Origin of the sequence: Cobetia crustatorum, from assembly GCF_000591415.1 — a bacterium.
Lineage (GTDB): Bacteria > Pseudomonadota > Gammaproteobacteria > Pseudomonadales > Halomonadaceae > Cobetia > Cobetia crustatorum.
The window spans coordinates 1-57004 of sequence record NZ_JEMF01000021.1; the positions used below are offsets into that span (position 1 = coordinate 1).

Annotated in this window: 52 protein-coding genes, 1 other RNA gene and 5 pseudogenes (1 of these 58 cut by a window edge); 31 read left to right on the plus strand and 27 right to left on the minus strand. The window is 58.6% G+C overall.

Features of this window, described 5'->3' with window-relative positions; all coding sequences use genetic code 11:
* Positions 1-34: 34 nt before the first annotated feature.
* Together BF12_RS0105800 and BF12_RS0105805 are read right to left on the minus strand one after the other, a co-directional pair.
* The gene (locus BF12_RS0105800) at positions 35-349 is read right to left on the minus strand and encodes an RnfH family protein (protein WP_024951455.1); all 315 of its coding nucleotides are present in this window, start codon (positions 347-349) and stop codon (positions 35-37) included.
* Positions 350-408: 59 nt separating this feature from the next.
* Positions 409-840 carry a type II toxin-antitoxin system RatA family toxin gene (locus BF12_RS0105805; RefSeq protein WP_024951456.1) on the minus strand — a complete coding sequence of 144 codons (432 nt, stop codon included), beginning with the start codon at positions 838-840 and terminating at the stop codon, positions 409-411.
* Positions 841-1002: 162 nt separating this feature from the next.
* Between BF12_RS0105805 and smpB the strand changes: the two genes are divergently transcribed.
* Entirely contained in the window at positions 1003-1479 is a 477-nt protein-coding gene (smpB, locus tag BF12_RS0105810) for an SsrA-binding protein SmpB (protein ID WP_024951457.1), read from the plus strand.
* A 123-nt stretch (positions 1480-1602) separates the two neighbouring features.
* Positions 1603-1958: a transfer-messenger RNA gene (gene ssrA / locus BF12_RS21570) on the plus strand.
* 90 nt (positions 1959-2048) lie between these two features.
* Here the strand turns inward: ssrA and BF12_RS18875 are convergent.
* The 4 genes from BF12_RS18875 to BF12_RS0105830 form a co-directional block, all read right to left on the minus strand.
* Positions 2049-2933, minus strand: coding sequence for an ABC transporter ATP-binding protein (locus BF12_RS18875; protein WP_084487985.1), 885 nt, complete (start codon positions 2931-2933; stop codon positions 2049-2051).
* A gap of 105 nt (positions 2934-3038) precedes the next feature.
* Positions 3039-4142: a FecCD family ABC transporter permease gene (locus BF12_RS18880; protein ID WP_084487986.1), complete on the minus strand. Its 1104-nt coding sequence runs from the start codon at positions 4140-4142 to the stop codon at positions 3039-3041.
* Positions 4143-4244: 102 nt separating this feature from the next.
* Entirely contained in the window at positions 4245-5213 is a 969-nt protein-coding gene (locus BF12_RS0105825) for a FecCD family ABC transporter permease (RefSeq protein ID WP_024951458.1), read from the minus strand.
* Between the two features lie 207 nt (positions 5214-5420).
* Positions 5421-6428, minus strand: a complete 1008-nt coding sequence (locus BF12_RS0105830) for an ABC transporter substrate-binding protein (protein WP_024951459.1) — start codon at positions 6426-6428, stop codon at positions 5421-5423.
* 586 nt (positions 6429-7014) lie between these two features.
* Here BF12_RS0105830 and ybiO point away from each other — a divergent pair.
* A complete protein-coding gene (gene ybiO, locus BF12_RS0105840; protein ID WP_169734506.1) occupies positions 7015-9480 on the plus strand; it encodes a mechanosensitive channel protein in 2466 nt (821 codons plus the stop codon).
* A gap of 155 nt (positions 9481-9635) precedes the next feature.
* On the opposite strand, the gene BF12_RS18885 is transcribed toward ybiO, so the two are convergent.
* The 5 genes and pseudogenes from BF12_RS18885 to hemC form a co-directional block, all read right to left on the minus strand.
* Positions 9636-10217 carry a DUF2780 domain-containing protein gene (locus tag BF12_RS18885; RefSeq protein WP_024951461.1) on the minus strand — a complete coding sequence of 194 codons (582 nt, stop codon included), beginning with the start codon at positions 10215-10217 and terminating at the stop codon, positions 9636-9638.
* Between the two features lie 485 nt (positions 10218-10702).
* A pseudogene (locus tag BF12_RS18890) lies at positions 10703-11925 on the minus strand (heme biosynthesis HemY N-terminal domain-containing protein).
* Positions 11922-13520 (minus strand): uroporphyrinogen-III C-methyltransferase, encoded by a 1599-nt coding sequence (locus BF12_RS21575; protein ID WP_246116477.1) that lies wholly within the window; start codon positions 13518-13520, stop codon positions 11922-11924. The pseudogene BF12_RS18890 and the gene BF12_RS21575 overlap by 4 nt, the downstream one beginning before the upstream one ends.
* An 86-nt stretch (positions 13521-13606) precedes the next feature.
* Positions 13607-14488: a uroporphyrinogen-III synthase gene (locus BF12_RS0105860; protein ID WP_246116476.1), complete on the minus strand. Its 882-nt coding sequence runs from the start codon at positions 14486-14488 to the stop codon at positions 13607-13609.
* Positions 14469-15416 (minus strand): hydroxymethylbilane synthase, encoded by a 948-nt coding sequence (gene hemC, locus BF12_RS0105865; protein ID WP_024951464.1) that lies wholly within the window; start codon positions 15414-15416, stop codon positions 14469-14471. Before hemC ends, BF12_RS0105860 begins: the two co-directional genes overlap by 20 nt.
* Before the next feature lie 287 nt (positions 15417-15703).
* On the opposite strand from hemC, the pseudogene argH reads away from it, so the two are divergent.
* From argH to BF12_RS0105915, 10 genes and pseudogenes are all read left to right on the plus strand, one after another.
* Positions 15704-17097: pseudogene (gene argH / locus BF12_RS18900) on the plus strand (argininosuccinate lyase).
* A 98-nt stretch (positions 17098-17195) separates the two neighbouring features.
* Positions 17196-17330, plus strand: a pseudogene (gene lptM / locus BF12_RS23690) (LPS translocon maturation chaperone LptM); the annotation flags it as partial.
* A gap of 180 nt (positions 17331-17510) precedes the next feature.
* Complete coding sequence (locus BF12_RS0105880; protein ID WP_024951466.1) at positions 17511-17987, plus strand: GNAT family N-acetyltransferase; 477 nt, start codon at positions 17511-17513, stop codon at positions 17985-17987.
* A gap of 56 nt (positions 17988-18043) precedes the next feature.
* Positions 18044-18289 carry a VOC family protein gene (locus BF12_RS21950; protein WP_211242398.1) on the plus strand — a complete coding sequence of 82 codons (246 nt, stop codon included), beginning with the start codon at positions 18044-18046 and terminating at the stop codon, positions 18287-18289.
* Between the two features lie 51 nt (positions 18290-18340).
* Positions 18341-19612 (plus strand): diaminopimelate decarboxylase, encoded by a 1272-nt coding sequence (gene lysA / locus BF12_RS18910; RefSeq protein ID WP_035159261.1) that lies wholly within the window; start codon positions 18341-18343, stop codon positions 19610-19612.
* Entirely contained in the window at positions 19612-20442 is an 831-nt protein-coding gene (gene dapF, locus BF12_RS0105895; RefSeq protein WP_024951467.1) for a diaminopimelate epimerase, read from the plus strand. The genes lysA and dapF overlap by 1 nt, the downstream gene beginning before the upstream one ends.
* 77 nt (positions 20443-20519) lie before the next feature.
* A complete protein-coding gene (locus tag BF12_RS0105900; protein WP_024951468.1) occupies positions 20520-21311 on the plus strand; it encodes a DUF484 family protein in 792 nt (263 codons plus the stop codon).
* On the plus strand, positions 21308-22336 hold the full coding sequence (locus BF12_RS0105905; RefSeq protein WP_084487989.1) for a tyrosine recombinase XerC: 1029 nt from the start codon (positions 21308-21310) through the stop codon (positions 22334-22336). Before BF12_RS0105900 ends, BF12_RS0105905 begins: the two co-directional genes overlap by 4 nt.
* The gene (locus BF12_RS0105910; protein ID WP_248623627.1) at positions 22333-23067 is read left to right on the plus strand and encodes an HAD family hydrolase; all 735 of its coding nucleotides are present in this window, start codon (positions 22333-22335) and stop codon (positions 23065-23067) included. Before BF12_RS0105905 ends, BF12_RS0105910 begins: the two co-directional genes overlap by 4 nt.
* 288 nt (positions 23068-23355) lie before the next feature.
* Positions 23356-23706, plus strand: coding sequence for a hypothetical protein (locus tag BF12_RS0105915; RefSeq protein ID WP_024951471.1), 351 nt, complete (start codon positions 23356-23358; stop codon positions 23704-23706).
* Positions 23707-23816: 110 nt separating this feature from the next.
* Here the strand turns inward: BF12_RS0105915 and yihA are convergent, their stop codons facing one another.
* Complete coding sequence (yihA, locus tag BF12_RS0105920; protein ID WP_024951472.1) at positions 23817-24506, minus strand: ribosome biogenesis GTP-binding protein YihA/YsxC; 690 nt, start codon at positions 24504-24506, stop codon at positions 23817-23819.
* A 370-nt stretch (positions 24507-24876) separates the two neighbouring features.
* Here yihA and BF12_RS0105925 point away from each other — a divergent pair, with 370 nt between their 5' ends.
* The 7 genes from BF12_RS0105925 to BF12_RS0105955 all read left to right on the plus strand — a co-directional run bounded on the left by BF12_RS0105925 (position 24877) and on the right by BF12_RS0105955 (position 30992).
* Positions 24877-25527, plus strand: a complete 651-nt coding sequence (locus BF12_RS0105925) for a c-type cytochrome (protein ID WP_024951473.1) — start codon at positions 24877-24879, stop codon at positions 25525-25527.
* Positions 25528-25778: 251 nt separating this feature from the next.
* Positions 25779-26420: a thiol:disulfide interchange protein DsbA/DsbL gene (locus BF12_RS0105935; RefSeq protein ID WP_024951474.1), complete on the plus strand. Its 642-nt coding sequence runs from the start codon at positions 25779-25781 to the stop codon at positions 26418-26420.
* Complete coding sequence (locus BF12_RS23365) at positions 26420-26905, plus strand: endonuclease/exonuclease/phosphatase family protein (RefSeq protein ID WP_345917368.1); 486 nt, start codon at positions 26420-26422, stop codon at positions 26903-26905. The genes BF12_RS0105935 and BF12_RS23365 overlap by 1 nt, the downstream gene beginning before the upstream one ends.
* Positions 26902-27249, plus strand: coding sequence for an endonuclease/exonuclease/phosphatase family protein (locus BF12_RS23370; RefSeq protein WP_345917369.1), 348 nt, complete (start codon positions 26902-26904; stop codon positions 27247-27249). Before BF12_RS23365 ends, BF12_RS23370 begins: the two co-directional genes overlap by 4 nt.
* A 489-nt stretch (positions 27250-27738) precedes the next feature.
* A complete protein-coding gene (locus BF12_RS0105945) occupies positions 27739-28308 on the plus strand; it encodes a TRAP transporter small permease subunit (RefSeq protein ID WP_024951475.1) in 570 nt (189 codons plus the stop codon).
* On the plus strand, positions 28308-29714 hold the full coding sequence (locus tag BF12_RS0105950) for a TRAP transporter large permease (protein ID WP_024951476.1): 1407 nt from the start codon (positions 28308-28310) through the stop codon (positions 29712-29714). Before BF12_RS0105945 ends, BF12_RS0105950 begins: the two co-directional genes overlap by 1 nt.
* A 189-nt stretch (positions 29715-29903) precedes the next feature.
* Positions 29904-30992, plus strand: coding sequence for a TRAP transporter substrate-binding protein (locus BF12_RS0105955; protein ID WP_024951477.1), 1089 nt, complete (start codon positions 29904-29906; stop codon positions 30990-30992).
* 132 nt (positions 30993-31124) lie between these two features.
* On the opposite strand, the gene dtd is transcribed toward BF12_RS0105955, so the two are convergent.
* The 3 genes from dtd to BF12_RS18920 form a co-directional block, all read right to left on the minus strand.
* On the minus strand, positions 31125-31574 hold the full coding sequence (dtd, locus tag BF12_RS0105960) for a D-aminoacyl-tRNA deacylase (protein WP_024951478.1): 450 nt from the start codon (positions 31572-31574) through the stop codon (positions 31125-31127).
* Between the two features lie 178 nt (positions 31575-31752).
* Entirely contained in the window at positions 31753-33027 is a 1275-nt protein-coding gene (locus BF12_RS0105970; protein WP_084487990.1) for a TRAP transporter large permease, read from the minus strand.
* Between the two features lie 100 nt (positions 33028-33127).
* Positions 33128-33775: a TRAP transporter small permease gene (locus BF12_RS18920; RefSeq protein WP_024951480.1), complete on the minus strand. Its 648-nt coding sequence runs from the start codon at positions 33773-33775 to the stop codon at positions 33128-33130.
* A gap of 456 nt (positions 33776-34231) precedes the next feature.
* Here BF12_RS18920 and BF12_RS0105980 point away from each other — a divergent pair, with 456 nt between their 5' ends.
* Positions 34232-35320 carry a TRAP transporter substrate-binding protein gene (locus BF12_RS0105980; protein WP_024951481.1) on the plus strand — a complete coding sequence of 363 codons (1089 nt, stop codon included), beginning with the start codon at positions 34232-34234 and terminating at the stop codon, positions 35318-35320.
* Positions 35321-35474: 154 nt separating this feature from the next.
* On the opposite strand, the gene BF12_RS0105985 is transcribed toward BF12_RS0105980, so the two are convergent.
* Entirely contained in the window at positions 35475-36092 is a 618-nt protein-coding gene (locus tag BF12_RS0105985) for a chalcone isomerase family protein (protein WP_051510775.1), read from the minus strand.
* A gap of 88 nt (positions 36093-36180) precedes the next feature.
* Positions 36181-36981 (minus strand): bifunctional hydroxymethylpyrimidine kinase/phosphomethylpyrimidine kinase, encoded by an 801-nt coding sequence (thiD, locus tag BF12_RS0105990; protein WP_024951483.1) that lies wholly within the window; start codon positions 36979-36981, stop codon positions 36181-36183.
* Between the two features lie 110 nt (positions 36982-37091).
* Between thiD and BF12_RS0105995 the strand changes: the two genes are divergently transcribed.
* Positions 37092-37541, plus strand: coding sequence for a YqaA family protein (locus BF12_RS0105995; RefSeq protein ID WP_024951484.1), 450 nt, complete (start codon positions 37092-37094; stop codon positions 37539-37541).
* 244 nt (positions 37542-37785) lie between these two features.
* Positions 37786-39006: a patatin-like phospholipase family protein gene (locus tag BF12_RS18925; RefSeq protein ID WP_024951485.1), complete on the plus strand. Its 1221-nt coding sequence runs from the start codon at positions 37786-37788 to the stop codon at positions 39004-39006.
* Positions 39007-39065: 59 nt separating this feature from the next.
* Here BF12_RS18925 and BF12_RS0106005 read toward each other — a convergent pair whose 3' ends face one another.
* A complete protein-coding gene (locus tag BF12_RS0106005) occupies positions 39066-39836 on the minus strand; it encodes a pseudouridine synthase (RefSeq protein ID WP_024951486.1) in 771 nt (256 codons plus the stop codon).
* Positions 39837-39839: 3 nt separating this feature from the next.
* Entirely contained in the window at positions 39840-41774 is a 1935-nt protein-coding gene (abc-f, locus tag BF12_RS0106010; protein WP_024951487.1) for a ribosomal protection-like ABC-F family protein, read from the minus strand.
* Between the two features lie 66 nt (positions 41775-41840).
* Between abc-f and BF12_RS0106015 the strand changes: the two genes are divergently transcribed.
* A complete protein-coding gene (locus BF12_RS0106015) occupies positions 41841-42515 on the plus strand; it encodes a TIGR02444 family protein (RefSeq protein WP_024951488.1) in 675 nt (224 codons plus the stop codon).
* Between the two features lie 100 nt (positions 42516-42615).
* Positions 42616-43323, plus strand: coding sequence for a BamJ family beta-barrel-assembly machinery protein (bamJ, locus tag BF12_RS0106020; RefSeq protein ID WP_024951489.1), 708 nt, complete (start codon positions 42616-42618; stop codon positions 43321-43323).
* A gap of 478 nt (positions 43324-43801) precedes the next feature.
* Here the strand turns inward: bamJ and BF12_RS0106025 are convergent, their stop codons facing one another.
* Complete coding sequence (locus tag BF12_RS0106025; RefSeq protein WP_024951490.1) at positions 43802-44461, minus strand: SCO family protein; 660 nt, start codon at positions 44459-44461, stop codon at positions 43802-43804.
* Positions 44462-44498: 37 nt separating this feature from the next.
* Positions 44499-45113 (minus strand): hypothetical protein, encoded by a 615-nt coding sequence (locus BF12_RS0106030; protein WP_024951491.1) that lies wholly within the window; start codon positions 45111-45113, stop codon positions 44499-44501.
* Between the two features lie 197 nt (positions 45114-45310).
* On the opposite strand from BF12_RS0106030, the gene BF12_RS0106035 reads away from it, so the two are divergent.
* The gene (locus tag BF12_RS0106035; protein ID WP_024951492.1) at positions 45311-46240 is read left to right on the plus strand and encodes an AEC family transporter; all 930 of its coding nucleotides are present in this window, start codon (positions 45311-45313) and stop codon (positions 46238-46240) included.
* A 218-nt stretch (positions 46241-46458) separates the two neighbouring features.
* Here the strand turns inward: BF12_RS0106035 and BF12_RS0106040 are convergent, their stop codons facing one another.
* From BF12_RS0106040 to thiS, 4 genes and pseudogenes are all read right to left on the minus strand, one after another.
* Entirely contained in the window at positions 46459-47385 is a 927-nt protein-coding gene (locus BF12_RS0106040; protein WP_084487992.1) for a putative RNA methyltransferase, read from the minus strand.
* A gap of 111 nt (positions 47386-47496) precedes the next feature.
* A pseudogene (gene trmB / locus BF12_RS18930) lies at positions 47497-48296 on the minus strand (tRNA (guanosine(46)-N7)-methyltransferase TrmB).
* Positions 48297-48365: 69 nt separating this feature from the next.
* Positions 48366-49162, minus strand: a pseudogene (locus BF12_RS18935) (thiazole synthase).
* A gap of 105 nt (positions 49163-49267) precedes the next feature.
* Positions 49268-49468 carry a sulfur carrier protein ThiS gene (thiS, locus tag BF12_RS0106055; protein ID WP_024951494.1) on the minus strand — a complete coding sequence of 67 codons (201 nt, stop codon included), beginning with the start codon at positions 49466-49468 and terminating at the stop codon, positions 49268-49270.
* Between the two features lie 115 nt (positions 49469-49583).
* Between thiS and BF12_RS0106060 the strand changes: the two genes are divergently transcribed.
* Positions 49584-50003, plus strand: a complete 420-nt coding sequence (locus BF12_RS0106060) for a DUF423 domain-containing protein (protein WP_024951495.1) — start codon at positions 49584-49586, stop codon at positions 50001-50003.
* A 40-nt stretch (positions 50004-50043) separates the two neighbouring features.
* Here BF12_RS0106060 and BF12_RS0106065 read toward each other — a convergent pair whose 3' ends face one another.
* Positions 50044-50460, minus strand: a complete 417-nt coding sequence (locus BF12_RS0106065) for a PaaI family thioesterase (RefSeq protein ID WP_024951496.1) — start codon at positions 50458-50460, stop codon at positions 50044-50046.
* Between the two features lie 228 nt (positions 50461-50688).
* Complete coding sequence (locus tag BF12_RS0106070; RefSeq protein ID WP_024951497.1) at positions 50689-52857, minus strand: malate synthase G; 2169 nt, start codon at positions 52855-52857, stop codon at positions 50689-50691.
* A gap of 315 nt (positions 52858-53172) precedes the next feature.
* On the opposite strand from BF12_RS0106070, the gene BF12_RS18940 reads away from it, so the two are divergent.
* From BF12_RS18940 to BF12_RS0106090, 4 genes are all read left to right on the plus strand, one after another.
* Positions 53173-54186 carry an alpha/beta hydrolase gene (locus tag BF12_RS18940; protein WP_024951498.1) on the plus strand — a complete coding sequence of 338 codons (1014 nt, stop codon included), beginning with the start codon at positions 53173-53175 and terminating at the stop codon, positions 54184-54186.
* Complete coding sequence (locus BF12_RS0106080; RefSeq protein WP_024951499.1) at positions 54174-54704, plus strand: hypothetical protein; 531 nt, start codon at positions 54174-54176, stop codon at positions 54702-54704. Before BF12_RS18940 ends, BF12_RS0106080 begins: the two co-directional genes overlap by 13 nt.
* Positions 54705-54846: 142 nt before the next feature.
* Complete coding sequence (locus tag BF12_RS0106085; RefSeq protein ID WP_024951500.1) at positions 54847-55992, plus strand: pyridoxal phosphate-dependent aminotransferase; 1146 nt, start codon at positions 54847-54849, stop codon at positions 55990-55992.
* Between the two features lie 10 nt (positions 55993-56002).
* Positions 56003-57004 carry the 5' portion of an Lnb N-terminal periplasmic domain-containing protein gene (locus tag BF12_RS0106090; RefSeq protein WP_024951501.1) on the plus strand. The gene runs 72 nt beyond the window's last position, so only the first 1002 of its 1074 coding nucleotides appear in the window; the start codon lies at positions 56003-56005; the stop codon falls past the right edge of the window.

Genomic DNA, 57004 nt, shown 5'->3' on the forward strand with positions numbered 1-57004 from the left:
ATGGGTGCCCTGTTACGCGTTATATCATCCTCGCCTACGACGAAGTGGCGCTCGCGGCCTTATCAGCTCGACGCTTACGCGCCAGCTTCGGATCAGTGATCAGCGGACGATACACCTCGACTCGATCGCCTACCGCCAGCACATGCTCCTCCGGCTTGCGCAATGACTTGCCGAAGATGCCCAGGTCTGCCTCGAGAAAGACTTCGGCACTGAGCGTCGGGAAATGTTGCTCCAGATGCGCCATGCGCACAGCGTCACGCGCCGTAGTACCGGGCGCTACTGCCAACGATACAATCTTCTGCTTCTCGGGTAGCGCATAGGCCACCTCGACCGTGATTCTGTCGCTCATGTCTGTTCCTTGTCTCGCGCTTACCGCACCCATATCTATAAAGCGGTTTCAGGACGCGCTTATCGGTATATCTGATCAGCCCGGCGCGTAAATGCATCAACCATCTGCCCTGCAACCTGACTGAACAATTTGCCGAAGGCCATGCCCAGCAGACGATTACTGAACTCGAAATCGAGCGCCAGTGAGACCTTGCAGGCACCCTCACCCAGCGGCGTGAATAGCCAGCGCCCCTCAAGGCGCTTGAAGGGGCCGTCCACCAGGCTCAGCTCTATCCGCTCCGGAGCGAAAAGATCATTGCGGGTCACGAAGCTTTGTTCCATGCCCGCCTTGGACAGGGTCAGCTTGCCCTTGAGGTGATTCTCATCGCGTTCCAGCAATACTGCATTGCTGCAGCCGGACAGGAATTCGGGGTAACGCTCGAAATCATTGACCAGATCGAACATCGCCTGGGCCGAATGCCTTACCAGGGCAGACCGGTTGACCGTAGGCATCTAGCTCTCCGCTGACTTGGATACGCAGCATGCGTATCATGAACAATGGGCCGGCGCATGATGTGCCGTCTGGCCTTGAATGGTAACACGCCTCCCCCCATCCAAAAGGATGCACCGCAACCCCGTCGGGCAGCGGCAGGAGCAAACGACTAACGAGGCAACATGGGCAAGAAAAAGAAACCCGAACAGGGCGGCAACATGATCGCCCAGAACAAGAAGGCACGCCACGAGTACCATATCGAGGAAGTCTTCGAGGCGGGTCTGGTACTGGCGGGCTGGGAAGTAAAGGCGCTACGGGCCGGCAAGGGTCAGCTGACAGACACCTACATCGTGATCAAGAATGCTGAAGCCTGGCTATTGGGTTGCCATATCCATCCGCTGGAGACCGTCAACACTCACGCAGTGGCCGATCCACAACGTACCCGCAAGCTGCTGCTGCACAAGAAACAGATTGCGCGCATCTTCTCGCGTACTCAGGACAAGGGGCACACCTGCGTACCGGTCAAGCTGTACTGGAAGAATGCGATAGTGAAGTGTGAAATCGCCTTGGTGGAAGGCAAGAAAATGCACGACAAGCGTGCCACCGAGAAAGACCGCGACTGGAACCGTCAGAAAGCCCGTATCTTGCGTGATCGATAATGGCGGCATGAGACTGTCGTCGCCGGCAAGCTCCTGTCAGGTCAGAAAATTTTCCTGAAAGCTTGAACTGGCGTAGCACAGTCTCCACCTGTTATAGTGAACGTGTTGTTGCAAGACAGTTATGGGGGCGTTCTGGCATTCGACGCTGGTGGCAAACCCTGAGGTGCATGCCGAGATCGTAACGTATCTCGTAAATAAAACGTTGCAAATTATATAGTCGCAAACGACGAAAACTACGCTCTAGCTGCATAAGCTGCTCATGATACCGTTGCGCCTGTTCAAGGTGGATTGAGAACGAGCCCGTATAAACAGGATCGTCCTGATCGACGTCTCTAAAATCAGGGTTAAAACTCAGAGAATCGCATTGCTGTAGCCTGTCCATTGGCGATAGTCGTGTTAAACCAAATAATGAGACTACGCATGTAGAGCCGAAGGCGGAGTGCCGGCGGACACGGGTTCGACTCCCGTCGCCTCCACCATATCCGTTACAGAAAGGCCTCCCTTCGGGGAGGCCTTTCTGTTTTCAGATGAAAATTTCCTGTCAGCTCAATGATGGATGACGTTACGCATCACGTCGCGCTGCCACTCAGACGCTCGTGGGTACGGCGTACGCCGATCAGCAGCGGCGTACCGGTATCGGGGTCTGGTATCAGGCGACACTCGACGCCATACAGCTGACGCACCAATGCTGGCGTCACCACCTCGGCCGGTGGTCCTTCGGCAATCACGCGGCCCGCGTGCATGGCAACTAGGTGGTCGGCATAACGACAGGCACTGGCCAGGTCATGCACGACCATGACAATCGTCTTGTCCTCAACGTGAGCCAGCCGCTGAATCAGTTCAAACACCTCGATCTGATGCCCAAGATCCAGCGCAGACGTCGGCTCATCCAGCAATAGCAGCGGCGTCTGCTGCGCCAGTGCCATGGCAATCCAGGCACGTTGGCGTTGCCCGCCTGACATTGAAGACAACTCGCGCTCCGAGAGGCTCTCGATATCTGCGGCCACCATGGCGGCGGTCACGACGCTCTGATCCTGTTGCGACCACTGACTCAGTGCCCCTTGATGAGGCTGACGCCCGAAGCGCACCAGCTCATGCACGGTAACGCCTTCCGGAGAATGCGTCTCCTGGGGCAACAGAGCGATACGCTGTGCCACATCACGCCGCTTGAGGTGCTGGATATCCTTGCCTTCCAGCAGCACGGAGCCAGATTCCGGCAGCTGCAAACGAGCCAGTCCCGCCAGCAGGGTCGACTTGCCACAGCCGTTCGGCCCGACGATGGCCGTGACCTTGCCGTCCGGCAGTCCCAGCGTCAGCCCATCAATCACCTTGACCCGCTGCTTGCGTACGCCATATCCCAACGTTAGCGCATCGGTCTTCAGAGTCGGTGCTAGTGACAGGTGAGATGCGCAGTCCTGCTGCGCGGGGGAGTACTGCTTGGCATCGACGCTCATGGCGCGCTCTCCTGAAACGTCATTGATCACTGTACCGTTCTTAGCCACAGCGGCCTGTCGACAGGTCACTCCTGTCGACAAAAATTGGGGGGGCTTTGGTATGGATCAGCGAGGGCTACGCAGCAATATCCATAGCAAGTAGGGGCTACCGACCACTGCCATCACGATACCTACCGGTACTTCCAGTGGGGATAGAAGCGTGCGCCCAGCCAAATCCGCCAGCACCATGACGAGCGCCCCCGCCAATGCCGATGCCAGCAGTGGCACTCCTTTGTGGCGAGACAGATAGCGCGCAATTTCAGGGCCCACCAGCGCCACCATACCTACCGGCCCCGCGACAGCTACTGCCGCAGCCGTCAGCACGACGGATAGCCACAGAATCATCAGACGCATGCGAGCGACAGGTAGCCCCAATCCCGTTGCTACTCGGTCCGTGAAGCGGAGTGTATTCAGCCCCCGCCCCAACCATAGTGCCAGTGGAAGCCCAATCAGCATGGCAATCCCTAGCCAAATGACTGAATTCGCATCGCGGGCGTTGAGGCTACCCACCGTCCACGGATAGGCATTGTTGGCTACATCGATAGAGACACGCGCCAGCATCAGCTGGGTGCCTGCGCCGAACAGTGCACCGACGCCAATGCCTGCGACAAGAAAACGATAGCCTCGCGTACCGATGCCGCCCGACAACCCGAAAGCGAGCGCCATGGCGACGACGGCGCCGCTGAGTGCCATCGCGGGGGGAGCAATCGATGCGCCTAACCCCACCACCGATGCGACCGCAAATGCCGTGGCACCATTGTCGATCCCGATGATGCCTGGCGTCGCCAACCGATTGCCGGCCAATGTCTGCATCAGACATCCCGCAAGCGCGAAGGCAGCCCCTGTCCCCATGCCGGCCAGCAATCGGGGCAGCCGCAGCTCCTGAACGACAAAGACGTGCATGAATTCCCCGATGCCAAAGATGGCTTTGAGCGCATCCAGCAGATCAAGTCCCGCACTGCCAAGTGTGAGTGACGCAAGGCTGGACATCAGCAGCGCAGCCAATAGTCCACAGGCCGCAAGAAGCGGCGCGCGATACACCAGCAGCGACACAGCGCCCCAACGCCACCATAAGGTACCAGCGGGAGCACTCGCGATAGACAAGGGAGAGGTAGGCGTAGATACCGCCGAACAGAACGTCGGGGATCTATACAGTTTTGTTTCAGGCATCAACGGTTCCAGATATCAGCGGTTCCAAACATCAACAACGCACAGGATCAGTCACACAAGGACTCAGCGGCTCAGGTGACATCGCCATCGCGGGCCGTCACTTCACAGCGTGGGCAGGCGCCGCGCACGCACCACGGCAATCAGCACCGGGGCGCCGAGCAGCGTGGTCAGGACGCCCAGCGGCAGTTCCGACGGCGGCACTACCAACCGTGAGATCACATCGGCCGTCAGCAGCATGGTCACGCCCAGCGGCAGGCACAGCCATAAAGTGCGGCGGATGTCTGCTCCACACAGTGCGCGCGCCACATAGGGCACGGCCAGGCCGACAAAAGCCACCGGGCCCGCCAGTGCCGTCGCGGCCCCGACGAGCAGTGCGACCACCAATATCGTGATCTGCCGCACTCGCTCTGGCCGATGACCAAGACCGCTCGCCACCTGCTCGCCCAACACCAGGGCGGCCAACGGACGCGCCAGCCACAGCGTCAGCACAACTGCCAGCAGCAGGCTGGGCAGGCAGTGGTAGAGCGCACTCAGTGAACGGCCCGCCAGGCTGCCCACCACCCAGAAACGAATCTCGTCGGCGGCACGCTGGTCAATCAGCAACACCAATGACGTCAATGCGACCAGCAAGCTGGAGAGCGCTGCTCCCGCCAGCACCAGGCGAACCGGATCCTGTCGGGCCCCACGCACACGTACCGTACTCATGACGAACAGACAGCCCAACAACGCGCCACTCTGGGCCACGATCACGTGCATGCCTGCGGCCTCAATGCCCAGCAACAACGCCACGGCGACCGCAAAGGAAGCGCCGGCACTGACACCCAGCAATCCCGGCTCAGCCAGCGGATTGCGCGCCACGACCTGCATCAGCGCGCCACCACAGGCCAGCATCATGCCCACGACAATGCCGATCAGCGTCCGCGGCGCGCGTAGTTCATAGACGACAAAGCGTGCTTCTTCACTGCCCTGCCCCATCAAGGCCTTCAGTGCCTGCATAGGCCCCACCTGTCCCGCTCCCCACAACAGGCTTGCCAGACAGGTCAACAATGCGATCGCACAGGCCAGCGGCATCACCTTCCACAACGCAAGGCGTCCAGTGACCTTGCGAGTCGCCGGAGCCGAGTCGGCCATCGGTACTGCTGAGCTAGAGGGCATTGCTGAGCTAGAAGACATCGCTGAGACGTGCGATCGAGGGATCATCTCGTCAGCCTGCATGCATCCTCCTGCACGCGTCATGCGCCAGAACGTAGTGCATGGCGGCGATATGATGACGACTCATCATTCGCGATCTTGATCATGCAAGTCATCACGCACGCTATCGAGATCCTTCAACAGCGCTTCGGCGGCCAGCGGACCGCTAGCGCTCGTCCACAGCTGACCATCCACGCCCACCAGCCCTTGGCGGCTGGCAAGCTTCAAGCGCTGGAAGACCGGCTGCGACGCCAGTGCCTCGACAGCCTCATTGGAGGTATGGTCCAACGTCGCAAGGAAGATAGTCTGAGCATCGATGCGCGAGAGATTCTCGTCACTCAACGGATCAGAGTGCGGCCGGCCGGCCTTGACCAGGTCACTGCCTGCCAGCTGATAACCACTGGCAGTGAGCAAGCCGGTGGCAAACAACTGATCAGACATCACCAGCAATCCTCCTGGCATGCGACGCACCAGACTGGCCGTCTGTGGCGCCGACATCCGTGATTTGAGATGTGCTGCATGAGACTCGATCGCCGCAAGGCGCTTCTCGAGCACAGCCGCCGCGTCATCACCCAACGCCTCAGCATAGGTGCGACTCTGTGCCTTCCAGGCATCTGACGTCAGCTCGGCAGCGGCGGGCACGATGGTCGGTGCCAATCGTGAGAACAGCTGATACTGGGTCAGATCCAATCCGGGAGGCGCCAGAATCATGTCCGGCTTGAGCGCCACGACCGCTTCAATGTTGAACTCGCGCGGCGTACCAATAATGGCAATCTTCGGTACCTGCGGTGCTATATAGGCAGCGACACCGTCACCTCCGCGCGTCGTGACGGCGCCCAATGGGGTGATCTGACTCGCTACCGCCACATCCAGCGCACCTTCATAGAGAGTGACGACGCGCTTGGGCGTGCCCTCGATCTCCAGCTCGCCGAAGGCAGTCTCGACACTGCGTGCCTCAGCCGATAACGAAGCGTCCAACAGTAGCACGGCCACTGACGCCAGCAGGCTGCTGCGCAAGCCGTTTCTCAAGCCCACCTTACGTGACAGCTCTTGAGAGGAAAGCGCCAACGCGGCAAGGTCTCTACGGTTCTCCATGCAGTTCTCCATGAACCAGGCACTAAATGAGGGGTCGGCCGTCATACGTGAACAGCCGCGGGGAAATGGGCGGGAGCAGGTGGTCATGAGCGGCCACGTGAGTACCCCGCACAGCATCAAGCGGTCGAGCATGATTCTCCAACGAATGTTCTCGATGCCAGAAGCACCATGATAAACCAGTTTCGTGAATAATAATCAGTCGCAACACTACTTACTCTCTTCTCCTGCCACCACACCGGGTCGTGCAACGCCACATTGCATGCTGCCGGTCAGAAGAAATCGCCGAACGCGGCCACAAACACAGCAAAAAGCTTGAAGGATGACCATGCCTACCGCAGGCTGTGGCACACAAATGTCTCTCTAAAGCAGAGATCAGGGTTGGGTTAACGCAAACTGCCCCGATAACTGTTGCATGGTGCGTGCGCAGGATGCTCGCGACATCACCTCACATCTGCCTGACAGATCCTCGCGTTACTGCTTAGAGCCTGCATGTTCAGATGCCTGCGTGCATATGAAGTACCTGCAGAGTCTGCTCGACACACCACTACATGCCCATCACACACTCATCAAACAGGAGAAGCCATCTGTGGCGATTCCGACTCCCCCGCACTCCCCTCCCGCTCACGTTTCGTCTACCTCCCGTGCGGCCAATCCCTCTTCTTGGCTGATGCATGGGTTGATGATGGTGATCATGGCGCTGAGCCTCGCGTTCAGTGGCCTATCTCATGCCGCACCGGCCAATAATGATACCGAGGCAGCTGCTCCCTCCTATGAGAGCCTGGCGAATCTGCTGGAAGATCCGGGCCAGCGCGAGGCGCTGATTGAAGGGCTGCGTCAGATGGGTGACAAGACAAGCGACAAGGCTGTTGACGTGGCTGGCTCGGAAGTCACTCTCGACGAGGAATCTCCCTCGATATCACGTCAACTGGCCGAAATCAGTCAAGATTTGGTCGCTGATCTCTCCGCCACTCTGGATAGAGTGCTCGGGACCCTGGAGGGTCTGAACAGCGAAGATGCCGAAAAAGTCGACTGGAGTCATTTCGGTGAAGAGGCCATCAGTCTCGGTTTGGTAGTCATCTCTACCATCGCGCTGTTCCTGGTGATGCGCCGACTGGCACACCCGCTCTTCGGTCGCGTGAGTCAGTGGTCACTGGATGGTCAGCATCGCAGCCCACTGTTGCGCACCCTGATCGCCGTGATCGTTGCCGCGCTGGTAGACCTCGCCGTGATTGGCCTAGCCTTCCTTGGTGGCTACCTGCTGGCGATCTTTGCCTATGGTGAGCAAGGAGTGATTGGTCAGCGTGAGTCGATGTTCTTGAACGCCTATCTGGTAATCGAGCTATTCAAGGCATTGATGCGCATGCTGTTCTCTTCTGGCTATCAGGGCCTGCGCCTGCTGCCGATGCGTGCTGAAGTGGCACGCTACTGGAATCGTTCACTGGCACTGCTGTCTGGCTTTATTGGCTATGGCATCCTCGTCGTTGTCCCGATGATCAATAACAATCTGGCACCGGCACTGGGTAGCTTCGTGGGCCTGCTGATCATGGCTGCAGCGCTGATCTGGGCCGTCGTCGTGATTATGCGCAACCGTATCCTGCTGCGTGACCGCCTGCTCAATCAGGCTGTCGAGACACACAACAGCATCATCGCTGTGTGCCTACGCATCCTCGCGAGCACCTGGCACTTGATTGCACTGGCCTACTTCATCACGCTATTCGTGATCTCGCAGACCACGCCAGAAACGGCACTGCCGTTCATGATGGCCGCGACCCTCAAGACATTGCTGGCCATCGGTGGTGGCGCCTTGCTCTCGCGCGTCCTCACGCAGTTGATCGGCAAGCGCATCATGGTCTCTGACAACCTGCGTGGTCAGTTGCCGATGCTGGAGAAGCGCCTCAATTCCTACATCCCGACCGCACTGCGTATCATGCGTGCCATCATTCTGATCGTCGTGATCGGCATGGTGCTGAATGCATGGGGCGTCGTGGCACTCGGCACCTGGCTGGCGACAGATACTGGTGCTCAGCTGCTGTCACGCGTCTTCCATGTGCTGTTCATCGTCGGCTTCTCCGTACTGCTGTGGATCGGTATTGCCAGTCTGATCGAGCACAAGCTCAATCCGGATACTGGCAAAGGCAAGCCGTCGGCGCGTGTCGAGACACTGCTAGCGCTGTTCCGCAATGCCATCGCCATCGCCATGATCATCTTCACCGTAATGATTGTGCTGTCCGAGATCGGCATCGATATCGGCCCACTATTGGCCGGTGCCGGGGTGCTGGGTCTGGCGATCGGCTTTGGCGCTCAGAAGATGGTGCAGGACATCATTACCGGGGTATTCATCCAGCTAGAGAACGCTATCAACACTGGTGATGTCGTCTCTGCTGGCGGAGTGACAGGTACCGCAGAACGCCTGACTATCCGTTCGGTTGGCATCCGTGATCTGTCCGGCACCTTCCATATCGTGCCGTTCTCTTCCGTGGATACCGTGTCCAACTACATGCGTGACTTTGCTTACCATGTCGGCGAGTACGGCATCTCTTATCGTGAGAATGTCGATCACGCCATCGTGCATCTGCGTGCTGCCTTCGATGAGCTGCAGGCCGGTAGCTATGGACCTGAAATTCTCGAACCCGTCACGGTAGCCGGGGTGTCGGCACTTGCGGATAGCGCGGTCAACATTCGTGTGATGATAAAGACCAGTCCAGGTAATCAGTGGGCCATCGGACGCGAGTACAACAAGCTCGTGAAACAGCATTTCGACGCCGCTGGTATCGAGATTCCGTTCCCGCACATGACGATGTACTTCGGTCAGGACAAGGAGGGTGGCGCGCCGCCAGCCAACGTACGTACCATGAACTCTCCGTTCGTGATCGATGGCTCGGCTGCAGGGCAGCCTAAAACCCCCGAGCAGCGTGAGGCTCTACAGGCACTCAAGAAAAGTGCCAAAGAGGAAGAGCCGCTCACTCGCCATGCAGCGAAAGATGGCGAAGTCATCGATGATGACGAAAAGCGTATTCGGCAGACTACCCAGCCGGATGCTGATGGTGACTGATCTCTTGGCTGACGGCAGATGATTCATTTGCAGTGCATGCCTGAAGCGAAAGAGATGATGCTGTAACGAAAACGCCCCCCGAGCCAATGGCTCGGGGGCGTTTTTTTTTGCGGCCATGAAAAAGAAAAATTATCCTCTCATGCGCAAGATATCACTCAGGAGCCGGTGCCCCATACGCTGGACAGCGAGCTCAGCAGAGAAGAGCTAACACCTTCACCACCCATGTAGCTGAGCAGTACTGGTGCGAACTGGGACACCATGCTGCTATCCATTCCCAGCATCGAGAAGGTGCTGTTCATGGAGGAAGTGTCATCCACACCGCTGACGGCACTGGCCAGAGACTTGGCGTTATCATTACCGCTCAAGCTCGCCAGGTTGGAAAGCGTGGACAGCGAGCTATCGCTGGTCAGGCTAGACAACTGTGGGACATCGCTGGAAAGCTCGGAAGTGGCGCTACCGCCTAGCTGAGACTGGGCCAATGCCAGCATGGCAGCAGAGCCACCGAGCGCCTGAGTGGGAGAAACACCCAGCTGGGAGGTCAAGCTGGACATCAGGTCAGCGGCCGGAAGCGTCTGGCCTGTCTCACTGCTCAGCATACTGCTGGCAAGGCTCATCATGGAGCTGCTGGAGGAAGAGCTGGCAGCGTTGCTGGAAGTGCTGTTACCAGAAGTGGCACAACCGGCGAGAGATACTGCCAGTACAGAGGCGCCCATCAGGGCCAGGGACTTTTGCAACATGCAGACTCCATTATGTCTTGAGAAAATAAGCCGAAGAAGCTTACGAATGACCAGCCATACTGCTGCATCATCCATCGCGCCGAATCATCGCACGGACGAAACGCCGTCAGCCAGCGTCGCAGTACAGATAGACTATGCCAGGCATTGATATACGCGGTTGCCCTGTAGCAACCGCGTATATCGTCTTTCATACCGCACAACCACGATCATTGGCAGCGCCCTTTTTGGACACACTCACGGGCAGGGAAGTTCGCGCCATGCACTTATCTTCCTTATTTATCCTTTTCCTCATGCCCACCTTCCCCTTATTACCTTGCAGAATTACCTTGCTGACGTTGAAACACACGGTCGTGACCATAACGCAGACAAAAAAAGGGTATCCCGTCACAACATCGTGTGAACTCGGATACCCGGAGAGTAACTACTGTCGCCTCGTAGCCTGACTACGAGGCGATTATCTCTTTTAGCGTTACTGCCAGCCTTTGCTAGACGTTGTCCTTGCTCGGCTGCGGCAGTGCAGGCAACGAGCGATCCAGCAGCTCGACACTCTGACGATAATAAAGCTGGCTCTTGTTGTGCTCACCAAGATTGGCGAACAAACGTGCCAGCTCAGCACAGACGGTGCCGCTCGGACGCTGGCGTTGGCTAGCCTCGAAATACTCCTGTGCCTTACCCCAATTAGCATTACGCAGTGCCAAGCGGCCCAGCGACAACAGCAGATCAGGATCATTCGGACGCTCTTGCAGCCACTTCTCGGCATACACCAGCTGACGCGGTGCATCCACGTCCAGCAGGCCATAGCGCAGCACCAGACGCGAATCCCAGCATTCCTTCAGCGAGTGGCGCAGCAGACGCTCTGCCAGGCCTTCCTGCCTCCGGCAATCAATGCCTCGGCATACAGCGCCACCAGGCTCACATCATTACGCAGGTGGTCCGGCATGTCGGCCCACAGATTGCGCACACGCTCGATGTCTTCCGGATTGCGTGCTGCCTGCTGAATCAGCGCGACATAGGCACGTTGCTCCAGCTCCTTCTTCTCTTCAGGAGAGATCAAGTCTTGCTTATCCAAGCGCGGCAGCAGACGGCGCAGGCCATCCCAATCACTGACGGCCAGATAAGCCTGCTTGAGCAGCTTCAAGACCTGGGGGTGCTCACCCAACTGCTTGTCGAGGCGCGTCAAGGTTGCCAGCGCTTGCTCGTGCTGCTGACGGTCCAGCATCAGTTGCGCCTGTACCAGCCCTACCGCGCTCTCAGACCCCTGGGTAGAGGCATGAGCACGCTTGAGCAACGTATCCGCCTGATCGAAGCGCCCCTGATAGTGAGCCGCCAAAGCCGCGGAAAGATAATTGACCAGCGGTGTACTGGAATCTTCCGCAGAATGTGTCAGAGAGCGTTCGGCACGCTTCCAGCGACCTTCCGCCAGCGCCACCAGCCCACGCTCCGTCTTGCGCGTGGCATTACGGTGACGTGTGCGGCTATTCCACACCTTGATGCGTGAAAACGGGTGCGCAAAGCGTCCTAACAGGCGCAGACCAAAATGCAGCACTACAAAGGCGGCAAACAACAGGATCAAACCGAACCAGAAGGATGTCTGTACCGAGGTATCGCCAACCCGAATCAACCAGTAACCCGGGAAGGCCTGCATCAGCTGACCGAACAAGGCACCGATGGCTAGCCCAATGATGATCAGTAGTATCAGGACTCTCATGCCTTGCCACCCCCTGCCTGTGCGCGACGCTCAATCAGCTCACGCAGCGTGCCAAGAGAGGCGGAGATATCGGGTAGCTCCGGACGGATGGTCTTGCCCTTGAGTTCTTCGAGCTTGGCAACAGCATTCTTCACGCCATCAACCTTGGTGTCGTAGTAGCCATTGACCAGTGTGACCGCCTTCTCGATAGCGGCCTGATAGAGCTCCGGCTCTTCCTTGAGCAGTGCCAGCTGGGCCTGCTCGAGCACCAGACGCACGTTCTGACGCAGGTAGGATTCCTGCTCCGGCGTGATCAGAGCTTCCAGGGCTTCGTCATGACGACGTACCGTTACCAGCCCCTTCAGCTCATTACCGAAACGGGCCAACTGCTTCTGCCAGCCACCGGTGGGAACGGATTCGTTCTCGACCTTGGCTGCAATCTCAGCGACATCCTGCTTGAGCGGCAAGCGCGCTAGCTGCTCCTGCTCTGCAAGCAGCGCCAGATAGATACCGCTGCGATCGACGCGCGGCACGCTATCAAGGCTAGCAAGCTCTGACTGAATGGCCTTGCGCACCGGCAGCAGTGCCGGGTTGTTAGCAGCGGCAATACGCGCATCAGCGTTTTCGAGCAGCGCATCGGCGCCGTTCACGTCACGCTCCAGCTGCAGACGCTGATTCGCCAGACGCAGAAGATACTCGGCTTCGGCGTAATGCCAGTCGCGCGCGTCAGTCTGCTGGGACTTGCTGAGCTCTTCCAGCACCTTGTTGAGGGCTGTCTCGGTATCCTTGCTCTCGCTCGACAGACGCTTGTCGAGGTCGCTGACGCGGGACGCACTCTTGTCGATATCGCTGGAAAGACTGGCGACCTTGCTTTCGACCTGACCCACCTGCTGAGTCACGGATTCACTGACCTGCTTGTCGATTCCCTGCGCATTCGGCAAGGCATTCAGACGCTGCCAACCGAACCATGACAGCACGGCCACCACGATCGCGAGCAAGATGACGAGGATCAGCGCAATGATACCAGTAGCACTCTTCTTGGCTTCCCTGGAAGCCGGCGGCGGGGTACTGCCACCGGCCCCTTGACCACCCCCTTTGCCGCTTCCAGCACCACCGCTATTGGCAGTACTGCTCTTGCCCGCCGGACTACTACTGTCCTTGCTGGACGGTTGCTTGGGCTTGCTGTCCGCTCCCTTGGCAGACGCCTTGCTACCGGACGTCTCAGCGGTAGTCGTGCTCCGCTCAGAGAAGGGAGATTTTTCGCCGGAAGGCGTCGATGCGTTGTCGTCTGAAGTCTGGCTCACGGGAGTGGACTCACTGGCAGTGGGGGATGAGGATGAAGAGGAACTGCTGCCCTGTCCTTTCCCGCGTCCGCGACGATTGCGCCCACCTCGCGAGCGGCGCTCGCGCGGGGCATCAGCCGTAGAGGATGACGAGGAAGATGAGGACGAACGGGGAGCCTCGGCGCCAGGGCGGCCAGAGGCAGTGTCATCGGCATTATCGCCGGGAGCGGAAGAGGCATCTGATGCGCGAGCGGCAGCATCCTTGTCGCCGGACATGCCCGGCGTAATGCCGGCAGGCCCACTATCTTCCTGATGGTGTTCTCGGTTGCTCATCTACGCTTGCCCTTTTCCGGATTCTTGGAAATCGATGGCCTCACGCGGACCAGGCGCATTGGCGCCGATCCCTCTCGCATGGCGAGTCATGTAGCCGGGGTGCAGGCGCGCAAGACAGCCTGCGTCAAAGCCCCGGGCGAGGCGTCCTCGGCTACCGTCACACGCTCGAACCCATGAGCGTATGCCAGTGTAGCCAAACGGTTGCTCGACACGATTAGCGGTTGGTACAAGCTGCGTGTCGTGACGGACGTCAGGACCGTCTCGAGCAGTTCATTACTGGTCACCACCATTGCATCATACGCGCCCGCCGCCAGACGGCCAGCCTGTTGAGGCGACAATACCAACGGAAGCCGCCGATATAGCTCGATTCGCGTCAACTGAGCACCGCGTGCTTCTAGCGTATCACCGAGTAGCGGGCGGCCACCCTCTCCGGCGGCCAACAACCAACGCTGCCCTTCAAGATGCTGCAATGAAGGCAGTGATAGCAATGCCTCACTGGTCGTGCCCACGGGCGCATCCGCCTCGGCATGCTCACCTCGCGTCACACGGGGAGGCACACGTACCCGCACACCGAGACGCGCATGCAGCACTTCAGCTGTCGCCGCACCGACGGCATAGAAGTTGATCCCTTGCGGCAGTTGCGGCCACCAGTCCTCCAGCCATTCGGCCAGACAGCTGGCAGCCTGCGGTGAAATGACCACCACGCCCTGGAAAAGATCCGCATCGATGATGGCCTGACGCATCGCTTGTGTGGCGGGCAGCGGCTCAAGGGCCATCAATTCAAGGCATTCCACTCTACAACCAGCCTCGGTGAGCATGGCATCAAGCACTGCACCACGCGAACCGGGCCGCGTCGTCAGCACCTCAGGACGACACGCGGGTGGCTTGGCCATGGCACCATTGGTCAAAGCCGTCTGAACCGCAGCCGTGTGCGACTGTTCAGCGCCACTAGCCACGGGCATCGCCATAGACTGCCGCCAGAATTTCACCGGCACCCTGTGCGAGCAGATCTTCTGCGACGGCCACGCCCAACACTTCCGGCGCATCCGCCGGGCCACGCGCCTCGGCCCGCAGGATGACAGTGCCATCAGGATTGCCGACCAGCGCACGCAGCCACAGCTGACTGCCGCCCTCTTCCAGCACGGCATAGCCACCGATGGGCACCTGACAGCCACCTTCAAGATGGGTGTTCATGGCACGCTCGGCCAGCACACAGCGACTGGAATCTTCATGTGCCAGCGGTGCCAACAGCGCGAGAATCTCAGCGTCCTGCAGATTGCACTCGATACCCAGCGCACCCTGACCACAGGCTGGCAGACAGATTTCAGCGGACATCTCATCAGTGATGCGCGCATCCAGTTCAAGACGCTGCAAGCCCGACGTGGCGAGAATGATGGCATCAAACTCACCAGCATCCAGCTTGCCAAGGCGTGTTTGCACATTACCGCGCAGGCTAAGCACGTCGAGATCAGGACGGGCCGCCTTGGCCTGCAAGCCACGTCGCAGACTGGAAGTCCCCAGACGCGCCCCCTGCGGCAACGCGTCGAAATTGGCGTGATCATTGGAGATGAAGGCATCGGTTGGCGCATGCCGTTCAAGAATGACCGCCAATCCCAGTGACTCGGGGAAGTGCATCGGCACATCCTTCATGGAATGCACGGCGATATCGGCACGGCCTTCCAGCATGGCCTCTTCCAGCTCCTTCACGAACAACCCCTTGCCGCCAATCTTGGCCAGCGGAGTGTCGAGAATCTTGTCACCACGCGTGGACATTGGCACCAACTCGACGGAGAGCCCCGGATGCAAGGCCTCAAGGCGCGCTTTGACGTGCTCAGCCTGCCATAGGGCAAGCAGGCTCTTGCGGGTGGCGATACGCAGGATGTCACGACGGGACACGGCATTCTCCTTGGAAGGTGCACGAAGCACTCAGTTTGAATCGTAAAGCGGCGCGAGGCATGACTCGCAAACGGTCGCGGACAGACCGTGTTGCCACGTAATGCGCCTTATCATAAAGGCAGTAACGTCAGGGGGAAAATCCAGCGCCAACTTAGCGGCGCGCTTCCTTGTCCGCCCCCTCGCCCGCGCGCTGGAGTCTGGTACACTCCAAGGTATCAACGGTACCCGTTGCGCGACCCTGCACCGGACGCCGAAATCTGGACATGTCACCACCATTCGAGATCCCGATGAGCGAATCTACCAATCAGTCCTGGGGCGGCCGCTTCAGCGAGCCGACCGATGCCTTCGTGGCCCGCTTCACTGCCTCTGTCGATTTTGATCAGCGCATGGCGCAGCACGACATTCGTGGCTCCATCGCCCACGCCACCATGTTGGCCGGCGTTGGCGTATTGAGCGAGGAAGAGCGCGACACCATCATCGAGGGACTGAAGGAGATCAGCGAAGAGATCGCTCGCGGCGAATTCGAGTGGTCCGTCGCGCTGGAAGATGTGCACATGAACATCGAGGCACGTCTGACCGCCAAGATCGGCAACACCGGCAAGAAGCTGCACACCGGTCGCTCACGCAATGATCAGGTGGCCACCGACATCCGCCTTTACCTGCGCGATGAGATCGACGTCATCGATGCCGAACTGACGCGTCTGCGTGAAGGCATGCTGGGCCTGGCCGAACAGGAAGCCGACACCATCATGCCGGGCTTCACCCACCTGCAGAGTGCTCAACCGGTCACTTTCGGTCACCACCTGCTGGCGTGGCAGGAAATGGTCGCCCGCGACCAGGACCGCCTAAAGGACTGCCGCGTCCGCATGAACGTGCTGCCGCTGGGCGCTGCGGCACTGGCCGGCACCACCTTCCCGATCGATCGACATGTCACCAGCGAGTTGCTTGGCTTCGATCGCCCGACCGAGAACAGCCTCGATTCAGTCAGCGACCGTGACTTCGCCATCGAATTCACCAGCTTCGCCAGCCTGCTGATGATGCACCTGTCACGCATGAGCGAAGAGCTGGTGCTGTGGACCAGCGCCCAGTTCGATTTCATCGATCTGCCTGACCGCTTCTGCACCGGCTCTTCCATCATGCCGCAGAAGAAGAATCCGGATGTACCGGAGCTGGTCCGCGGCAAGACCGGTCGTGTCTATGGCCACCTGATGAGCCTGCTGACCCTGATGAAGTCGCAGCCGTTGGCCTATAACAAGGACAATCAGGAAGACAAGGAGCCGCTGTTCGACACCGTCGATACCGTCCGCGGCTGTCTGCGCGCCTTCGCTGACATGATTCCTGCCATTCGGCCCAAAGCTGCCAACATGTACGCCTCTGCCAGCAAGGGATTCGCGACCGCGACCGACTTGGCCGACTACCTGGTACGCAAGGGCGTGGCCTTCCGTGATGCTCATGAAATCGTCGGCAAGTCCGTCGCCTTCGGCATTGAGCAAAACCGTGACCTGTCCGAGATGACACTCGAAGAGCTACGTCAGTTCTCCGACACCATCGATGCTGACGTCTTCGATGTACTGACGCTTGAGGCTCTGTCGCCGCGCGCAACCACATCGGTGGCACCGCCCCGAATCAAGTCCGTGCCGCCGCGCAGCGTGCTCGCGAGGCACTGGCCACACGCGCCTGATGCCCCCCCCCCCTTTTCAGAGGCTGCCAGACGCTCGCTAGCGTCTGGCAGCCCGAATCACTCTATTGCTGCCAGGAGGCCGCCCGATGCGTCATCTGTTGAGCCAGTCCGCCCGTCATACCCTTCGCACCCTTGCGGCGCTGCTGCTGGGCGCAGGTCTTCTGGCCGGTTGTGGACAGAAAGGCCCGCTGTATCTTCCGGCGGATGCCGATGCCGGAGGCCAGCGCGCCGAGGCGCCAGCCGCGGACGAGGGTGCCGCGACGGATTCATCGACAGACACTGCGTCCAAGCCTGCTTCCGCATCAGCCGAGCCACAGAGCACGAACGCTACCGAGTTTTCCGGCAGCGACGTCTGAGTCCCCTTATTCATCTCCGGCGGGTGATGCCCGCCGGCGCGACATCAAGAGGAAATGATGGAATTAGAGGCTTTTAAACATAAGGATTATGATCTGCTTACTGCCTGGATAGATAGCGAAAAACTTTGTTATTTGTGGGGCGGGCCAGCTTATAAATATCCTCTTACTCACGAACAAATTGACACTCATTGTAAGCAGTTACAGGTGCTTCCATTTCTATTTACTGTTGAGAATAATCCGGTTGGTTTTGTCGAGCTTTACCAAGTTTCAGTTAATGAATTTCGTATCTGTCGCGTGTTTATCTCACCTGAATATCGAGGCCAGAATTTAGCTCAAAACATGCTACAGCTACTTATTGAAAAGGCTCAGGTTAATTACAAAGCTAATTTACTGACATTAGGTGTTTTCAGCCACAATAAATCAGCTATTTCATGTTACGAAAAACTGGGTTTTGTAGAATTTGAGCAGGTAACTAATAGCTTATCATTTGATGGTGAGAGTTGGGATTTGTCACGCATGGAAAAACGGTTATAACAAATGCATCAACACGATTTGCTACATTCGGCATTCTAGGTTACTTTGAGTTTACCGTGTTAAGTGGCAAATTTGAGCTTAATTTGCATGGTAGCAAGCGTGTTATGCAGGCGTTATGTTTTCAAGGAGGATTGATGGATATTCAACATCAGGGCATTATATTAAATGTATATAATTTCGATGATTGCGTTTCATTTTATAAAAAGGCATTTGATTTAGCTGAAATGTTTTTGAAAGTTGATGGCGATTTTCGATTAACATGTTTAGAGTTTGGTAACTCCTATCTCATGCTTGAAACATGAGGTGTAGCTTGTGACTCTGAAAAAGATACCTCCCAAATTGCAGGCCGGATCATGGATCACTTCATATATCAGGAAGGCGTGCTGCACGCCGAAGACGTCTCGCTCGCCACGCTGGCCGATCAATTCGGCACTCCGTGCTACGTCTATAGCCGCGCCACCTTGACTCGCCACTTCAAGGCCTATCAGGAAGCGCTGGGCGACCACCCACACCTGATCTGCTACGCAGTGAAAGCCAACTCAAATCTGGCCGTGCTCAACGTACTGGCGCGTCTTGGCGCTGGTTTTGACATCGTCTCCAAAGGTGAGCTTGAACGCGTCATCAAGGCCGGCGGCGATCCCGCCAAGATCGTGTTCTCAGGCGTCGCCAAACAGGCCGATGAGATGGAGCGCGCACTGGAGCTGGGCATCAAGTGCTTCAACGTCGAATCGCTGCCAGAGCTTGAGCGCCTCAACGCTGTCGCCGGCCGCCTGGGTCGCGTGGCACCGGTCTCGCTGCGCATCAATCCAGATGTCGATGCCGGCACGCACCCGTATATCTCCACTGGCCTCAAGGCCAACAAGTTCGGCATTCCGGTTGAGCAGGCGCTGGAGGTCTACGAGACCGCCCGCGACATGGAGCATGTTCAGATCGTTGGTGCCGATTGCCATATCGGTTCACAGCTGACCGAACTGGCCCCCTTCCTCGACTCACTCGAACGTCTGCTGGTACTGCTGGACCGCCTGCGCGAGCGCGATATCATCATCGAGCATCTCGATCTCGGCGGCGGCCTCGGTGTGCCCTACCAGAATGAAACACCACCGGAGCCGTTCGCCTATGCCAGCGCCCTGCTGGAACGTCTGGCACGCTATGAGCACGGCAACGAGATGACATTGTTGTTCGAGCCGGGCCGCTCCATCGCCGCCAATGCCGGCGTACTGCTGACACGTGTCGAGTTCATCAAGCCGGGCGAAGAGAAGAACTTCGCCATCATCGACGCCGGCATGAACGACCTGATTCGCCCGTCGCTGTATCAGGCCTGGCAGAACATCGTATCTGTCGACACGCGTGACCCGCGTGAGACATCGAGTTATGACGTGGTCGGCCCGGTCTGCGAGACGGGGGATTTCCTCGGCAAGGACCGCGAGCTGGCAATCGCGCCGGGCGACCTGCTCGCCGTGCGCTCCTCCGGTGCCTATGGCTTCGTGATGGCCTCGAGCTACAACAGCCGCTGCCGCCCCGCCGAAGTCATGGTCGATGGCCCCGAGATGCACCTGGTGCGCCGTCGCGAACGCCTCGAAGAGCTGTGGACCGGCGAGTGCTTGCTGCCGGAGGGTGACGACTGATGCTGGTGCACTTCACCAAGATGCACGGGCTGGGTAATGACTTCATGGTCATCGACCTGATCTCCCAGCGCGGCCGATTGCGAGATGCCGATATTCGTCGTCTGTCACATCGTAACTTCGGTATCGGCTTTGATCAGCTGCTCGTGGTCGAGCCGCCACGTGACCCGGATATGGACTTCCGCTATCGCATCTACAATGCCGATGGCAGCGAAGTGGAAAACTGCGGCAACGGTGCGCGCTGCTTTGCGCGCTTCGTGCTTGATCAGCGTCTAACGACCAAGCGCGAGATTCGCGTCGAAACCGCCGGAGGCCCGCTGACACTGGTCGTCGCCGATGACGGTCGCGTACGTGTTGATATGGGCGCACCGCGTTTCGCTCCTGAGACACTGCCTTTCGCTGCCGAATCCGACCTTCCAGTACACACACTGGACGTGGCTAGCGAAACGCTCGAGATTGGTGTGGTGTCGATGGGCAATCCACATGCCGTCCTGGTCGTGGACAGCGTCGAGTACGCGCCGGTACTGGAGCTCGGCCCACTGATTGAGGTACATCCGCGCTTCCCCAAACGCGTCAATGCTGGCTTCATGGAAGTTGTCACTCCACACGAGGTGCGTCTGCGTGTATTCGAGCGTGGCGTAGGTGAAACACTGGCCTGTGGCACAGGTGCTTGCGCTGCTGTTGCCAACGGTATTCGCCGCGGGATGCTCGCAAGCCCAGTCAACGTGACACTGCCGGGTGGCACGTTGAGCATTGAATGGGATGGCGAGGGGCACCCGGTCTTCATGACGGGACCCGCTGAGACGGTCTTCGAGGGCCGCATCATTTTGTAAATCGCGGTCTATTGGTCATCACTGCCGGGCGAGTCTCCGGTAGCGGTCCACCGCCTGTCGTCTGCAAGGAGAGCCGCATGGCTGAGTCACCCGTTTCACGCCGCCCGCGCACATTGGACCCGGAACGAGTGGCCGAATGGTTAGCCACGCATCCTGACTTCTTCGAAGGGCGCGAAGGATTGCTTCAGCAGCTGCGCGTGCCGCATCCGGAAGCGCGTGGCGGCAGTATCTCGCTGCTCGAGCGCTTGGTGCATGATCTGCGCGGCCGCACGCTACAGGCAGAAGAACGTCTCGGCGAGCTACTCGACACGGCACGTGATAACGAAAGTCGCTATCAGCGTCTGCGCCAGCTGGCGCTTGATCTGTTGGATGCCGAGTCCGATGACGCACTGGCCGAAACACTCGCGACTCGCCTTAGTGAGCTGTTCGATATTCCGGCCGTTTGCCTATGGCAACGCGATGCTGGCAGCACAGCACAGCCGCCACGCCAGCCTCTCGATGACTCCCGCGCCGAGCAGTTTGAGCGACTGCTCGATGGCCGTGCCAGTCGTTGTCTGGCCATGCCGCGCACTCGCTGGGAAGCACTGCTGCCAGATCACAGCTGGCCACTAGGTGCAGATTGCGAAGATCTCGTCGAGGCCACACAGGCCGACGCCACACGTGGCTCGGCCGTCATTGTGCGCCTGACCCGCGGTGAATGCTTAGGTTATCTGGTCGTCGCCAGTGCCGAGGCGGAGCAGTTCCGGGCGGGCCTCGACACCCTGTTTCCCGAATATCTCGGCGATGTGCTGGCCCGCTGCCTGGGGCGTAATACCCACTCGAGCCCCCCCCGAAGCCCCAAAGCACGCAACGATCAGGCCGCGCAATGAGCGTGACTGGCGATTCCGACACACGTGAATACATCGCCGCCGAACAGGCACTGGACGCTATCTGTCAGCAGTTCCTCGGCTGGCTGGCTAGCGACAGTAGCCCTGCCACCGTCAGTGCCTATACGCGAGATCTCAAGTCGCTGACGACCTTCATGCTACGCCCCGATCGTGCTGATGAGGCCGTGCTACCGACAGACTGGCAGGCGCTTGATGTACCGATGCTACGTCGCTTTCTCGGTGCCGAACGAAGCCGAGGCCTCGCGCCACGGTCACTGGCTCGTCGCCGCGCGGCGATCAGTCGCTTCTGTAGCTGGCTGGTCGATCAAGGCATCCTGGCGCACAACCCGGCGGGCCTGGTACAGACACCGCGTCTGCCAGACCACCTGCCTCGCCCGGTGGATATCGACAGTCTGTCGCGCTTTCTCGACTGCCCGCACGACGGCACGCCGCTGGCGATCCGCGATCAGGCCATGCTGGAGCTGCTCTACGGCTCGGGACTGCGCCTCTCGGAACTGGTCAGTCTCGACCTCGACATGCTGGAAACGCGCCGTCTGCGCGTGCGCGGCAAAGGTGACAAGCCACGTCAGCTACCCATTGGCTCACGCGCGCGACAAGCGCTGGATGCCTGGCTCATGGTAAGAGGGCAACTGGCGTCACCGGATGAGACAGCACTGTTCGTTGGTCAACAAGGAAAACGGCTGGGACAGAGGGGAGTGCAGTTGCGGCTGGTGACACAGGCCAAGCAACGTGGCCTGCCGGAACATCTTCATCCACACCGCCTGCGCCATTCTTTCGCCAGCCATCTACTTGAATCAAGCGGCGACCTGCGTGCAGTGCAAGAGCTGTTGGGCCACGCCCACCTCTCTACCACTCAGATCTATACTCGCCTCGACTGGCAGCAGCTAGCTAGTGCTTACGATCAGGCTCATCCTCGCGCACGCCGTCAGCGACAGACCGAGACGGTGACTGATGCTCGACTCACTACGCCCGCGGCTTTTACTTCTCGAGAGGATGATCCTCAGTGACCCTTACCATCCCAATACGCCTGACCGCACTGACCTTCGACCTCGACGATACCCTATGGGCGAATCGCCCAGTCATGGAGCGCGCAGAAGAAGAGCACTATGCCTGGCTGGATGGTGAAATTGGCCATGCAGCGAGCTTTCCACTCGAAGAATACACGCGGCGGCGGATGACGCTAGGCCTTGAGCACCCCTTACGGCGCGGAGATTTCACCTGGCTACGACACGAAGCCATGAAGACCATGCTGCGCGATTTTGGCCACGATGATCACGAAGCTTCACATTGGTCACAGGTCGCTATCGAGCGTTTTCTTGTACTGCGCCATGAACTGAACCCTTTCCCGGAAGCCAGTGGCATCCTCGAGGAACTGGCCAGTCACTTCCGACTGGGCGCCATCACCAATGGCAACGTAGATCTCACCCGGCTGGCGCTGGATCATCACTTTGAATTCAGCATCGCTGCCGGTGAATGGCTAGCGCCGAAACCCGATGCTCGCCCCTTCCTCGCAGCGATGGCACGCCTTGGCAGCGTGCCTTCTACAACATTACACGTGGGTGATTCGTGGAAGGAAGATGCCCTGCCAGCAGCACGCCTCGGCATGCAAGTCGCCTGGATCGACGTCAAAGGCCTCGGCGCGCCTGGTCCGCTACCCGCAGGCGTGCACGTTCTTTCACATGTGCGCGAACTGCCGGCGCTACTGACACGCCTGACCGGCCAAGCGCTCTCAAGTTAAGTAGCATGCCGGTCCGTTTGTTCGCCCTCTCCGCGACGTAGTTCACCTTCGCGGATGTAAAACGGACACCACCTTTTATTACGCAGGCTGATAATGATGAGAACTGATACCACAATTTATTTCTTGTACAACAGTAAACCTGAGGCCATATTTAATGTACAAGATTTCAGCCACAGGTACCTACACGACAAGCGCTTGCTTATAGGCACTTGATGTCGTGCAGCGGGCCTGAGTTGAAACCTGAATCGCTGCATTTCATCCTTTTATTGCCCAGCAGGAGAGGACTTCATGAGCATTCACCCACTGAACCGCCATCATGACCCCATGCCTGCCGAGCGCCGAGCCACATTGCCAACACCTTATGATCCGGGCCCAATGGCACTGCCACACTCAAGCGCTTGGCACGGACTGATCATTGGTACCGGACTAGCGTTACTATGCGCTGCACTCGTCGTTGCAGGTGTCTACAGCGCACGTGCCAGCATGCCCATGCACGGCCTGAATGTAGTGGGCCTCGAGCAAGCACTCGTCACGCAGCCTTCAGAGAAACGCCCCCAATGGCAGGCATCGCGCCACATGATCCCTGCGTCGTTATCGAACTCGCCCCGCGAAGCCCCCCCTCGCAGCCTGTTCATGTAAGAAATGCAGGCATCGCACTCCAGAAGGCGCACTTCACCATGAAAAACGGCCACCCTAGGGTGGCCGTTTTTCATCGACAACAGTTGATCGATATACCGATCAACCGGATATCAATCGTCGAAAGGGTCTTCTACTGCCTCTGCATCACCAACATCATTCACGCCATCCATGACAGACGGATCCGCCAGCCATTCGTCGAGCTTGGCATGCGCCTGCTCAACGCCATCGTATTTCAGCGATGAGAACAGCTGCGCGCTCACAAGGTCTTCCCATTCTTTCAGGGCATGACGCACCTTCTGCAGACTGGCGGCGGCCGGACCGCGCTTCAGCTTGTCAGACTTGGTCAGCAGGATATGCACCGGCATACGTGCCTCATTGGCCCAGCCCAGCATCATCTGGTCGAACTCTGACAGCGGATGACGCACATCCATCAACAGCACCAGGCCACGTAACGCTTGACGATTGCGCAAGTAGTTGGACAGATGCGTTTGCCATTCCCGCTTCACCTTCTCCGGCACCTTGGCATAGCCATAGCCGGGAAGATCGACCAGATGACGACCTGTTTCACCGATGGTGAAGTAGTTGATCAGCTGGGTACGTCCAGGCGTTTTGGAAATACGTGCCAAGGCCTTCTGAGAGGTCAGCGCATTGATGGCGCTGGACTTGCCCGCATTGGAGCGACCTGCAAAGGCCACCTCTGCGCCGACGTCGGTCGGACATTGGGCCAGCGTCGCGGCACTGATCAAGAAGCGCGCCTGACGATAATGAAGCTTGTGGGTCGAAGTGGCTGATTCGGCCATGAGGATTCTGAATACCTGTTGAAGGCGGACGTCTCGCCCGCGCGACATCACGAGAGAGCAGAAGAAACGACCGGTGAAACGGAAAAGAGCGCCGCAGACCCTGTCTTTACGTTGACAGGCAGACACACGGATATGCATAAGCATGAGTCAGTGTGACGTTGGGCTGACGACAGGCACATTCACGCGCCCTGAGGGGATTCGCTATACTCCCGTCATGGCAAGTGTCGCGATCATGATGGCCTAGTGTACCACTCTGCTCTCACGGCCTGCGAGACGTGCGATGGACTTCCCAAGAGATGATAGCCGCTAGCACAGATAGTTGATGGTGCATCCGGCCCAAGGCCTGGGCCCAGTGACAGGGAGCAGCGAAATGGACAAGCTGATGAGATCATTGCAGAGACCCCTATGGCTGCTGAGCCTGGTGCTGATGGCCGCTACCACCGGTATCTCGACAAGTACTATCGCTGCCGACAGAAAGGATGCGGATACCCGCGCAGGACAGACCAAAGCAGCCACCTGTGCTGCCTGTCATGGCGCACAGGGTATTTCTCCGGCATCTGCCTTTCCTCATCTGGCCGGGCAGCAGGCACACTATCTACGCAAGCAGATTGAAGATATTCGCGATGGGCGGCGCCCTGTCCCTCAGATGCCCGGCATGACCGATAATCTAAGCGATCAGGATGTAGCAGACATCGCTGCCTATTATGCTGCGCTACCCGCCAATCAGGGCCAAGCCGAACCTGATGCTGCCGAAAAGGGGGAAATACTCTATCGCGCGGGCTCACTCACCGAGGGCATCGCCGCATGTACTGCCTGCCATGGACCGCGTGGCGAAGGACTCGATGCTGCTGGCTATCCTGCGCTCGCAGGACAATTCCCTCAATATACCGTCGCAGCACTCAAGGCCTTCCGTGATGGCACGCGTGACAATGATCCCAATGCCATCATGAGTAGCATTGCAGCGCGTATGAGTGACAACGACATGCAGCAAGTCGCCGAGTATCTGCACGGGCTACGCTAAGGCATCCGCCTGCCCATCAATGGCGTATTACGCCATTGATCGCCGAAGATGCGCTCATTGCGGCATACCATCTCGTCGATGACGTTCATGCGCCGGTCAACCTTGTCGCGCTAATCTGCGACAACAGCGTTCGACGTGTGAACGGGGAGCAGTATCGACAGCAGCTGCCTGTGACACGCATACTCGATGTATCGCTAATGTTTCCGAGTGCCTTGCTCGGACATGCCTCAACTCGATGGAGATGTTCCATGATGTGGAAACCACTACTGACTCTGGTGGCGGGCCTTGGTCTGTCAGCAAGCGTTTTCGCCGCTGAAGCCGGCAAGGATTATCAGGTACTCGACGAGCCGGTGAAGACTGATGCACCAGCCGGTAATGTCGAAGTGGTTGAAGCCTTCTGGTATGGCTGCCCACATTGCTACAAGCTGGAATCCAGCCTGGAGCCGTGGGTAGCTGAGCTACCGAGTGATGTGACCTTCAACCGTCTTCCGGCCACTATGGGGCAGGACTGGGTCAAGCACGCTTATGCTTTCTATGCCGCTAAAGATCTGGGCATCCTCGACGAGACTCACAAGGCATTCTTCGACGCTATCCACCAGGATCGCCAGCGCCTGACAGACCCGGACGATGTCGCCGCGTTCTATAGCGACTATGGCGTGACAGAAGATGCCGCCAAGAAATCGCTGACGTCCTTCGGCGTGAAAAGTCAGGTCAATCAGGCTCACGCCCAGATGCGCGCCTACAAGATCATGGGCGTTCCGGCGCTGATCGTTGACGGCCGTTATGTCATCTCTCCAAGCACTGCAGGTTCACTGCCGAACATGCTCAAGGTGGCTGATGAGCTGGTCGAGCAAGTGCGTGAAGAGAAGGCTGGCAACAAGGACGCCGCTTAATGGCGTTAGCCACTAATTCAGTGGCCGCCAGCGCAATGGAGGGCGTCGTATCAAATGATACGGCGTCCCCTCTGCGTCTATTGACATTCAACATGCAGGTCGGTATTCACACCGCGGCGTGGCACCACTATGTTACCCGCGGTTGGCAGCATCTATTGCCACATCCCAAGCGCCGCCGGCGTCTGGAGCTGATCGCTGGTGCGATTACTCCCTACGATATCGTAGGCCTGCAGGAAGTGGATGGCGGTAGTTTTCGCTCTGGTAACGTCAATCAAGTCGATTCGCTGGCCGACACGGCTGAGTTTCCCTACCACTATCAACAGCTCAACCGTAATCTTGGCCGTCTGGCACAACACAGCAATGGCCTATTGTCGCGCCTGCCGATCAGCCGTCTTGAAGAACACAGACTGCCTGGCACCTGCCGGGACGCGGTGCAATACATGCCCGCTTTGGTGATGGCGAACATGCGCTACACGTCTTCGTGACCCACCTGGCACTTGGTGCGCGAATCCAGCGCAAGCAGCTCGATTATCTCGGAGAGCTGATCGCACCGCTCAAGCACGTCATCGTGATGGGCGACCTGAACTGCACGCTAGCGCAACTTCGCCAGCACAAGGACTTCTGTGAGGCACTGGATTCACGCCCCAGCAAGGCCATCAATAGCTATCCTGCCTGGCAGCCAAGCCGCGGGCTCGACCACATCCTGGTCTCCTCCACGCTACGCCTCAGTCATCCCGGCACTCTGTCGCATCTTTTCTCCGATCATCTTCCGATGGCGGTGGAAGTGCACCTTCCTGAACCGTGTCGCAAGGCTATTGGGCTCGCCTGATATTCCCCCTCTCCCGAAAGACTCCCCTCTCTTTTCTTATGCTGCAAAGTGGTTCACGCCCTGATTCTCGCCTGCTCTCCCTCTTCTTACCTACCCTCTTTTGGCCAACTTCTGCACCTCATCAATCGCGCCCAGCATACTAATACCCACCTAACAACTTGAAATAAAAGGTAAAAATATCTTGTCAGACCAATGATCCATTTGTAGTTACAGCCTCACTCGCTACTCTTGGCCTGTCTAAGACGTGGACTCATCGTGAGCCTAGCGCCAATAAAGGGATGTCGAGGAGTCACAGTGCAGCCTCTACAGGTCGCCAGCGTGGAATAGCGTTGTCTACCAAGCCCCATTCCCTCATTGCTGCTATCCGTCACTAGCTCCAACATGAGAAAAGCCTGAATCTAAGGTAACGGTGTTGAACGAAGCACCACGTCGCCTGACAACAACAACGCCAACAAATACCACCTGCTACCCGCAGGCCAAGGGGATTCCATGTCTGCCACTGCCTCTACCCCCGGCTGGCTCACAGGGCTCGACCGCATGACGGAAGGGCTAGGCCGCTGCGTGTCCTGGCTGGTCGTCATCATGATGCTGGTCGAATTCATGATCGTGATGCTGCGCTACGCCTTCAATATCAACAGCATCCAGATGCAAGAGTCCGTGATGTACATGCATGCGGCCGTCTTCCTGCTGGCCGCCAGCTATACCCTCAAACACGATAATCATGTCCGCGTGGATATCTTCTATCAGCGTCTGTCGCATCGTGGTAAATCGTGGATCGACCTTGGCGGCACCCTTTTCCTACTGTTCCCGGTGATGACCTTCATCCTGCTCTCAAGCCTCGGCTATGTCGGCGACTCCTGGAGCATTCACGAAGGGTCACCGGAATCCGGCGGTCTGCCGGGCGTTTATCTGCTCAAGACACTGCTACCGGCCATTGCCGTGCTGATGCTGCTGCAGGGCGTAGCTGAGGCTGGTCGCCATCTATTGTTCCTGTGTGGCCGCCTACCCTCTCCGCATACGAGCGAAGACACCCCCGATCACGATGAGGAACTGGTGTAATGCTCGAGATCATGCCGCTGCTGCTATTCGTATGTATTTGTGGAGTCCTGATGCTGGGCTATCCAGTGGCCTTGTCACTGGCAGGCACGGCGCTGGCTTTCGCTGGACTGGGCATGGGACTGGATGCCTTGGGAATTACAAATGGTGTCTTCGATGCCAGCTTCCTGTCGGCAATGCCCAATCGCCTTTACGGCACCATGACCAACCAGACTCTGCTGGCCGTACCACTGTTCGTGTTGATGGGCGTATTGCTGGAGAAGTCGAAAGTTGCCGAGACCCTGCTAGACGCCATGGCGCTGATGTTCGGCTCCTTGCGCGGCGGGCTGGGCATCTCCGTCACCATCGTGGGCATGCTACTGGCCGCCTCTACCGGTATCGTCGGTGCCACCGTCGTGACTATGGGCCTGCTATCACTGCCGACCATGCTCAAGCGTGGCTATGACCCATCACTAGCGACCGGTGCCATCTGTGCCACCGGCACGTTAGGACAGATCATTCCCCCCTCTATCGCACTGGTACTGCTGGGCGACGTGCTGTCCTCGGCCTACCAGCAGGCGCAGCTGTCGATGGGCATCTGGAGCCCGAAGACCGTCTCGGTGGGCGATCTATTCATCGGTGCCCTGATCCCGGGTCTGATTCTGGTCGTCGCCTATATCGTCTACATTGCCATCATCGCGTGGCTGAAGCCTGAGAAGGCGCCGGCTGTCGATCGCGATGCGCTGCTGGAAGAGCTTGGGCACACTGGGAGTATCGCCTTGTTGCTGCTCAAGGGTCTGGTACCGCCGATCATATTGATCGTCTGTGTACTAGGCTCGATTCTTGGCGGGCTGGCAACGCCAACAGAAGCGTCTGCCGTAGGTGCCTTCGGTGCATTAATGCTGGCCGTCGCCAATCGTAAATTGAGCATCAAGACACTCACAGAGGTCGTGCGCTCCACCACTCATGTCACCTCGATGGTGTTTCTGATTCTCATCGGTGCAGCGCTGTTCTCACTAGTCTTCCGCGGCTTCGGCGGCGAAGAAGTGGTCACCGAGATCTTCGAGAACATGCCGGGCGGTGTCGTCGGTGCCACCCTGGTAGTGATGCTGGTGATCTTCCTGCTCGGCTTCATTCTAGACTTTATCGAAATCACCTTCGTGGTAGTACCGATCGTCGGTCCGGTGCTGCTGGCCATGGGGCTCGACCCCATCTGGCTGGGCATCATGATCGCCATCAATCTACAGACGTCCTTCCTGACGCCACCCTTCGGTTTCGCGCTGTTCTATCTTAGAGGCGTGGCGCCCAAGGAAGTCACGACCAGTCAGATCTACAAGGGCGTCATCCCGTTCATCTTGATTCAGCTGTGCATGCTAGCTGCGCTGGCAGCCTTTCCGGGACTCGCGACCTGGCTACCAGCCCAGTTCTGAGGGTAGATAACGAAACAAAAAGCCGTCCACTGGGCGGCCATATAAAAAACGGCGGGGCTTGCCCCGTTGGCTGATGGGAGAGCCGCCATGCGGCTCATGCAGATGTGTCATATCCGGTGGCCGCTCGGCGGCACACCCTCTGCCCACAACTTGTCCACAAAAACAATCGGGCACTTCAAGGAGCACGCCATGCAACTCAACAAGCTCGCCTTCGGTATCGCCGTCGGTACCATGACGGCCATGGGCACCCTGCCAGCAATCGCCAATGCTGCCGATACCTACAGCTGGAAGATGGTCACCTCGTGGCCGAAGAACTTCCCCGGTGTTGGCCAAGGGCCTGAGCGTCTCGCACGACTGGTCGATGAGATGTCCGATGGACGCCTCAAGATCAAGGTCTATGGCGCAGGTCAACTGGTACCGGGCTTTGAGGTTCTCGATACTGTCTCGTCCGGTACTGCACAGATTGGCCACTCAGCTTCCTATTACTGGAAGGGTAAGTCGCCGGAGGCACAGTTCTTCGCTGCCGTGCCATTCGGTATGACTGCTCAGGAGATGAACGCCTGGCTGCATTATGGTGGCGGGCTGGAGCTGTGGAACGAGGTCTACGACAAGTTCGGTGTTGAAGTGATGGCGGGTGGCTCATCTGGCGTCCAGATGGGCGGCTGGTTCAACAAGGAGATCAACTCTGTCGCTGACCTTGATGGCCTCAAGATGCGTATGCCAGGTCTTGGTGGCGATGTCATGCAACAGATGGGCGTAGCCACCGTCAGCATGCCGGGTGGCGAGATATTTACCTCTCTGCAGTCTGGCGCCATTGATGCTACCGAGTGGATCGGGCCGTACAACGATCTGGCTTTCGGCCTCTATCAGGCAGCCAAGTACTACTACTATCCGGGCTGGCACGAGCCGACCGTCACCTTCGAAGCCATCGTCAACGACGAGGCCATGGCCGAGCTACCGGATGATTTGAAAGCTATCCTCCGCTCTGCAGTCCGCGACGTGAACCAGGACATGCTCGACGAGTACACCGCACGCAATAACGATGCACTCGAGACATTGATCAACGAACACAAGGTCGAGCTGCGCCGCTATCCACAGGACGTGCTGGACAAGGCTCGCGAGCTATCGCAGGGTGTCGTGAAGAAGCTTGGCGATTCCAACGAGCTGGCGGGACGCATCTATGAGTCCTACACCACCTTCGAAGGCAAGGTCGAGAAGTGGCACGAAGTGTCCGAGCAAGCCTACCTGAATGCCCGTAATCCAGAAGGCATCAAGTAAGACAGTACCAGAACTCGACCCGAGCACCTTACGCGCTCGGGTCACCGCTCCAATGCTTGCAGCCGCTTCTTCGGGAGCGGCTTTTTTGTGCCTCCACGCGGCACCGTTATCAGTGGCTTATCAATGGGAGTATCAGCTCTCAAGCATAAATGTCACTGGTCCATCATTGAGCAGCGAGACCTGCATATTGGCTCCGAAGCGCCCAGTTTCAATCCCAACGCCCAACTCTTCACCACACCGTCCCGCTCGTTCGACCAGATACGCGAAGAGGCGCTCGCCCTCGGCAGGCGGCGCAGCAGCAGAAAAGCTCGGCCGCATACCGCTGCCAGTATTCGCCGCCAACGTGAACTGGGAGACCAGCAACAAGCTACCACCTGCCTGCTGCACGTTGAGGTTCATCTTGTCTGCCTCATCGGCGAACACACGGTAATGCAGCAACTTATGCAAGAGTTTGTCAGCACGCGCTTCATCATCGCCTTTCTCGATCCCCACCAGCACCAGCAGACCGCTCTCGATAGCGCCAACGCTCTCATTTTCTACCATCACCTCTGCCTGGGTGACGCGCTGGATCAACGCTCGCATACAATTTGCTCCTGGAGGTCGGGATGATCATCACTGGCTCATGGCCACGGACTGATGAATTGGTCGAGCATATCAGACAAAAACGCCCCGCAGGCTTCGGCCTGCGGGGCGTTTTTGTCATCTCACATTGAATCAAATCGTACCCTCATACGCGCCTGTACTCATGTGCGCATGGACGTCAGTTGGCAAGACTCGGCAGGAACAGCGCAATCTGCGGGAACAGCATCAACAGCACTGTGGCCAATAGCAGCAGCGCGATGAAGGGAGGTGTGCCACGAATGACCTCCATATACGGTTTTCGGAAGACCGCCACCGCCGTAAAGATATCGCAGCCGAAGGGGGGCGTTGCCGAGCCGATCGCCGCCTGTAGAGTCACCAGCGTGCCGACGAGGACCGGATCAAGGCCAGCGGCATCGACTGCTGGCGCAAATACTGGCGCCAGAATCAGAATGACCACGATGGGATCAACGAACATGCAGCCCACGAAGTAGGCCACCGCGATCACCGCCAGCAACGCCAGGGCGTGTTCTGACAGGTAAGGAATGTACCCGCCGAGAATGGCATCCGGAATCTTGGCGAACGAGATCATCCATGAGAAGCCAGCACCCGCCGCGACGAGGATGAAGACCACCGCCGTGATCAAGCCGGTCGAAAAGGCGACGCTGGGCAGGTCTTTCAGGGTCACGCCACGGTAGATCAGCATTTCCAGAATCAGCGCATAGATCACCGATACCGTCGCTGCCTCAGTGGGCGAGAACATCCCCGAATAGATGCCACCAATGATGATGACAGGGAAGCCGGCAGGCAAGCTGGCGCGCTTGAGCGCCTTGAACCGTGACGGCCAGTCAGCCTTGGGCTGTGGCTGGATGCCCAGCTTCCACGATTTCCACATGCAGTAGAGAGAGAACAGCACCAGGATCAACAGCCCCGGGCCGATACCGGCGATGAATAGATCACCGACCGACGTGCCGGTTGCGACGCCGTAGATGATCATGCCGATAGACGGCGGAATCAACAGCGCAATATCCGAGGCATTGATGATCAGCGCAATCGTGAACTTGTCGCTATAGCCTGCCTCCAACAGCCGTGGGCGTAATGGCCGCCCCATCGCTACCACCGTGGCCTGGGTAGAGCCGGACACAGCGCCAAACAGAGTACAGCCCAACGCCGTCGTTACCGGCAAGCCGCCACGCCAATGGCCAACAAAGCGTTCGACCACATCCAGTAGACGCTGTGCCGTCGAGCCCTTGAGCATGATGTCGGCCGCCAGGATGAACATCGGAACCGCTGTCAGCACTACTGGCTGCAGGCCACCAATCATCTGCTGAATCACCAGTTCGGGCTTGAGGAAGGGAAAATCACTGAACAGCAAAAAGAAAGTACCAACACTCAGCGGCACCATCATGGGCACCCCAAGCAGCAACAGCCCTACCATCACGAGCAGGATCCACATGGGCAGCTCCATCCTTAGACCAGATACATGTTGTTTTTAAAAAATGCTAGTCAGCCAACAAGCCCCCAAAGGCCTCACAGACATGGCTGACGAAGATTCCTTACAAGGCACCGCTACCATCAGGCTCATCGTTCTCATCAATTTCTGATGTCTGCCAAGACAGCCATGATCCACTGGCAAGCAGGTTGCGCATGACCGCCATCAAGTATTGCAGTGCTCCCAGTGCCAGTCCGACAGGCACCACAGCATAGAGAATCGCCAACGACCAACGCAGCGAGGGTGTCACGCGCCCCGATTTCGCCAGACTCTGGAGATAGTCGACCGCCAGCCATGACAGATACGCCAGCAGCGCACAGGTAATGACCTGCCCCAGTATCAGCAATGTCTTGCGCAGCCAGGGCGGCGTAAAGTCCAATAACGCCGTCACACGAATATGGCGACCAGCACGTGCACCGTAGCTAATCCCCAGAAAGGTCAGCCACAGCTGCAGAATTTGCATTAGCTCTTCAGTGAACGGCAGACTGTGATTGAACACATTACGCCCGATGACGTTGGCGATACTGGCCGAGGCCATACCGAGGACACACACCACGATCAGCCAGCGTTCGACGTGTGCCAGACCACGGTCACTGCGCTCAAACAGTCCAGCCATGCCACGCAGTGATGCTGGCAAATGTGCAAGCGGATCTGGCGGTGCACCACTGCCGTCTGCAGCAGAGTGAGAATCAGATGATGAAGACTGGTTCATGGAGCAGTTTCCTGTCGGCTTGGCTTCCGGTTGCTTGGGCTTTTCATCCATCGCTTGGTTTTTTTATCAATAGAAAAGCCATTGCGTGGCTAATTCCTCCAAGATAAAACCAATTACTAGCGTTATTCGTTGGATCATGGCGAGCAGTCACCATTGTTTCCGTTCTAGGCAAACATGTTCTAGCTTTATTAGTGATCATGACTCGTATGACACAAGGAACCTGATTGACATGTCAGCGTGCCACGCACGCTACATCTGCATGAATCAGTAAGCGGCAAGTATCAGACAATAATGCTGAAAAACCTCATGATTCATAATAATTTCTAATCACATCATCCAATTTGGTAATTTTTTTATTATATTAAGGATGGCAATATTATCTAAACGATGCAAGCTGGACAGCGGGTGAGCGGCCAAGCCACCCGATGCTGATGGAAAACAGACAAGGAGAACAAGATGACCATGCAGTGGACCCCGTCACCCGAACAGACCCGCGAGACGACCCAACCACAGGTACCTGTTCGCCTTTCCGCGCTGATCAAGGGAATCGCACTAGCCTCCAGCCTTGGCGTATCAGCCTTCGCCTCTGCTGGCGTTCAGGCAGATACCTGGCGTTTCGCGCTGGAAGAGGTTTCCGGCAGCGTACAGGATGCCTATGCACAGGAATTCAAGCAGCGTATCGAGAAGGCATCCGAGGGTGATATCGACGTTGAGATCTACCCCTATGGCGCACTGGGCACCTCTTCCCAGCTCACCGAGCTTGTGCAGAGTGATGCTATCCAGCTGACTTTCGCCTCACCCGGCCACTTGGCCTCGGTGATTCCAGAAGCAGGCGTTTTCACGTTGCACTTCCTGTTTTCTGACGACAATGCCGTCAACGAAAAGGTACTGGGCAACTCCAAGGCCATCGACATGCTGTCAGAGGCCTACACCGAGCAGAATCTACAGTTGCTGGGCGTCATTCCGGAAGGCTGGATGGTGTGGACCGGTAATCGCGACATCGAGAAGCCGGCTGATATGGATGGCTTCAAGATTCGCACCATGACGTCACCCATTCTGGTTGAGACCTATCGCGGCTACGGTGCTAACCCGACGCCGCTGCCCTATTCCGAGGTTTACTCCGGCCTGCAGCTGGGACAGATCGACGGCCAGGTCAATCCGGTATTCGCTATCGAGGAAATGAGCTTCTACGAAGTTCAGGACTACATGATTCAGGCTAAGCAGGCGCAGTTCATCACCACTCTGGTGGCCTCCAGCGACTTCTACTCGGGCCTGGATGACGATCAACGCCAGGTTCTGGATAAGGTGACCAATGAGATGCGTCCCTACATCTTCGAGAAGCAGGAGCAGTACAATGCTGACCGCCTCGAAAAAATCAAGAAGGACAGCGATATCAAGATCATCACGCTAACTGACGAGCAACGCGATGCCTTCCGCCCAGAAGGCGAGAAAGGCTGGAAGGTCTTCCGCGAACAGGCGGGGGAGCGTGGCAGCAAGATACTCGATACCCTGCAGGCCGATATCAAGGCTGCTGAAGGCGAGTAAATCGCATCATCCGGAGTGGTCATATCCACTCTGGCCAAGATGAAAAAAACGCCCCTGCCGGTTATCCGGTAGGGGCGTTTTTTCGAGTCAATCAGACAGTAATCGTCGCCGTCATTCAGGCACTGCCTTGGAGCCTACCTCTCTGGCCGGCCCCTTATTGGCCCAGCAGCTGAGCGCGAAAATCGTCTTGCGCTGGCGTATCACCCAGCCAAATCGCGAACAGGCCATTGGCCAGTGCCAGCGAGTCACTACTGAAGATAACCGAGTCATTGAGCGTCAGTGTCAGCGCCCCTCTTCCTCCCCCTGCAGGCTGCCACTGCAGCGCGTAGCGATCACCCGGTACCACGCTACGATAGGCGGCATTGAACTCTTTCAGCGCCGACTCGACAGCCGCAAAATCACTCGCCGAAAGATTCTTGCGCACGCCCTTGGTTGTCGCCTTGACGAAATCTTCAGCATCAATGGCATGGAAATACTCCAACACCAAACGCCGCGAGATATCATTCAAGGGCGCTGGCCGTGGGCGTCTAGCATCCTGATAGTAAGCGCCGACATAGGCGTCCCACACCATGTAGGTGAAGAGCCCAGTACCGATCAGCATCATTGACTGGCCGCCAGGCGCGTCGATCTGATCAGCAAAGCTCACATCCTTGATCTCGGCAGCCAACACCTGCGGGCTCACGGCAGCCGCCATACAGGCCGCCAGACTGACCGCTAGCAGTCGAGGCTGAAACGCGCGAAGCAAAGGCAGACGGAACAGTGATGAAGTCATGGCTTTCACTCGTCAATGAAGCAACAGGATAGGAAACATCAACCTCATCACGCCGCTCCGAAAGGGGCCCGCGACAGAGAACCACTTATCACCACAGCGCATGAAAGTGATGCACAGGGCCGCGGCCTTTACCCACGCTGAGTTGATCCGATGCACGCAAGGCACCCAACAGCCATTCACGAGCCTCTTCCACGGCCTGTGGCAATGACCGCCCCTGAGCCAGACGTGCCGTAATGGCAGAGGACATTGAGCAACCAGTACCATGCAGGTTATCGGTCTCGATACGTGGCGCACACAGCCACTGCTCTCCCGCATCACTGACCAGCAAGTCATCACATGCCTGCCCCTCAAGCGCCCCGCCCTTGATCAGTACCGCCTTCGCACCTCTAGCGCGTAGCTCTCGCGCGACTGCCGGCATATCACTGCGGCCGATAAGTCGACGCTCGCCTAGCAGTACCGCGGCCTCATGCAGATTAGGCGTGATGATATCGGCTAGCGGCACCAGATACTTGGCCACGGCGCTGATGGCAGCATCATCAACCAATGCATCACCACTCTTGGCAACCAGTACCGGATCCAACACGATCCACGGTGGACGACGCTGGGCAAGCCGATCTGCCAGCATTTCCACGACTTGCGGGTCTGCGACCATGCCGATCTTGGCGGCACGAATATCAAGATCATCCAGTACGGCGTCCAGCTGCGCGGCAATGAACTCGCGCGATACGACCTCTACACTACGCACACCACAGGTATTCTGGGCGGTGAGCGCAGTGATCACACTGGCTCCATAAGCCCCCAGTGCGGAGAATGTCTTGAGATCCGCCTGAATGCCGGCTCCCCCCGAAGGGTCAGAACCCGCAATCGTCAGGACGCACGGAATAAGCATGCAAGAAACTCCCGAAAAATAGCATGAACATGCCACCAGCATACCCGAGCTGGACGGGGAAGAAAGCCACCATGACAGCCCTCACACCATGACTAGTGGAAGACTCACAGATGGATGAAGTCACATCGCTACTATCACTGGCATTGATTGCACTCGCCAGCGCCACGCTGTTACCCGGTGGATCGGAAGCGGCATTGGCCGGGCTCTGGTGCCAGGGGCAGACACCGTGGCTATTGTGGATCGCCGCGACGCTGGGCAATACGCTCGGCAGTCTGATCAACGTCGCCATGGGACGAGGGGCACGCCGCCTGCGTACTCGGCGCTGGTTCCCCGTATCACGCCGAGCATTGGCCCGCGGCACGCTCTGGTATCGTCGCTTCGGTGCCTGGAGCCTGCTACTGAGCTGGGCACCCGTGGTCGGCGACCCGCTGACCGTGCTGGCGGGAGTCTTCCGACTCGCATGGTGGAAGAGCGTGGTATTGATCGTGATCGCCAAGGGTGGGCGCTATGCCCTACTGCTGCTGGCCGCAGATCAATGGCTGAGCGGATGGTGTCGCTAGAGAGGTGCTGGCAGGCTTACCAACGCAAGCACCCATCGGCCAAGTGAACAAAACAGTGATTATGGGCACCGCTATACTGCACCGCGATTTCCGTGGGAGCGTGCTATGCTGACAGTCACATGCTGCAGCGCACAATAATGACGATATATCCCTATCGTTACCGCCAAGATGCTACGTAAAAGAGGCATCTGCGAAGGCGGTACCCTACCGGGAATAGCGGCGCTGCCGGAGAGGAGAAGGTTTCATGCGTGATACATCCTGCGACTTCTGTGCCGACGCGCTCAATATCCTGGTACTCCAGGGCGGCGGCGCCTTGGGCGCTTACCAGATTGGCGTATTTGAGGCACTCAGCGAAGCCGGTATCCAACCAGACTGGGTTGTCGGCACTTCTGTCGGTGCCATCAATGGTGCACTGATTGCCGGCAACCCGGATGGTGAGCGCCTGCAAGCGCTGGAAAAATTCTGGTATGGCATTGCCCAGCCCGCCACCAGCATGGGGGCAGCCTTCCACCCCTGGGAGCGCAGCATCGCACGTACCTCGGCGATGGTATTCGGCATTCCGGGCTTCTTCCGCCCGCGACCGCTATGGACAGTGCCGCTGTGGCAAAGCTTCTTCGGTGAGCCGCCCAGCCTTTACGACACCGAGCCGCTAGGCGACACACTCAATCGACTGGTGGATTTCGAGCGCCTCGACGCGCGTCATCCCGAGAATGTGCGCCTGTCCGTCGGCGCGGTGAACATCGGCAGTGGTGCACTGCGTTATTTCGACTCATCGCATGAAGCGCTGGACCATCGCCATATTCTCGCCAGTGGCGCACTCCCTCCCTCTTTCCCGCCAGTCTGGATCGATGGTGAGGCCTATTGGGATGGTGGCCTCTACTCCAACACGCCCGTCAGCTGGGTTCTGGCCGAGCACCCGCATGGCGAGACGGTCGTCAATTGCTATGTCATCGATCTGTGGAGTTCCGACGGCAAGGTGCCTGAAACACTTCAGGAAGCGCAGTTACGTGAGAAGGATATTCAGTATTCCAGCCGTGCGGGCGAGCACTTGAACCTGCTGGAAGAGAATCAGACGCTGCGCATGGGCATCGAGAATCTGGCGAATCATCTGCCAGAAAGCTTACGGAAAATGCCGGAGATTCAGGAAATTCTCTCCATGACCCAAAAGCCTTCCATCAATGTAGTGCGATTGCTGGCGGCGGCGCGACCTGGTGAAACCTCGCTCAAGGACATCGATTTCTCGCGCGCAACCATCGATGCGCGCAGAGGCAGTGGTTACGACGACATGCACGAAGTACTTAGTCGCTGCAGTCAGTTTGCGCCGCTACCACACAACATTGGCGTGATCGTGCGTAACTTCACCCGCGATGTCGACGGTGAGCTGATCAGCCTATCGACGCCAGAAGCCAGCCCGGTGCACGGTGAGAATGAGGGCGACCTCCCGACTCAAGCCGTCGGCAGCTAACGGCTAGCCCAGACTATCCACACCCTCTTTGCTTGCCACGGGGTGTGGATAACACAGTCTCAGCCCATGATGTGTGCGGCGCCTAGCCGGCAACATTCCTCTGCCGTCAGCTCTCGCCACTCACCTATCGCTAACCCCTCCAGACTCAATCCTGCCACTGACTCACGATGCAGCCACACCACGCGATTGCCCAGTGTGCGCCACAGACGTTTGACGTGATGATGGCGACCTTCGTGCAGCGTCAGGCGCACTTCATCCGCCGCTAGAAACACCAGCGTGGCGGGCAAGGTAGGCCGTGGATCATGTTCCAGCAATACGCCTTCCGCCACGCATGCGACGGCACTGGCTCGCTCAGCGACTGACAGCGGCGACTCCAATCCCATGCGATAGATCTTGGCGGGGCCTTCGAGTCCGGCATCACTGATGCGTGCCGACACATCACCATCGTTGGTCAGCAGCAGCGCACCGGTCGTGGCGCGGTCCAGTCGGCCGACGTGATGAATTTCCTGTAGCCAGCCATCGTCTTCACCGCGCATCTCAAGTGAGATCCGCAGTACATCGATGACGGTGGGATGCTCAGCATCATGGCAAGCAGTGACGATGCCAGCAGGCTTGTTGAGCAGGACATGGCGGGGGCGACGCGCGACCTGCAAGCAGGTGCCCGGTGGCGAGTCGGTGTGTGACAGCACGAGCGTATCGAAAGGCCCGACTTCATGCAGCGGGTCACGCACAGTGAGCCCGTTGACCTGTACCTGCCCCGCCGCCAATGCCTGCAAGGCAAGGCGGCGGTTCAGCTGTGGCTGGCGCGTCAGCCAGCGATCCAACCGCATCGGTCAGTCCGTCGCCTTGAGTTGGGTTTCCATCTCTTCCAATGCTTCCTGAGCCTCGAGCCACTCTGCTTCAGCAGTATCCAGACGGTTCTTTATCTCGCCCTGACTGGCCAACAGCCTGGTCAGCTCTGCCTTGCGATCTGCCTCATACAGCGTGGCATCGCCCAGTGCCTCCTCGATCTTGTCCAGCTCGCCCTGCGCCTTGCTCATCTGCTGTTCGGCCTTGTCACTGACCTTCTTGAGCGGACGCAGCTTCTCGCGCAGTTCGGCGGCCAGACGCCGTGCCTCCTTGCGGTCCGGCGTGCGCGTGCTGTCGACCCCTGCATCGGCATCCTTCTGAGCGCGCGCTTCACGGCGCTCACCTTCGGCACGTGCCTTGAGCCAGGCACGATAGTCATCGAGATCACCATCGAAGGGTGTCACGCGTCCATCAGCAATACACCAGAACTCATCGACGCAGGCACGCAGCAGGTGACGATCGTGCGAGACGAGAATCACGGTGCCCTCAAACGTTGCCAGTGCATCGGTAAGTGCCTCGCGCATGTCGAGATCAAGGTGGTTGGTCGGCTCATCCAGCAGCAACAGATTCGGTTTCTGCCACGCAATCAATGACAGCGCCAGACGCGCCTTCTCGCCACCGGAGAACGAACCCACCAAGGCGTACACTTCATCACCGTGGAAGCCGAAGCTGCCAAGGAAGGTACGCACTTCCAGCTCACCCGCGGCCGGCGACAGGCGCAGGATATGGTTGAAGGGCGTCGAGGACAGATCGAGCCCATCCACCTGATGCTGGGCAAAGTAGCCAATCGCGAGATGCTCACCTGCCGTGCGCTGACCTTCGACCAGATCGAGCTCACCCGTCAGCGCCTTGATCAGCGTCGACTTGCCGGCACCATTGGGGCCAAGCAATCCGATACGCTGGCCGGGCAACAACGAGAAACGCACGCCCGACAGCTGTGGCGTCTTGTCGGGATAGCCAATTACCGCACGGTCCAGCCCCAGCAGGGGATGCGAGATCTTGTCGGCACATGGAATGGTGAAGTGAAACGGCGAGTCGGCTTTTACCGCTGCCGTCTCTTCCATCCGTTCCAGCATCTTCATGCGACTCTGGGCCTGGCGAGCCTTGGTGGCCTTGGCCTTGAAGCGCCGCACGAAGTCTTCGATCTCGGCGCGACGTGCCATGGTCTTCTCGTGCTCGACCTGCTCACGCACCAGTCGCTCGGAACGCGTGCGCTCGAAGCGGCTGTAATTGCCCTTGTAGACCACCAGCTTGCGGCGATCGAAGTGAATGATGTGATCACATACCGCATCGAGAAAATCACGATCATGCGAAATCAACAGCAGCGCGCCGGGATAGCGGGCCAGCCACTGCTCAAGCCACAACAAGGCATCGAGATCCAGGTGGTTGGTCGGCTCATCCAGCAACAGTAAGTCAGATGGCGTGAACAGCGTACGTGCCAGATTGGCACGCATTCGCCAGCCCCCCGAGAAAGCCACCAACGGTTGCGTCAGCTGTGCCTGACTGAAGCCCAGTCCGACCAGCAGCTGCTCGGCACGTGCACGCGCCGTGTAGCCATCGAGAGTATCGAAATGGGCATGCAGCTCGGCCTGACGCTGGTGTGCCTCCGAGGCTTCGGCAGCCGCTAGCGCGCGCTCTGTCTCGCGCAGGGCATGGTCGCCATCGACGACGTAATCGACGATCGGGCGCTCCAGCGCCTCGATTTCCTGCGCCATGTGCGCCACGCGCACGCCGCCCGCCAGTGAAACGGTGCCACTGTCCGGGATCAACTCACCGAGGATCAGGCCAAACAGACTCGACTTTCCGGCACCGTTGGGACCCACGATACCGGCCTTGTGACCGGCATGCAGCGTCAGGTCCGCTTCGTCGATCAGCGGCGCTCCGCCGCGTTGCAGGGCGAGCTGGCGCAGTGCAATCATGACAACCTCGATCAGAAATCCGGGGGACGTCGGCTTCACTGGCATCCTCCCGCAGGAGAGAGCACCATGGCTGGCGTCTCCCGTCAGCGGGAATCCACCACCAGCGAAAAGGCCGACTTGATGGGCGCATATTCTACCGGATTGTGGGACTACGCGCTGTCTCTGTATGACCAGTCAATCGATGTGGCAATGCATGATGGCTCCCTCGGCCTGAAGGATGTCATGAGTGCGTGCCTGTCATTGCAGGAAGAGGCCGGATACGACGTGTGTGAGCTCCTCTGGATCCATTGGCTGGCGGCCAATGGTGTCATGCTGGCGACGTCGCCAACCCGTCTGCTCGAAAGCGTACGCGACTGGCAGAGCTGGATGACCGGCATGCTGCGCGAACGTCGCCAACAGCTCAAACAGGAGCTGATGAGCCACGAGCCCATGTCCGACGACAGTGCCTCGCGCAGATTGGAACGCCTTTATGAGCAGCTGAAGGCCTGTGAGCTGTCCGCCGAGCAGGAAACGCTCGCGCAGCTGGAGGCGCTGAGCCCTGCCAATGATATTGCCCACCTGAACACCCCATTTGCGCGGAGCCAGGACCCGCTACTGGCGTTTCAACAATCGGTTGCGCTACTCAAGGGCCATGCAGGATGGGGCGAGGATGACTCACGTGTGACGCGGACCCTGAACCTGCTGGCACTGACTCGCGTGCCTGCCGTCAAGGCAGATGCGGAACTTGTGCGCGGCTGTTAGAGTCGGAGTAACACTAGGGCACCAGGATAGCCACACTATCCTGGTACCCATCGTGATTTTCGGGCCCGTCTCAGGCCCTTCTCATCCTGAAGGAGTTTTCATGAAACAGCTGGTTAGTGCCGTCGCGCTCGGCGCCCTCCTGGTCACCCCGTTCAGCTTTGCCGCAGACAAGAGTCTCGCGGACGAGCAGGCACAGCTCAGCTATGGCATCGGTGCGACTCTGGGCAAGAGCCTTTCCCAGGACATCACCGATCTGGATCTGGACGCCTTCACTCAAGCCGTGCGTGATGTCTACGCCAAGGGCGACATGAAGATGAGCGACCAGGAAATTGCAGACTCGCTCTCCAAGTTCCAGCAGAAGAAGATGGAAGAACAGAAAAAGGTCGTCGAACAGGAAGCCACGGATAACAAGACCGCTGGTGACAAGTTCCTCGCTGAAAACGCCAAGGAAGACGGCGTGAAGACACTGGATTCCGGCCTGCAGTATAAGGTACTGAAGTCCGGTGAAGGCGAGAGCCCCGCCGCTGAAGATACCGTCAAGGTAAACTACGAAGGCAAGCTGCTGGATGGCACCGTCTTCGATAGCTCCTATCAGCGTGGCGAACCGGTTAGCTTCAAGGTCAACCAGGTCATCAAGGGCTGGCAGGAAGCACTGCAGGAAATGAGCGTCGGCGATACCTGGATGCTCTATATCCCGGCTGACCTTGCCTACGGCAAAGCCGGCACTGGCGGCCCGATCGGCCCGAACGAGACACTCTCCTTCAAGGTTGAGCTACTCGACGTGACCAAGGCTGACGCCAGCAAGTAAGACCGACTTGGTAGCACCACCTCATGTCGGTAACAGAAGAGCCGCCCCAAGGGGCGGCTCTTCTTGTTTGGCTGGTACCATCTCCACGAAGCAGAACATCGATACTTGCTAATATCCGATAAATACTTGCACGGAAGTGTGGCAAAAATTGCTCGACCACCCTGTGGATAAATCTGTGGGGAAGCTATTGACCACAGGTTGATAATTCAGGGCCAAGAACACCAATGCGGCAGTGATACTGTCTGGATGCAAAGTGAACACTGACTTCCATCCATGCAGTCAATTATCGCAACCCACTGTTTTAAATAGATATAATAAATTCACTATTTCAGCGACTGCGTTGCAGGTTTGGTACATCATGATTATCCACAAAATTTCCAACCACCACTTGCCAACTTGTGGATAATGTGTATTTACCATCGGATTCTGGTAGGCATCGCATGACTCCGGCGGAGACTGATAACACCTCGCAGGTCAGCTACTCGCGGGTCTCGTTCAATACACGTGTCAAGCCAGCCCGAATGCCTGCAGCACCCGGCGTAAAGGGAATACGGTCGTAGATTCGGCCCTCGTTAGATACGAGATAAAGCGCTGCACCGTGATCAATGGTGTAGCCCAGTGCCGAATCCGGTGCTTCGACACGGCGATAGCTGACACCGTAGCGACGCGCGATCTCGGCCAATTCTTCATCACTACCGGTGACACCGATGAAGCGCGGCCCGAAATGCCCCGTGTACTCAGCAAGGCGCGCAGGAGTGTCGCGCTCAGGGTCCAGCGAGATCATCACTGGTACAACACGGGCAGCAGTGGCGGGAGGCAACTCCGCCATCACCTGACGCAAGGCAGCCAGCGTCATTGGGCAGACATCCGGACATTGGGTATAACCGAAGTAGAGCGCGACGACGGGAGCGGCACCTACGCTAGCCGCCTCGCCCATACTGACATCTGACAGACGGAATTCACCTTGCGCTGACATCAGATGAATGGGGCCACCGAGACTCGCCCACGCTTGCATGCCGGAGACAGGAGCAAGATCACGCTGCGCCTGCTGCCAGGCCACCCCGGCACCCACTAACGCCACCAACCCGATCGCTCCCAGCATCAGCCAAGTGTTGATCCGCTTTTTCTCTTCGCGCATGCCCTACTCCTGATTTTTACGCTCCGATACTTGAGCGTCAGCTTCCTGAGCGCCTGTCGCTATCATGTGCAGAGCGTGAGCGTCTCTCGTTACGAAATAGCTGATTCACCGAGCTCTCTAGCTGTTCTGCGGTAGACGCCTGCGGATGGCTGTCGAAGTCAAACCAGCTGCCGAGGCGCCCACGCTCAGTCGTGACAATGATCTGCGCTCGCCACGCCATGGTCGCACTACTGCAAAATCCCAACTGTCCTTCGCCAAGCCATTGCTGGCGCTCAGCACTTGGAGCATCAGTGGTCGCCAACATGCTGCGTTTGACGCCCATATCCATGTGGCGCCCGATAAAATCGACCTCCACGCCCTCTGGTGTCACGCCTTCGGTCACGACATGAATACCCAGTGGCGTCAGCGGGCTGATATCGCCCTCAAGCGAAAGCGTCACGCGACCAAAGCGGCCAAGTTCAGCGCTGCAGGGAGCATGGCTCAGCTCACAGGACTGGTTAGGCGCAAACCAGGTGACCTTGCCGTTACTGCCGTCACGCACAAGGTAGTAGTCGATCAGGTAGTACAGCGAGACCACGATCGTGATCAGCGTTACCACAATCAGCAGATTGAGCAGCGGTGGGCGAGCATTATCATCTTCGGCGCGATACATGGCAGTTCCGGTGACAGTCCGGCGTACAGCCGGAAAGGAAAAGTAGATATTGCTCAGCCACATGTCGCAAAAACAACCGAGCATGAAACCCAATACGACACATGAATGAATGCGGCAATATGTGACTCATGGCAAGCTTATCAGGCTGGCCTTTGGCACCCAGTATGCCTTCCCACACAATCAGACAAGGAATCAGAATGGCAAGTGTACAGCAGGCGCTTGGCCCCCTCTTCCTCTTGATCGTCATCGGGGCGCTGCTGGGCTGGAAACGCTTCCCGGGCGAAGGCTTCTGGAATGAGATGGAGCGACTGATCTACTACGTCCTGTTCCCCGCCATGCTGCTTTCCACACTGGCACGCGCCGACATGGCGAGTGTACCCGTCATTCCGCTGGCTAGTGTGATGCTGGGCGCCATGCTGCTGTTCTCCGCAGCCCTGTGGCTATGCTGGCGGCATGCCCCTGACTGGCTGAGTCGACAGCTAGGCGATGCGGCCTCATTTACCTCGCTGTTTCAGGGCAGCATCCGCTTCAACAGCTACGTCGGTGTCGCCGGTGCTGCAGCATTGCACGGCACAACAGGCGCGACCGTCGCCGCCGTCGCGCTGGCTCTGATGGTGCCTGTCGCCAACCTGTTGTGCGTGATGGCCTTCATTGCCGCGGGAACCCTTGGAGAAGGCGGTTTTCTGCGCTCACTCAAGGCGCTGTCACGTAACCCACTCGTCCTCGCCTGTCTGGCAGGTACCGCACTGAATCTCAGTGGTGTGGGTCTGCCGGGCTGGAGCGGCGATACACTCGCGCTGTTGGGCAGAGCGGCTCTGCCGCTAGGACTGGTCGCCGTCGGCGTTGCGTTGCGTCCGCGCGTACTGCTCGCCAGTGGCAGCGTGGCTTGGCTTGCGAGCCTTCTCAAGCTATTGGCAATGCCTGCCCTGGTCGTGGTGCTGTGCCAGCTGGCTGGCCTGACGGGAGTCGCGCGTGATGTAGCGATTCTGTTTGCCGCGCTGCCGACGGCAACCTCGGCCTATATTCTCGCTCGTCAGATGGGCGGTAATGCCGAATTGATGGCAGCGCTGATCACGGCACAGACCCTGTTGGCCATGCTGACGCTGCCGTTCTGGCTGTCTATCTGATGTAAAACACGCATTCCCCGTAGAGCAGACAAGAAAAAGGGCATCCCCATATGAGGATGCCCAAGACCGTGACTAGCTTGATGAGGAGAAACACCGTAGCGGGGGCCTGACTCCGCCACTACGGATGGGCTTGCGCCCTGCGATGTCTGCCCGGACACCGCCTATACAAGATAATCATTCTCATTTGCTTTTGCAAGGCAAACGCGAACAATTTCTATTTAAGTTTTGTCTTGTGCATCTTCCAGCCCAAAGACTCTCAGCTCGCCGTGCAGTTCGACATCCAACACGTCCAATGCCTCAGCACGTGCCAGCCCTTCTCGCTCGGCACGATATAGGTGCGGCGTCATGGTCAGCAGATCACGAATCTGGTCATTACCACTCAGTGACAGTCCTGCATGCAGGTGCTGCACGTCGCCCTGTGGTGTGAAGCCGGCCGCTACTGCGGCACTCAAGCCGGCTTCGCCACGCGCGGGTTTCAGCTCACGGTAGAGAATCTTGCGCAGGGCCAGCAGGTGCCCGCTGCCCGCCTCCAGCAATACGACACGTCCCCCAGGCTTCAGTACACGGGCGAATTCCTGCCATACCGGGAATCCGAAGGCGCAGATCACGACATCCAGACACGCATCCGCCAGCGGCAAGGCAGCATTGGTCCCGACCAGCCAGGCCGCATCGCGTGACTGCCTGGCGGCGGCCAACACGGCATGCTTGGAGATATCCAATCCTGCCGCTTCCAGCGTCACGCCACGAGCATGTGCTCCGTGCGCCAATTGGCGTAGATAGAAGCCTTCGCCACACCCGGCATCCAACACGGCCAGTGGATCAGCACCGGATGACGCGATATCTGCCTCAACTTCCTCCAGCACACGCTCTGCCAACGCCGTGGCCAGTGGCTGGTAGCCTCCCAGTGCGAACAGTCGCTGGCGTGCCATCACCATTCCCTTGCTGTCACCAGGGTCGAGGCTACGCTTGCGCTGCACCGGCAGCAGATTGACATGCCCTTGGCGGGCGATATCGAAACGATGTCCATCGACACAGCACCAGCTCTGGCCATCGCGCTTCAGTGGCTGAGCATCCAGCGGACAGATCAGGGCTGTCAGTGGTGTCATCGTGGGGCGATCAGCCGAATCGGCAACAAGCGACGTCATGGATAGCAACTCTCGGGACGAGAAAGGGGAGAAAAAGAAAGCGTGTAGTGTTAAACGCAAGCGGCCACCCGAAGGCGGCCGCCATGCACAGCATCAGAACCTGAGAACGGTTCAGTCCTGCTTGACGAAGATCAGGTCCCACACGCCATGACCGAGACGCTCACCGCGCTGCTCGAACTTGGTCAGCGGACGAAAGTCCGGACGCGGTACATAGGGTGCGCTTTCAGCAGGTGCGGTGTTGGCGAAGCCGGAGCTTCGGCCATTTCTTCCGCCATCGCTTCCGCGTAGTTGGCCCAGTCAGTCGCCATATGAAAGTGACCGCTCGGCTTGAGCACACGACGCACTAGCTCGACGAAGGCCGGCTGCACGATGCGACGCTTGTGGTGCTTCTTCTTCGGCCACGGGTCCGGGAAGAATAGCTGGAAGGTGTCAGCACTGCCCGCAGGCACGCAGTCCGCCAGCACTTCCAGTGCATCGTGACGATAGACGCGCAGATTGGTCAGGCCCAGCTTGTCAGCTTCATCCAGTAACTTGCCGACGCCCGGCGCATGGACCTCGATACCGATGAAGTCCGTCTGCGGGTTAGCCTGAGCCTGTTCACACAGTGACTTGCCCATTCCGAAGCCGACTTCAATGACCAGCGGGCCACGACGGCCGAACAAGGCCTCGAGATCCAGCTCGCCCTGTTCATGACGCAAGCCAAGACGCGGGAAGATCTCGTCGAGACCACGTGTCTGGGCCTGTGTCATACGCCCGCCGCGAATCACGTAACTCTTGATGCCACGCTTGCGGGCCACGGCTTCATCGGCCACGGAAGACGTGTCTTGTGCATCAGACGCTTGCGCAGCTGTACCAGCAACGTCAGTAGAGGGGGACGTATCGTCCTGCGGCTTGGTGGTCTCGTCAGTCATGGTGTCGTCTTGGTCTTTGCATGAAACGATGCCGGAGCATCGGGTTCGAATTCAGGTGAGCGGCTAGGCTCAGCCAGTGATCAGGCCAGCTCCCGGCGATGATGCGCGAGCGGTGACGTGGGTCGGCATACGGCCTGCAAGGAAGGCGCCACGCCCTGAAATCACGGCCTGGCGCATGGCATCGGCCATCATCAATGGCTGGCGAGCATGAGCGATGGCGCTGTTCATCAGCACGCCATCACAGCCCAGCTCCATGGCAAAGGCGGCCTCGGATGCCGTTCCTAGCCCGGCATCCACCAGCACTGGCACATTGGCACGCTCGATGATCAATGACAGGGTATGCGGATTGAGAATGCCGAGACCAGAACCGATCAGCGAGCCCAGCGGCATGATGGCGCAGCAGCCGATTTCCTCAAGCTGGCGCGCGACGATGGGGTCATCAGAGGTATACACCATCACGTCGAAGCATCGGCGACCAGCTGTTCGGCAGCCTTGAGCGTCTCAACGACGTTGGGATACAGCGTGTCTTGATCGCCCAGCACTTCCAGCTTGACCAGATTGTGACCATCGAGCAGTTCACGGGCCAGCTTGCAGGTGCGTACCGCATCACGCGCGTTGTAGCAGCCGGCGGTGTTCGGCAGGAAGGTGTAACGGCTGGGAGATAGCACGTCGAGCAGATTCGGCTCATCGCTGCTCTGGCCCAGATTGGTACGCCGTACCGCAAAGGTGACGATTTCCGCACCAGACGTCTCGATGGCCGAGCGCGTCTCGGCCATGTCCTTGTACTTGCCGGTACCGACCAGCAGGCGCGAGGAAAACTCGCGACCAGCAATGGTCAGTGGAGCATCGCCCGGCACTTGGGTCATGGCCTGATTCAGGGTGGCGTCACGCGGTGTCTGGGCAGAACTGTCTGTCATGATGACCTCATCGGGCTGGACGTGAAAAAGATGTCAATCAGGTGGACAAGATGATCAGCCACCACCAATGGCATGCACGATTTCGATACGGTCACCGTCATGCAGACGAGTGCCGGCATGCTCGCTACGTGGCACGATATCGTCATTGCACTCGACTGCCAGTCGCCGCCCCTCAAGACCCAGGCTCTCGACCAGTGCTGCAATGGTGGTGGTATCCGCGACCACGTGATCTTCACCGTTGAGCTGTATCTGCATGCTATCGCTCCCGCGAAAAGAGGCCGCTATTGTAGCGGCTTTGCGTGGGTCGGCGTAAGCATTGGCGCATCGCGCTTACTTATCACCTCTGCCACTTGTTGAAGGAAATCCCGCTATGCACCGCAACGACTCACACTCTCGCCACTGGTGGCTAGCCATGGGCCTGGCCGGCATGTCTACCGTGGCCCTGGGAGCCTTTGCCAGTCATGGTCTGCGCGGCACGCTCAGCCCTGACATGCTGCGCGTTTTCGAGACCGGCGTACGCTACCAGATGTGGCATGTACTGGCGGCCGTCGGGGTACTGGCCTGGCACTCGGTGCAACCGCTGCGCGGCCAGATGCTGACGTTGAGCCTGTGGGCAGCCGGCATGTTGCTGTTCTCCGGCTCGCTGTATGCCTTGGCGACAACCTCATGCACTGCGCTAGGCATCATCACACCCATCGGCGGCCTATTACTGCTGGGTGGCTGGCTAAGCCTCGCCATTACCGGCTGGCGTCAGCACGGTGACGAAGAAAAAGACCACAACACGCTTTAGCAGCAGGCCCAGGCTTCCAGACTTCACTCGTCTACATCGCCTAGTCATCACGCTCGGGCAGCGTATAGGTCGCGGTCACGATGGCGACCGGTTCAGTATCGCCGTGGCTGAACAACTCGATCTCACCAACGGCCAAGCGACGGCCCAACTTACGAAGACGGGCAGTGGCCATCAGATCTCTATCTCCCCGCGCGCGGCGCAGAAAGTGAATATTGAGATCACTGGTCACTGCCATTGGCTCCGGCCCTATCTCACCCAGAATGGCGACATAGAGACACACGTCCGCCAGCGCCATCATCGCAGGGCCGGAGACGCTGCCGCCGGGACGCAGATGCTCGTCCTCGATCGCCAGCCCCATGGTGGCCCAGCCGTCGCCGACGGCCTCGATGGTGCCCATTCGCTGGGGGAAGACATCATCGAGGAAATCCTCGATGGCAGCAGCGTGCATGACGGGCATGGAGTGCTCCTCGACAGAATTACGATAGCCAGCATGATGGCGCTAACCCAAGCATGCCGGAGAATGATGCTGCCAAGGCTAGCGTCAAATGCGAAGTTCGGAAATATTCAGCGCGTAAAAAGCTCCCTCTGAGAGCCTTGTTTTACGCGTGAGACAACAACGGCGGCCCAGGGCCGCCGTTGTTGTCTTGACTCCTGATGAGCCACAGCCGTACAAGCTAGCGCCGCATCAGTGCGCTTGCTGCTTCTTCTCGAGGCGGCGGCGATGCAAGACTGGCTCGGTGTAACCGCTAGGCTGCACGCGTCCCTTGAAGACCAGCTCGCTGGCAGCCTGGAAGGCGACCGAGCCCTCAAGATCATCCGTCATCGGCTGATAGCTCGCATCGTCTGCGTTCTGGCGGTCTACCACGCCCGCCATACGTGCAAGAGTGTTCTGCACCAGCGCAGTATCAACGATGCCATGATGCAGCCAATTGGCAATGTGCTGGCTGGAAATACGCAGCGTGGCGCGATCTTCCATCAAGCCAACATCATGGATATCCGGCACCTTGGAGCAACCGGTCCCGTGGTCAATCCAGCGCACCACATAACCGAGAATTCCCTGAGCATTGTTGTCCAACTCGGCCTGAATCTCTTCGGCGCTCCACTGAGGATTGGTTTCCAGCGGAATCGTCAGCAGGTCATCAAGGCTGGCACGCGGGCGAGTGAGCAGATCATGCTGCACATCCTTCACCGACACCTGATGATAGTGCAGCGCATGCAGCACAGCCGCAGTCGGCGACGGTACCCACGCAGTGTTGGCACCGGCACGCGGATGGCCGATCTTCTGCTCCAACATCGCGGCCATCAGATCCGGCATCGCCCACATGCCCTTGCCGATCTGCGCACGTCCGCGCAGGCCACATTCCAGGCCGATATCCACGTTCCACTTCTCATAGGCCTGAATCCACGCCGAGCCTTTCATGTCGCCCTTGCGCAGCATCGGGCCGGCTTCCATCGAGGTGTGAATCTCGTCACCGGTACGGTCCAGGAAGCCAGTGTTGATGAAGGCCACCCGCGAACTGGCCGCTGCAATACAGCTCTTGAGGTTGACGGTAGTGCGGCGCTCCTCATCCATGATGCCCATCTTGATCGTCGCGTTCGGCAGTCCGAGCAGTGTCTCGACTCGTGAGAACAGTTCGTCGGCGAAAGCGACTTCCTCGGGGCCATGCATCTTGGGCTTGACGATATAGACAGAGCCAGTGCGCGAGTTACCGTGATTGCCTTCGCCCTGAAGGTCGTGAATGGCAATCAGGCTGGTGAAGATGGCATCCATCATGCCTTCCGGCGCTTCACTGCCGTCTTCGAGCAGAATGGCCGGATTGGTCATCAGGTGACCCACGTTGCGGATGAGCATCAGCGAGCGACCATGCAGCACGCGCGGCTTGCCATCGGCACCGATGAAGTCACGATCAGCGTTGAGGCGACGCGTCATCGAGCGACCGTTCTTCTCGATCGTCTCGGTCAGATCACCCTTCATCAGGCCGAGCCAGTTGCGGTAGACCACTACCTTGTCATCGGCATCCACTGCAGCGACCGAATCTTCGCAATCCATGATAGTGGAGAGCGCGGCTTCCATGATCAGGTCACTTACGCCAGCAGGATCAGTTTTGCCGATGGCATGTTCAGCATCAATGACCAGCTCTGCGTGCAGACCGTTATGGGCAAAGACGATGGCGCTCGGCGCGGATTCTTCGCCGCGATAACCCAGGAAGCGCTCCGGCGACTTGAGACTGAGATCACGCCCGGCAACCCGCACCAGTAGATGGCCATCGCGGATCGCATAACCTTCACTGTCGTGATGACTACCGCCTGCCAGCGGTGCAATGGTATCCAGCACCTGACGCGCATAAGCCACGACCTTGGCACCGCGCACGGGATTGTAGGCACCACCGCGTTCAGCACCATCATCTTCACTGACCGCGTCAGTGCCATAGAGCGCATCATAGAGCGAGCCCCAGCGCGCATTGGCGGCATTCAGGGCGTAGCGGGCATTCATTACCGGCACCACCAACTGCGGACCCGCCTGCTGGCAGATTTCGCTGTCGACATTGCTCGTGGTCGCCTCAACGGTGTTCGGCTCTGGTAACAGATAGCCGATCTCTTCCAGGAAGGCTTTATAGACAGTGAGGTCTACCTTGCCCGGATGTTCGCGATGCCAACGGTCAATCTCGCCTTGCAAGGTCTCGCGGATTTCCAGCAACTCGCGGTTGCGCGGTGCCAACTCATGCAACAGGGCATCAACACCCTTCCAGAAAACCGCGGGCGCGATACCAGTGCCCGGTAGCGCCTCCTGCTCAATGAAGTGATGTAGGCCGGCATCAATGCCCAAACGTTCAATGTGAATGCGATCGGTCATGCGTGTGCTCTCCCTGGAAACGAATAGCTGGAAACGTGACGTCAGTGGAATGGTTCACCCGTGAAATGATTCAGCGGTACAACAATTAGCGGCCGAGCGCTTACAGATCACCTCACCATACCTGATGCCATGCCTTGCGGAAGGTGGGGTTTGACCAATGAACAATAGGCTGAAGCCGGATTACCCCTCGATAGACGATTTATCGTCTCGGCTGTCGCTCGGCAACACGCAGGCCGTCATACATCAAGAAACACTGTTCTTTCTATAGCTCGCAGCCGCGCCAGCCGCTAGCATGGCAGCATTATGGAGATGACCATGCCCGATTTCAGTGAACTGCTCGACCACGGCCCTTTTATCCGCCTGCCTGACATGCTGCCGGGCCAGACGTCCAGTCCACTGGAGTGCTATCTGAGCCATTACGGCCTGGATGCCCTGCGCAGTGAAGACATCACGGTACATGCCGGACATCTGGACGCGGGTGGCTTTCGCCTGTGGGCCCAGCTGTGGACGCCACCTAAGCCGCGCGGCACCATCTTTGTGGTGCATGGCTATTTCGATCATCTCGCGCTCTATCGCCACCTGCTGGCGCATCTACTCCGCCAGGGATGGCAGGTCGCCCTGTGGGATCTACCGGGCCACGGGCTATCGTCCGGCGAACCGGCCTCGATTGACGACTTTGGCGATTACGTCGGCTGCCTGAAATTCTTCCAGCAATATCTGGAAACTCGCGAACTGGCACCACGCCCCTGGTTTGGCGTTGGTCAGAGTACCGGCGGTTCAGTGCTGGCCACCGATGCGCTGACGCGCGGCATGGACTCGCAATGGCGTGGCATCGCGCTGCTTGCCCCGCTGGTACGCCCACATGGCTGGCCGCAGTCACGCTGGCTGCACAGCATGGCGCGCCCCTTCATTGACTCCATCCCGCGCAAGTATCGTGCGAATACCAATGATGCGGCCTTCTATGAGTTTCTCAGTACCAATGATCCACTCCAGGCTGATCGGCTGGCAGTGAAATGGGTAACGGCAATGCGCGCGTGGATTCCACGCATACAGGCGCTCCCTCCCTGTCAGCTACCTACGCTCATCTTGCAAGGTGAACAGGATACGACTGTCGACTGGCAGTGGAACCTTGGAGTGCTGGCCAGCAAATTCCCCAATGCACGTATTCATCGTCACCCCGAAGCTCAGCATCATCTAGTCAATGAGGCAGAGCCCATCCGGACTGCACTGTTTGCCGAGCTGGATACCTTCCTCGATGCCCTTTCGCCGCGTGTCGTGCCTGCTCATGCAGGGGATGACGACGCAGGAGCTCCGGCATGCAACGCCTGATGCGCTGGGGCCGCCCGTTGGTCGTGGCGCTGTTGCTCGGGTTACTTGCCGGATGCATGGGTCTGGATAGAGTACCGCGCGCGGAGCGTGACCCGATCTACGGTCTTGGGCAGAGCGCTGCTCGCCTGATTGCCGAGCAGCACTGGTCACCGCCATTGGTGCAACAGGTTCTGCTGCTGGCACCACCCGAAGTGGATGCCACACTCGACACACAGCCCGGCGCGCTGAATGAAGCTCTGACGCGTGCCCTGCTCTCGCTGCAGGACGGCCCTCAAGTGCTTAACTGGAGCAAGGACCGCCCCGGCATCGCCAGCAATCAATGGCGTCTCGAAGCACAGCTCGAGGCCAATGGCGTCCCGCTGATGCTGTCAGACCGTACGCTACAGTCTTATCAACTGACGCTGACACTCGTGCGCAGTACCAGTGCCGAGCGCAACGAGACGCGTGAGTTGATGCTGAGCGGTGCCTTTGATCAAGCCGCGCTAGAGGCACTGGCACACACCCGAACAGCACCCTGATGCCGTAGTGCGCATGCCGATTCTCTGGCGCGCTGATGTTTTGTCCATGTCATGCGCCAACGGCCAGCTTCCTGACGTGCCTGTTTTTCTGACACGCCTCTTTGTTCTGACATACCCACCGTTATCATTTTTCGGAGCCCACATGACCACCGCTCGATCCCGCCGCTTTCTTGCCCACCTTTATCAGGATGGGCCACATAACCCGTTCCCCGGCATCAAGGCGCTGGAACGCAGACTGGGCCACTCGCTGCCATATCAATATGGGTCCAATGAAGGCCTGGATATGCCGCATCGCGAACTGAGCGGCGCGCTGGGCAGTGCACTGGCAGGCCTGAGCCGCAGTTACTCCGACGCCGATGCCTGGCAGTTGCGTCAGCAGTTGGCGGTGCACCTCTCTATTTCCATGGAAAGCTTGTTGGTAGATGCCGGTGCCGACAGTCTGCTGGCCTTGGCCATTAGGGCGACTGTCACTGTCGGTGAGCGTGTCGTGACCAGCGCTGGCACCTATCCGACCCTCGCTTACTTCGCCCGTGCTCAGGGTGCTGAGGTCATCGAAGTCCCTTACTCGGAAGCCTTCGCGGATGCGGCCAATGATGGGCAGTTAGCCCCCGATCTCGCGGCACTGGCTGCTGCAGCGCATGAACACGATGCGCGCATCGTCTACCTCGCCAACCCTGACAATCCCAGTGGCCATCTGCATACCGATGCTGCTGTTCGTACATTGCGCGATGCTCTTCCGGAGCACTGCAGTCTGCTGCTCGACGAGGCCTATCACGACTTCCGTGATGACGCCGCTACCGCAGACAGTGCACCGATGACGGCCACCTTCCGCCTGCGAACCTTCTCCAAGGCCTATGGGCTGGCAGGCTTGCGCCTTGGCTTCATGATCGCAGATCCTGCCGACATCGCTCTGCTGATGAAGGTACGGATTCACTATGCGGTCAGTGCGCCAGCACTGGCAGCTGGCGAACTGCTGCTGTCACATCCTGATGAAGCAGCAGCTCACGTGACAAGCGTCATTGAGGTGCGTGAGCGCTTGGCAGCACATCTACGCTCGTTCGGTGGCGAGGTACTGCCTAGCGCAACCAATTTCATCTGCGTTCGCCTCAAGAGCGCCGAACAGGCAGCGCAGGTTCAGCAGCTGTTGCTGTCTGAAGGCGTGCTAATCAATCGTCCGCCACACCCCGCACTTGGCCACATACTGCGCATTTCAACACTGGAAGACAGTTTGGTGCCGGGACGCCTGACTCACCTGGAACACGCCATTCAGGAAACCCCAAGCGCATGAGACTGATCATATGAGCCTTGTGAGCGGTATCGTGCGCGCCGCACTCAGCATCACCATGCTGGGTGCGGCAACCTGGCTAACTCCTGCGCTGTGGTTCCGATTACCAGGACCGGAGGTACTGCGTATCGGTATCGCGGTACTGGTTGGCACGCTGGCACTGCTCTGCGTCGTGGCACTGTGGTGGCCTCAAGCCAGCACACTTCGCTGGCGGTTGGCGGGGAGCTATCTGATGCTGCTGGTCGCCAGCCTGGCGTGGTGGCACAGCATTGCGCCGCAAGCCGATCGCGACTGGGCAGAAGAGGTTGCGCATCTGGTCGAGGGACGTGTGATTGAAGGGCAGGAAAGCCAGACTCAGCCAGATGTAGGACACTCACGCGGCGCTGTACTGCATCTCGATCACGTGCGTGATTTTGAATGGCATACGCCAGAAGACTTCACGCCACATTGGGAGTCGCGCGACTATCCCCTGGATGAACTGACCTCCGTTGACCTGCTCACCAGCCACTGGATGGGGCCACAGATCGCCCACACCCTCGTCAGCTTTGGCTTCGCCGATGGTCGCTATCTGGCCTTTTCGGTGGAGATCAGAAAAGAACGCACCGAAGTGTTCTCGACACTGGGCGGAATGTTCAAACAGTACGAACTGGCGGTGATTGCCGCCGACGAGCGCGATATCGTACGGGTGCGCAGCAACGTGCGCGGTGAGGAAGTGCACCTCTATCGGGTACAGATGCCGCAGGAAATGATGCGTGAGCTGCTGCTGGCCTACGTGGACGAGGCCGAGACATTGCGCACCCAACCTCGTTTCTACAACACTGCTTTCAGCAACTGCACTACGCTGGTCTACGCGATGATGACGCGCCTGACAGATGGCTTGCCTCTCGACTACCGCCTGCTGCTCTCCGGCTACCTGCCAGAATACGTCGCGGATCAGGGCGCGCTCAGCGATACCGCGCCCTTCGCCGAGCTGAAAGCCAGGAGCCTGATCAACCCCGCGGCACTGGCCGCAGAC

Excerpts from the sequence above, each read along its gene's own strand:
- BF12_RS0105805 (WP_024951456.1), bottom strand. The coding sequence starts at position 840 with ATGCCTACGGTCAACCGGTCTGCCCTGGTAAGGCATTCGGCCCAGGCG.
- BF12_RS0106085 (WP_024951500.1), top strand. The coding sequence starts at position 54,847 with ATGACCACCGCTCGATCCCGCCGCTTTCTTGCCCACCTTTATCAGGAT.
- BF12_RS18940 (WP_024951498.1), top strand. The coding sequence starts at position 53,173 with ATGCCCGATTTCAGTGAACTGCTCGACCACGGCCCTTTTATCCGCCTG.
- BF12_RS0105830 (WP_024951459.1), bottom strand. The coding sequence starts at position 6,428 with ATGGAGAACCGTAGAGACCTTGCCGCGTTGGCGCTTTCCTCTCAAGAG.
- BF12_RS0105955 (WP_024951477.1), top strand. The coding sequence starts at position 29,904 with ATGCAACTCAACAAGCTCGCCTTCGGTATCGCCGTCGGTACCATGACG.
- BF12_RS0105905 (WP_084487989.1), top strand. The coding sequence starts at position 21,308 with ATGAGCGTGACTGGCGATTCCGACACACGTGAATACATCGCCGCCGAA.
- BF12_RS0105945 (WP_024951475.1), top strand. The coding sequence starts at position 27,739 with ATGTCTGCCACTGCCTCTACCCCCGGCTGGCTCACAGGGCTCGACCGC.
- BF12_RS21575 (WP_246116477.1), bottom strand. The coding sequence starts at position 13,520 with ATGAGCAACCGAGAACACCATCAGGAAGATAGTGGGCCTGCCGGCATT.
- BF12_RS0105970 (WP_084487990.1), bottom strand. The coding sequence starts at position 33,027 with ATGTGGATCCTGCTCGTGATGGTAGGGCTGTTGCTGCTTGGGGTGCCC.
- thiD (WP_024951483.1), bottom strand. The coding sequence starts at position 36,981 with ATGCTTATTCCGTGCGTCCTGACGATTGCGGGTTCTGACCCTTCGGGG.
- BF12_RS0105825 (WP_024951458.1), bottom strand. The coding sequence starts at position 5,213 with ATGCCGCTGGCCTGTGCGATCGCATTGTTGACCTGTCTGGCAAGCCTG.
- BF12_RS18885 (WP_024951461.1), bottom strand. The coding sequence starts at position 10,217 with ATGTTGCAAAAGTCCCTGGCCCTGATGGGCGCCTCTGTACTGGCAGTA.
- BF12_RS0106005 (WP_024951486.1), bottom strand. The coding sequence starts at position 39,836 with ATGCGGTTGGATCGCTGGCTGACGCGCCAGCCACAGCTGAACCGCCGC.
- BF12_RS0105900 (WP_024951468.1), top strand. The coding sequence starts at position 20,520 with ATGGCTGAGTCACCCGTTTCACGCCGCCCGCGCACATTGGACCCGGAA.
- BF12_RS0106040 (WP_084487992.1), bottom strand. The coding sequence starts at position 47,385 with ATGACGTCGCTTGTTGCCGATTCGGCTGATCGCCCCACGATGACACCA.
- BF12_RS0105985 (WP_051510775.1), bottom strand. The coding sequence starts at position 36,092 with ATGACTTCATCACTGTTCCGTCTGCCTTTGCTTCGCGCGTTTCAGCCT.
- BF12_RS0105925 (WP_024951473.1), top strand. The coding sequence starts at position 24,877 with ATGGACAAGCTGATGAGATCATTGCAGAGACCCCTATGGCTGCTGAGC.
- BF12_RS18875 (WP_084487985.1), bottom strand. The coding sequence starts at position 2,933 with ATGAGCGTCGATGCCAAGCAGTACTCCCCCGCGCAGCAGGACTGCGCA.
- BF12_RS0106065 (WP_024951496.1), bottom strand. The coding sequence starts at position 50,460 with ATGCCCGTCATGCACGCTGCTGCCATCGAGGATTTCCTCGATGATGTC.
- BF12_RS0105950 (WP_024951476.1), top strand. The coding sequence starts at position 28,308 with ATGCTCGAGATCATGCCGCTGCTGCTATTCGTATGTATTTGTGGAGTC.
- dapF (WP_024951467.1), top strand. The coding sequence starts at position 19,612 with ATGCTGGTGCACTTCACCAAGATGCACGGGCTGGGTAATGACTTCATG.
- BF12_RS18880 (WP_084487986.1), bottom strand. The coding sequence starts at position 4,142 with ATGCCTGAAACAAAACTGTATAGATCCCCGACGTTCTGTTCGGCGGTA.
- BF12_RS18920 (WP_024951480.1), bottom strand. The coding sequence starts at position 33,775 with ATGAACCAGTCTTCATCATCTGATTCTCACTCTGCTGCAGACGGCAGT.
- BF12_RS23365 (WP_345917368.1), top strand. The coding sequence starts at position 26,420 with ATGGCGTTAGCCACTAATTCAGTGGCCGCCAGCGCAATGGAGGGCGTC.
- BF12_RS0106080 (WP_024951499.1), top strand. The coding sequence starts at position 54,174 with ATGCAACGCCTGATGCGCTGGGGCCGCCCGTTGGTCGTGGCGCTGTTG.
- lysA (WP_035159261.1), top strand. The coding sequence starts at position 18,341 with ATGGATCACTTCATATATCAGGAAGGCGTGCTGCACGCCGAAGACGTC.
- BF12_RS18925 (WP_024951485.1), top strand. The coding sequence starts at position 37,786 with ATGCGTGATACATCCTGCGACTTCTGTGCCGACGCGCTCAATATCCTG.
- yihA (WP_024951472.1), bottom strand. The coding sequence starts at position 24,506 with ATGGCCGAATCAGCCACTTCGACCCACAAGCTTCATTATCGTCAGGCG.
- BF12_RS0106035 (WP_024951492.1), top strand. The coding sequence starts at position 45,311 with ATGGCAAGTGTACAGCAGGCGCTTGGCCCCCTCTTCCTCTTGATCGTC.
- smpB (WP_024951457.1), top strand. The coding sequence starts at position 1,003 with ATGGGCAAGAAAAAGAAACCCGAACAGGGCGGCAACATGATCGCCCAG.
- BF12_RS0106030 (WP_024951491.1), bottom strand. The coding sequence starts at position 45,113 with ATGTATCGCGCCGAAGATGATAATGCTCGCCCACCGCTGCTCAATCTG.
- BF12_RS0105915 (WP_024951471.1), top strand. The coding sequence starts at position 23,356 with ATGAGCATTCACCCACTGAACCGCCATCATGACCCCATGCCTGCCGAG.
- BF12_RS0106015 (WP_024951488.1), top strand. The coding sequence starts at position 41,841 with ATGGCTGGCGTCTCCCGTCAGCGGGAATCCACCACCAGCGAAAAGGCC.
- bamJ (WP_024951489.1), top strand. The coding sequence starts at position 42,616 with ATGAAACAGCTGGTTAGTGCCGTCGCGCTCGGCGCCCTCCTGGTCACC.
- BF12_RS0106070 (WP_024951497.1), bottom strand. The coding sequence starts at position 52,857 with ATGACCGATCGCATTCACATTGAACGTTTGGGCATTGATGCCGGCCTA.
- BF12_RS0105995 (WP_024951484.1), top strand. The coding sequence starts at position 37,092 with ATGGATGAAGTCACATCGCTACTATCACTGGCATTGATTGCACTCGCC.
- BF12_RS0105860 (WP_246116476.1), bottom strand. The coding sequence starts at position 14,488 with ATGGCGATGCCCGTGGCTAGTGGCGCTGAACAGTCGCACACGGCTGCG.
- BF12_RS0105935 (WP_024951474.1), top strand. The coding sequence starts at position 25,779 with ATGTGGAAACCACTACTGACTCTGGTGGCGGGCCTTGGTCTGTCAGCA.
- BF12_RS0105880 (WP_024951466.1), top strand. The coding sequence starts at position 17,511 with ATGGAATTAGAGGCTTTTAAACATAAGGATTATGATCTGCTTACTGCC.
- BF12_RS0105800 (WP_024951455.1), bottom strand. The coding sequence starts at position 349 with ATGAGCGACAGAATCACGGTCGAGGTGGCCTATGCGCTACCCGAGAAG.
- abc-f (WP_024951487.1), bottom strand. The coding sequence starts at position 41,774 with ATGATTGCACTGCGCCAGCTCGCCCTGCAACGCGGCGGAGCGCCGCTG.
- thiS (WP_024951494.1), bottom strand. The coding sequence starts at position 49,468 with ATGCAGATACAGCTCAACGGTGAAGATCACGTGGTCGCGGATACCACC.
- BF12_RS0105980 (WP_024951481.1), top strand. The coding sequence starts at position 34,232 with ATGACCATGCAGTGGACCCCGTCACCCGAACAGACCCGCGAGACGACC.
- BF12_RS0106025 (WP_024951490.1), bottom strand. The coding sequence starts at position 44,461 with ATGCGCGAAGAGAAAAAGCGGATCAACACTTGGCTGATGCTGGGAGCG.
- BF12_RS0106060 (WP_024951495.1), top strand. The coding sequence starts at position 49,584 with ATGCACCGCAACGACTCACACTCTCGCCACTGGTGGCTAGCCATGGGC.
- dtd (WP_024951478.1), bottom strand. The coding sequence starts at position 31,574 with ATGCGAGCGTTGATCCAGCGCGTCACCCAGGCAGAGGTGATGGTAGAA.